This window comes from Arthrobacter nitrophenolicus (assembly GCF_000332815.1).
In the GTDB taxonomy this organism is placed as follows: Bacteria; Actinomycetota; Actinomycetes; order Actinomycetales; family Micrococcaceae; genus Arthrobacter; species Arthrobacter nitrophenolicus.
Window position 1 is genome coordinate 1 of record NZ_AOFD01000015.1, and the last position, 57,671, is coordinate 57,671.

At 67.3% G+C, this 57,671-nt stretch carries 41 protein-coding genes and 13 pseudogenes (1 of these 54 running past the window's edge); 8 read left to right on the forward strand and 46 right to left on the reverse strand.

The window, feature by feature from the left end; all coding sequences use genetic code 11:
* The 13 genes and pseudogenes from G205_RS07280 to pyrR all read right to left on the reverse strand — a co-directional run.
* A partial coding sequence (locus tag G205_RS07280; RefSeq protein WP_009357410.1) for a primosomal protein N' family DNA-binding protein occupies positions 1-715 on the reverse strand: 715 nt, incomplete at its 3' end.
* 65 nt (positions 716-780) lie between these two features.
* Positions 781-2,015, reverse strand: a pseudogene (gene metK, locus G205_RS07285) (methionine adenosyltransferase).
* Between the two features lie 76 nt (positions 2,016-2,091).
* Positions 2,092-3,332: pseudogene (gene coaBC, locus G205_RS07290) on the reverse strand (bifunctional phosphopantothenoylcysteine decarboxylase/phosphopantothenate--cysteine ligase CoaBC).
* A gap of 37 nt (positions 3,333-3,369) precedes the next feature.
* On the reverse strand, positions 3,370-3,630 hold the full coding sequence (rpoZ, locus tag G205_RS07295) for a DNA-directed RNA polymerase subunit omega (RefSeq protein ID WP_009357412.1): 261 nt from the start codon (positions 3,628-3,630) through the stop codon (positions 3,370-3,372).
* A 15-nt stretch (positions 3,631-3,645) separates the two neighbouring features.
* The gene (gene gmk / locus G205_RS07300; RefSeq protein WP_009357413.1) at positions 3,646-4,239 is read right to left on the reverse strand and encodes a guanylate kinase; all 594 of its coding nucleotides are present in this window, start codon (positions 4,237-4,239) and stop codon (positions 3,646-3,648) included.
* Positions 4,240-4,284: 45 nt separating this feature from the next.
* Positions 4,285-4,602 carry an integration host factor, actinobacterial type gene (gene mihF, locus G205_RS07305; RefSeq protein WP_200859145.1) on the reverse strand — a complete coding sequence of 106 codons (318 nt, stop codon included), beginning with the start codon at positions 4,600-4,602 and terminating at the stop codon, positions 4,285-4,287.
* 111 nt (positions 4,603-4,713) lie between these two features.
* A complete protein-coding gene (gene pyrF / locus G205_RS07310) occupies positions 4,714-5,592 on the reverse strand; it encodes an orotidine-5'-phosphate decarboxylase (protein WP_009357415.1) in 879 nt (292 codons plus the stop codon).
* Positions 5,585-8,898: pseudogene (gene carB, locus G205_RS07315) on the reverse strand (carbamoyl-phosphate synthase large subunit). The gene pyrF and the pseudogene carB overlap by 8 nt, the downstream one beginning before the upstream one ends.
* Positions 8,898-10,210, reverse strand: a pseudogene (gene carA, locus G205_RS07320) (glutamine-hydrolyzing carbamoyl-phosphate synthase small subunit). Before carA ends, carB begins: the two co-directional pseudogenes overlap by 1 nt.
* Before the next feature lie 13 nt (positions 10,211-10,223).
* Complete coding sequence (locus tag G205_RS07325) at positions 10,224-10,742, reverse strand: PH-like domain-containing protein (RefSeq protein WP_009357416.1); 519 nt, start codon at positions 10,740-10,742, stop codon at positions 10,224-10,226.
* On the reverse strand, positions 10,742-12,079 hold the full coding sequence (locus G205_RS07330) for a dihydroorotase (protein WP_009357417.1): 1,338 nt from the start codon (positions 12,077-12,079) through the stop codon (positions 10,742-10,744). The genes G205_RS07325 and G205_RS07330 overlap by 1 nt, the downstream gene beginning before the upstream one ends.
* Complete coding sequence (locus G205_RS07335; RefSeq protein ID WP_009357418.1) at positions 12,079-13,101, reverse strand: aspartate carbamoyltransferase catalytic subunit; 1,023 nt, start codon at positions 13,099-13,101, stop codon at positions 12,079-12,081. The genes G205_RS07330 and G205_RS07335 overlap by 1 nt, the downstream gene beginning before the upstream one ends.
* Positions 13,098-13,685 carry a bifunctional pyr operon transcriptional regulator/uracil phosphoribosyltransferase PyrR gene (gene pyrR / locus G205_RS07340; protein ID WP_009357419.1) on the reverse strand — a complete coding sequence of 196 codons (588 nt, stop codon included), beginning with the start codon at positions 13,683-13,685 and terminating at the stop codon, positions 13,098-13,100. The genes G205_RS07335 and pyrR overlap by 4 nt, the downstream gene beginning before the upstream one ends.
* Positions 13,686-13,866: 181 nt before the next feature.
* On the opposite strand from pyrR, the pseudogene G205_RS07345 reads away from it, so the two are divergent.
* Positions 13,867-15,143, forward strand: a pseudogene (locus G205_RS07345) (PrsW family intramembrane metalloprotease).
* Between the two features lie 44 nt (positions 15,144-15,187).
* Here G205_RS07345 and G205_RS07350 read toward each other — a convergent pair.
* The 15 genes and pseudogenes from G205_RS07350 to G205_RS07420 all read right to left on the reverse strand — a co-directional run bounded on the left by G205_RS07350 (position 15,188) and on the right by G205_RS07420 (position 29,950).
* Complete coding sequence (locus G205_RS07350; protein ID WP_009357420.1) at positions 15,188-16,228, reverse strand: AAA family ATPase; 1,041 nt, start codon at positions 16,226-16,228, stop codon at positions 15,188-15,190.
* A gap of 182 nt (positions 16,229-16,410) precedes the next feature.
* Positions 16,411-16,820: pseudogene (gene nusB, locus G205_RS07355) on the reverse strand (transcription antitermination factor NusB).
* On the reverse strand, positions 16,820-17,383 hold the full coding sequence (efp, locus tag G205_RS07360) for an elongation factor P (RefSeq protein WP_009357422.1): 564 nt from the start codon (positions 17,381-17,383) through the stop codon (positions 16,820-16,822). Before efp ends, nusB begins: the two are co-directional and overlap by 1 nt.
* Before the next feature lie 174 nt (positions 17,384-17,557).
* The gene (locus G205_RS07365; protein ID WP_009357423.1) at positions 17,558-18,076 is read right to left on the reverse strand and encodes a tetratricopeptide repeat protein; all 519 of its coding nucleotides are present in this window, start codon (positions 18,074-18,076) and stop codon (positions 17,558-17,560) included.
* A pseudogene (gene aroB, locus G205_RS07370) lies at positions 18,076-19,166 on the reverse strand (3-dehydroquinate synthase). Before aroB ends, G205_RS07365 begins: the two are co-directional and overlap by 1 nt.
* Positions 19,163-19,732, reverse strand: coding sequence for a shikimate kinase (locus G205_RS07375; protein ID WP_009357425.1), 570 nt, complete (start codon positions 19,730-19,732; stop codon positions 19,163-19,165). The pseudogene aroB and the gene G205_RS07375 overlap by 4 nt, the downstream one beginning before the upstream one ends.
* Positions 19,732-20,931 carry a chorismate synthase gene (aroC, locus tag G205_RS07380; RefSeq protein ID WP_035752338.1) on the reverse strand — a complete coding sequence of 400 codons (1,200 nt, stop codon included), beginning with the start codon at positions 20,929-20,931 and terminating at the stop codon, positions 19,732-19,734. The genes G205_RS07375 and aroC overlap by 1 nt, the downstream gene beginning before the upstream one ends.
* Before the next feature lie 26 nt (positions 20,932-20,957).
* Complete coding sequence (locus G205_RS07385; protein WP_035752368.1) at positions 20,958-21,818, reverse strand: shikimate dehydrogenase; 861 nt, start codon at positions 21,816-21,818, stop codon at positions 20,958-20,960.
* Positions 21,815-23,560, reverse strand: coding sequence for an endolytic transglycosylase MltG (gene mltG, locus G205_RS07390; protein WP_009357428.1), 1,746 nt, complete (start codon positions 23,558-23,560; stop codon positions 21,815-21,817). Before mltG ends, G205_RS07385 begins: the two co-directional genes overlap by 4 nt.
* Positions 23,557-24,156 carry a Holliday junction resolvase RuvX gene (gene ruvX / locus G205_RS07395; protein WP_035752341.1) on the reverse strand — a complete coding sequence of 200 codons (600 nt, stop codon included), beginning with the start codon at positions 24,154-24,156 and terminating at the stop codon, positions 23,557-23,559. The genes mltG and ruvX overlap by 4 nt, the downstream gene beginning before the upstream one ends.
* A gap of 7 nt (positions 24,157-24,163) precedes the next feature.
* Positions 24,164-26,840 (reverse strand): annotated as a pseudogene (alaS, locus tag G205_RS07400) (alanine--tRNA ligase).
* Between the two features lie 121 nt (positions 26,841-26,961).
* A complete protein-coding gene (locus tag G205_RS07405; protein ID WP_235046815.1) occupies positions 26,962-27,189 on the reverse strand; it encodes a DUF6167 family protein in 228 nt (75 codons plus the stop codon).
* A gap of 18 nt (positions 27,190-27,207) precedes the next feature.
* Positions 27,208-27,582 (reverse strand): DUF948 domain-containing protein, encoded by a 375-nt coding sequence (locus tag G205_RS07410; RefSeq protein ID WP_009357430.1) that lies wholly within the window; start codon positions 27,580-27,582, stop codon positions 27,208-27,210.
* Between the two features lie 144 nt (positions 27,583-27,726).
* Positions 27,727-28,353, reverse strand: coding sequence for a 30S ribosomal protein S4 (gene rpsD / locus G205_RS07415; RefSeq protein WP_009357431.1), 627 nt, complete (start codon positions 28,351-28,353; stop codon positions 27,727-27,729).
* 170 nt (positions 28,354-28,523) lie between these two features.
* A pseudogene (locus tag G205_RS07420) lies at positions 28,524-29,950 on the reverse strand (replication-associated recombination protein A).
* Between the two features lie 64 nt (positions 29,951-30,014).
* On the opposite strand from G205_RS07420, the gene G205_RS07425 reads away from it, so the two are divergent.
* On the forward strand, positions 30,015-30,656 hold the full coding sequence (locus G205_RS07425; RefSeq protein ID WP_009357432.1) for an acVLRF1 family peptidyl-tRNA hydrolase: 642 nt from the start codon (positions 30,015-30,017) through the stop codon (positions 30,654-30,656).
* Positions 30,657-30,771: 115 nt separating this feature from the next.
* Here the strand turns inward: G205_RS07425 and G205_RS07430 are convergent, their stop codons facing one another.
* The 4 genes and pseudogenes from G205_RS07430 to hisS all read right to left on the reverse strand — a co-directional run bounded on the left by G205_RS07430 (position 30,772) and on the right by hisS (position 34,987).
* Entirely contained in the window at positions 30,772-31,365 is a 594-nt protein-coding gene (locus tag G205_RS07430; RefSeq protein ID WP_338058399.1) for a GNAT family N-acetyltransferase, read from the reverse strand.
* Positions 31,362-31,613 (reverse strand): GNAT family N-acetyltransferase, cg3035/Rv0428c family, encoded by a 252-nt coding sequence (locus tag G205_RS23725; protein ID WP_338058400.1) that lies wholly within the window; start codon positions 31,611-31,613, stop codon positions 31,362-31,364. Before G205_RS23725 ends, G205_RS07430 begins: the two co-directional genes overlap by 4 nt.
* Positions 31,614-31,687: 74 nt before the next feature.
* The gene (gene aspS, locus G205_RS07435; protein WP_009357433.1) at positions 31,688-33,490 is read right to left on the reverse strand and encodes an aspartate--tRNA ligase; all 1,803 of its coding nucleotides are present in this window, start codon (positions 33,488-33,490) and stop codon (positions 31,688-31,690) included.
* Between the two features lie 134 nt (positions 33,491-33,624).
* A pseudogene (hisS, locus tag G205_RS07440) lies at positions 33,625-34,987 on the reverse strand (histidine--tRNA ligase).
* 224 nt (positions 34,988-35,211) lie between these two features.
* Between hisS and G205_RS07445 the strand changes: the two are divergent.
* The 3 genes from G205_RS07445 to G205_RS20995 all read left to right on the forward strand — a co-directional run bounded on the left by G205_RS07445 (position 35,212) and on the right by G205_RS20995 (position 38,510).
* The gene (locus G205_RS07445) at positions 35,212-36,018 is read left to right on the forward strand and encodes a peptidylprolyl isomerase (protein ID WP_009357434.1); all 807 of its coding nucleotides are present in this window, start codon (positions 35,212-35,214) and stop codon (positions 36,016-36,018) included.
* 63 nt (positions 36,019-36,081) lie between these two features.
* Positions 36,082-37,683, forward strand: coding sequence for a DUF349 domain-containing protein (locus tag G205_RS07450; RefSeq protein WP_009357435.1), 1,602 nt, complete (start codon positions 36,082-36,084; stop codon positions 37,681-37,683).
* A 95-nt stretch (positions 37,684-37,778) separates the two neighbouring features.
* The gene (locus tag G205_RS20995) at positions 37,779-38,510 is read left to right on the forward strand and encodes a type IV toxin-antitoxin system AbiEi family antitoxin (protein ID WP_152419546.1); all 732 of its coding nucleotides are present in this window, start codon (positions 37,779-37,781) and stop codon (positions 38,508-38,510) included.
* Here the strand turns inward: G205_RS20995 and G205_RS07455 are convergent.
* From G205_RS07455 to pdxT, 9 genes and pseudogenes are all read right to left on the reverse strand, one after another.
* Positions 38,391-40,779, reverse strand: a pseudogene (locus G205_RS07455) (RelA/SpoT family protein). The gene G205_RS20995 and the pseudogene G205_RS07455 sit on opposite strands and share 120 nt — an antisense overlap.
* Positions 40,780-40,935: 156 nt before the next feature.
* Positions 40,936-41,952, reverse strand: coding sequence for a protein translocase subunit SecF (gene secF, locus G205_RS07460; RefSeq protein ID WP_009357438.1), 1,017 nt, complete (start codon positions 41,950-41,952; stop codon positions 40,936-40,938).
* A pseudogene (gene secD / locus G205_RS07465) lies at positions 41,952-43,707 on the reverse strand (protein translocase subunit SecD). The gene secF and the pseudogene secD overlap by 1 nt, the downstream one beginning before the upstream one ends.
* 98 nt (positions 43,708-43,805) lie before the next feature.
* Positions 43,806-44,222 carry a preprotein translocase subunit YajC gene (gene yajC, locus G205_RS07470; protein WP_009357441.1) on the reverse strand — a complete coding sequence of 139 codons (417 nt, stop codon included), beginning with the start codon at positions 44,220-44,222 and terminating at the stop codon, positions 43,806-43,808.
* A 208-nt stretch (positions 44,223-44,430) separates the two neighbouring features.
* A complete protein-coding gene (ruvB, locus tag G205_RS07475) occupies positions 44,431-45,519 on the reverse strand; it encodes a Holliday junction branch migration DNA helicase RuvB (protein WP_009357442.1) in 1,089 nt (362 codons plus the stop codon).
* The gene (gene ruvA, locus G205_RS07480) at positions 45,512-46,156 is read right to left on the reverse strand and encodes a Holliday junction branch migration protein RuvA (RefSeq protein ID WP_009357443.1); all 645 of its coding nucleotides are present in this window, start codon (positions 46,154-46,156) and stop codon (positions 45,512-45,514) included. Before ruvA ends, ruvB begins: the two co-directional genes overlap by 8 nt.
* Before the next feature lie 88 nt (positions 46,157-46,244).
* On the reverse strand, positions 46,245-46,823 hold the full coding sequence (ruvC, locus tag G205_RS07485; RefSeq protein ID WP_009357444.1) for a crossover junction endodeoxyribonuclease RuvC: 579 nt from the start codon (positions 46,821-46,823) through the stop codon (positions 46,245-46,247).
* 50 nt (positions 46,824-46,873) lie between these two features.
* Positions 46,874-47,629 (reverse strand): YebC/PmpR family DNA-binding transcriptional regulator, encoded by a 756-nt coding sequence (locus G205_RS07490; RefSeq protein WP_009357445.1) that lies wholly within the window; start codon positions 47,627-47,629, stop codon positions 46,874-46,876.
* A 3-nt stretch (positions 47,630-47,632) separates the two neighbouring features.
* Entirely contained in the window at positions 47,633-48,343 is a 711-nt protein-coding gene (gene pdxT / locus G205_RS07495) for a pyridoxal 5'-phosphate synthase glutaminase subunit PdxT (RefSeq protein ID WP_009357446.1), read from the reverse strand.
* A 90-nt stretch (positions 48,344-48,433) separates the two neighbouring features.
* Between pdxT and G205_RS07500 the strand changes: the two genes are divergently transcribed.
* Positions 48,434-49,726 (forward strand): Mur ligase family protein, encoded by a 1,293-nt coding sequence (locus tag G205_RS07500; protein ID WP_009357447.1) that lies wholly within the window; start codon positions 48,434-48,436, stop codon positions 49,724-49,726.
* Complete coding sequence (locus G205_RS07505; protein WP_009357448.1) at positions 49,723-50,484, forward strand: type 1 glutamine amidotransferase; 762 nt, start codon at positions 49,723-49,725, stop codon at positions 50,482-50,484. Before G205_RS07500 ends, G205_RS07505 begins: the two co-directional genes overlap by 4 nt.
* A gap of 6 nt (positions 50,485-50,490) precedes the next feature.
* Here the strand turns inward: G205_RS07505 and G205_RS07510 are convergent, their stop codons facing one another.
* Positions 50,491-51,783, reverse strand: a complete 1,293-nt coding sequence (locus tag G205_RS07510; RefSeq protein WP_083875020.1) for a CapA family protein — start codon at positions 51,781-51,783, stop codon at positions 50,491-50,493.
* 85 nt (positions 51,784-51,868) lie between these two features.
* On the opposite strand from G205_RS07510, the gene G205_RS07515 reads away from it, so the two are divergent.
* Positions 51,869-53,881, forward strand: coding sequence for a M3 family metallopeptidase (locus G205_RS07515; RefSeq protein WP_009357450.1), 2,013 nt, complete (start codon positions 51,869-51,871; stop codon positions 53,879-53,881).
* Positions 53,882-54,087: 206 nt separating this feature from the next.
* Here G205_RS07515 and pdxS read toward each other — a convergent pair.
* The 4 genes and pseudogenes from pdxS to thrS form a co-directional block, all read right to left on the reverse strand.
* A pseudogene (gene pdxS, locus G205_RS07520) lies at positions 54,088-54,933 on the reverse strand (pyridoxal 5'-phosphate synthase lyase subunit PdxS).
* Between the two features lie 220 nt (positions 54,934-55,153).
* Positions 55,154-55,777 (reverse strand): phosphatidylinositol phosphate synthase, encoded by a 624-nt coding sequence (pgsA, locus tag G205_RS07525; protein WP_009357451.1) that lies wholly within the window; start codon positions 55,775-55,777, stop codon positions 55,154-55,156.
* The gene (locus G205_RS07530) at positions 55,767-56,354 is read right to left on the reverse strand and encodes an HIT family protein (RefSeq protein WP_009357452.1); all 588 of its coding nucleotides are present in this window, start codon (positions 56,352-56,354) and stop codon (positions 55,767-55,769) included. Before G205_RS07530 ends, pgsA begins: the two co-directional genes overlap by 11 nt.
* An 18-nt stretch (positions 56,355-56,372) precedes the next feature.
* Positions 56,373-57,671: the 3' portion of a threonine--tRNA ligase gene (gene thrS / locus G205_RS07535; RefSeq protein WP_009357453.1), read on the reverse strand. 711 nt of this gene lie beyond the right edge of the window; only the last 1,299 of its 2,010 coding nucleotides appear in the window; its start codon lies off the right edge, out of view; its stop codon occupies positions 56,373-56,375.

Here is a 57,671-nt window from a genome sequence, read left to right on the forward strand (position 1 = left end):
CGGCCAGCAGGCGGGGCCAGCCTCCCGGGCCGTACCCCTGCAGCGGATTGATGACGGCGCGCGGGGATCCGCCGCTGCCAAGGTGGCGCAGGAATGCCGGTCCGTTGCGGTAGGCCGACCAGGCGGAGGTGCCCGGCAAGCCGGTCACAGCCGGCGCGGCCTCCCCGCCCGAGACTGTGCCCGGATCGGCCGGTGCCGGTTCCCCGCCATCCTGCACAGCGGCGGCGGGAAACTCCTTATCCAGGCGGGCCACCCTGGGCGGCACGGCAAGGCGGAGCACATCGCTGAGTGTGCCCGCGTACCGGGCGGCCACCGCGGCGGCAAGATCCCGGACAGCGGGGGTCAGCACCGGAACTGGTGAAACCACCTTGGCCAGCGGCAACAGGGTGGTGCCGGCGTCGGATTCGGCGAGCCGTTCCAGCAGGAAACCGGCCAGGTCCTGGCCGTTGAAGCTGACCTTCACCCGGACACCCGGCCGTGCTTCATCGTCCATGCTGGCCGGAACCGCGTAATCGAACGGCCGGTCCAGGTGCGGCAGCGAGGATTCCACCAGCACACGGGCCACGGGAAGCGCGGCAGCCATAGCTGCGCCGCCGGGCAGCTTCCGCGATGGAAAGCCCTGGAGCAGGGAGGGCTGGACGGCCTGTCCCCCCGCACTGGAAAGGCCGGGTCCCGGCTGGGAGGATCTGTCACCAACCACTGCGGCCCCCTCCATTCAGCCTTCGTCCGGACATGGCAAGCCAAGCACCGGCCACTGACATTCGGGCTGCCGGAAGTGGCCTAGGCGTTGAAGAACGCTTTCAGCTCGTCCACGCGGTCCAGCCGTTCCCAGGTGAAGTCGGGCTCGTCACGGCCAAAGTGCCCGTGGGCCGCGGTCTTGGCGTAGATGGGCCGCTTCAGGTCAAGGGCGTCGATGATGGCGCGGGGGCGCAGGTCGAAGATTTCGGCGATCGCGGCGCTGATCCGGGCGGGGTCAACTGTTTCGGTGCCGAAGGTCTCCACGTACGTGCCCACCGGGCGGGCCTGGCCGATGGCGTAGGCGATCTGTATTTCCGCGCGCTTGGCAAGTCCGGCGGCCACCACGTTCTTGGCGACCCAGCGCATGGCATAGGCGGCGGAGCGGTCCACCTTGGACGGGTCCTTGCCCGAGAAGGCGCCGCCGCCGTGCCGGGCCATGCCGCCATAGGTGTCCACGATAATCTTGCGGCCGGTCAGGCCGGCATCGCCCACCGGGCCGCCGATAACGAATTCCCCGGCCGGGTTCAGGATGTTCCTGGCGCGGGAGATGTCCAGGTTGGCCCCGGCAAGAACAGGCTCGATGACCACGGCCGCGAGGTCGGCGCGGAGCTGGTCCAGGCTTGCGCCTTCAGCATGCTGGCTGGAGATGACCACGGTTTCCACCGAGACGGGAAGGTCGCGGTCGTATCCCACGGTGACCTGGGTTTTGCCGTCCGGCCGAAGGTACGGCAGTTCGCCGGACTTCCGGACCTCGGTGAGCCGCTCGGACAGGCGGTGCGCAAGCCAGATCGGCGTGGGCATGTAGGAGGGTGTTTCGTCGCTGGCGTAGCCGAACATCAGGCCCTGGTCGCCTGCGCCCTGCAGGTCGTAATCGTCCTCCTGGCGCCCCTCGCGGGCTTCCAGGGAGTTGAAGACGCCGCCGGCGATGTCGTTGGACTGCTGGCCGATGGACACCGAGACGCCGCAGCGGGCGCCGTCGAAGCCGTTGGCGGACGAGTCGTAACCGATGCGAGGATGGTCTCCCGGACGATCTGCGGGATCTCCACGTAGGCGTCGGTGGTGACTTCGCCTGCCACATGCACCAGGCCGGTGGTGGCCATGGTTTCCACGGCTACCCTGGATTCCGGGTCTGCCGCCAGCAGGGCGTCAAGGATGGCGTCACTGATCTGGTCGCAGATCTTGTCCGGGTGGCCTTCGGTGACCGACTCGGACGTGAAGAGCCGGAGCGCCGTGGGCGTGGCCGCGGAGGTCTGGGGAAGGTGCAGGGGTAAAGTCACTCAACTACCTTACTGGTTGGAGCACGTTGGCCCCGCGGGAGATGTCTTCCCGCGAAGCAAACGTGGCGCGGAACACTCAGGCCCGGGGTGAAACAGAGTTCAGTTCAAAGCCGATGCGGTTGATGATGGCCTCGGAAACCTCTGCCTTGGTCCCCGAGGCCTCCTGTGGTTCGGAGCCGGAACGGGCCAGGATGACCACGGAGTTGGTGTCCTGGCCGAACACCTTGTCCGAGCCGACGTGGTTGACCACCAGGAGGTCGCAGCCCTTGCGCTGCAGCTTTGCCTCGGCGTAGGCCAGGACGTCTCCATGGCTGTCGCCGGTCTCGGCGGCAAATCCGACGATCAGGCGCTGGCGCGCTTCATCCCCCGCGGCGTTCCGGACTTCAACCAGTTCATGCAGGATGTCCGGGTTGCGGACGAGGGTGATGACGGGATCGGCGCTGTCATCACGTTTCTTGATTTTCGTGTCGGAGACCACGGCCGGCCGGAAGTCGGCGACGGCGGCAGACATGATGACGACGTCGGAGTCCGCGGCCGCCGCCAGGGCGGCTTCGCGCAGCTGGAGTGCCGTCTCGACCGTCACTACTTCAACGCCGGCGGGCGGCGGGACTTCCATGTGGGCTGCCAGCAGGCGCACGGTCGCCCCGGCATTGCGGGCGGCCACGGCCAGGGCCACGCCCTGCTTGCCGGAGGACCGGTTGCCGAGGAAGCGCACGGGGTCCAGGGGTTCGCGGGTGCCGCCGGCGCTGATGGTGACGGTCCGGCCCGCCAGCGGCAGCTGGAAGTCGGTCTGTCCCTGCACGAGTGCCATGGCGGCGTCGAAGATCACCTGCGGCTCCGGCAGCCGCCCGGGGCCCGAGTCGGCACCGGTCAACCGCCCGGTGGCAGGCTCCAGGACGGCTGCGCCGCGGCCACGGAGGGTTTCCACGTTGGCGCGGGTGGCGGCATGCTGCCACATCTCGGTGTGCATGGCCGGGGCGAACAGGACCGGGCCGCGGGCCATAAGGAGCGTGTTGGTAAGGAGGTCGCCGGCCTGTCCTGTCGCGGCCTTGGCCAGGAGGTCGGCCGTGGCCGGTGCAACCACCACAAGGTCGGCCTCGTGGCCAAGGCGGACGTGGTTGACCTGGTGGACGTCGTCGAAAACGCTGTTGCTGACCGGGTTCCCGGACAGCGCCTCCCAGGTGGCTGTACCCACGAAGCGGGTGGACGCTCCGTGGGAATGACGGTCACTTGGTGGCCGGCTTCAGTAAAAAGCCGGAGGAGCGATGCCACCTTGTAGGCGGCAATCCCTCCCCCGACTCCGAGGACTATGCGCACGTGACCTCCGTCAACAGCAAGTCAGTTCAGCGGCAAATTACTCTGCGGCTTGGATCGGCGTGGAAACCAGCTTGCCTTCGTTGATCTCGCGCAGGGCGATCGAGAGCGACTTCTCGTTCAGCTTGGTGTCGACCAGGGGGCCGACGTACTCGAAGAGGCCCTCGTGCAGCTGGGCGTAGTAAGCGTTGATCTGACGAGCACGCTTGGCACCGAAGATCACCAGGCCGTACTTGGAATCGGCTGCTTCAAGCAGCGAGTCGATCGGCGGGTTGATGATGCCTTCAAGGTTCGTGGACACGAATTCTCCAAATTCCTAGCGGGCTGACGGTTCCGGCAGGTGCGGATGCGGGGTCAGCCCCATGAGTGAAACTAGCTCGTCCGCTGCCCGGCGGACGTCGTCGTTGATGACGGTGTGGTCGAACTCCGGTTCAGCAGCAAGTTCCAGTTTAGCGGTTTCCAGGCGCCGCTGCTGTTCCTCCGGCGTTTCGGTGCCGCGGCCCACCAGCCGGCGGACCATTTCGTCCCAGGTGGGCGGGGCCAGAAAGACAAACTGGGCGTCCGGGACGGCCGCCTTGACCTGCCGCGCACCCTGCAGGTCGATTTCCAGGAGCACGGAACGGCCCTCGGCGATTGCCTTGTCCACCGTGCTCTTGAGCGTGCCGTAGGTGTTCTGGCCATGGACCACTGCCCATTCCAGCAGCTCACCGTCCGCGATGAGCTGCTCGAACTCCTCCTTGGATTTGAAGAAGTAGTGGACGCCGTCCACTTCGCCGGGCCGTGGAGCCCTGGTGGTGGCCGAGACGGACAGCCAGACCTCGGGGTAGTTGTCGCGGATGTAGGTGGACACGGTGCCTTTGCCAACAGCCGTCGGACCAGCGAGGACTGTCAGTCCAGGTTTCTTGCTCACGTATTCCTTTGCCGAAGTTCGGGGATGGGCGGGGTGCGTGCCGCCCTAATGCTCGTCTATAAAATCTACCAGCGCCCGGCGCTGGTGGACGCCCAGCCCGCGGACCCTGCGGGAGGTGGCGATGCCCAGTTGCTCCATGATGGCCGCGGCCCGGACCTTGCCGATCCCGGGCAGCGCCTCGAGAAGCTCGGAGACCCGCATCCGCGCCAGGGCGTCGTCCTCCATGGCGGAGTTGATGATGTCCGCCGCGGACCTCTTGCCGTTCTTCAGGCTTTCCTTGGCCGCCGCGCGGGTGGCCCGGGCGGCAGCCGCCTTGTTCAGGGCGTCAGCCCGTTCCGATGCGGTCAAAGGTCGCAGCACCATGGCAGACACCCCCGGATTCGGCGGATTCGTTCAAGGGCGGCCGCCCTTGAACCTGTCCCTGAAACTACCCTTTGGTGCGGCCTGAATCAATGCATCCGGGCAAACGGAACGTTATTCGCCGCGCAGCCCGTCCAGCGTCCGCAGGGCCGCCTCCCGGAGTCCGCCAAGCCCCGGGCCCGCAGCCAGGATGTCCCGGCTGGAAGTCCCCAGGACCTGGGGGTAGGCCGTTCCGAACGTTGCCCGGAGATCTGCCGGGGTGGCCCCCTGGGCCCCCAGCCCGGGGGCGAGGATGGGACCGTGCACTGCCGCAAGATCCATCCCGAGGTCGGCCAGGGCGCTGCCCACTGTCGCGCCGACCACCAGTCCTACGGATCCGAGCGCACCGGGGTAGCGGGTGTTCTCGGCAGCAGCGGCCGAGGCAATCCTGCGGGCCACGGACTCCGCTCCCCCCACGTGCTGGACGGACGGGCCCTCCGGGTTGGAGGTGAGGGCGAGGACGAAAACTCCTCGTCCGGTCTCCGCCGCAAGGTCCAGCGCCGGGCGGAGCGATTCAAAGCCCAGGTAGGGGCTGAGCGTCACCGAGTCGGCCGCCAGCGGTGAGCCGTCGCGGAGCCAGGCGTCCGCGTAGGCGGCCATGGTGGAGCCGATGTCACCGCGTTTGGCGTCGGCAATTGTCAGTACCGATTCGTCGCGGGCGGCGGCGAGGAGTTCTTCGAGCACAGCCATGCCCGCCGAGCCGTGCCGCTCAAAGAGCGCCACCTGCGGCTTGACCGCGGCAGCGAGGGAAGCCACCGCCTCCAAAACGGTGAGCGAAAAGCTCCTCAGCCCGGCGGCGTCGTCGTCCAGTCCCCAGCTCTTCAGCAGTGCGGGGTGCGGATCAATTCCGACGCAGAGGGGGCCACGGGCGGCCATGGCGGCACCCAGCCGGGAGCCGAATGACTCCCGGCCGGTGCCGGATACCTGCCCGGCAGCGGATACCTGCTCAGGCATTCTGCAGGGCCGCCTTCTGCGATTCAGCCAGGGCGGCGGCGTGCTCCTGCAGGCTGGTGACCGACCACTCGTAGGTGCGCATGGCCTCGATGGCCTGGACCGCGGCGTTGAACTCGGCCACCGTGGTGATGCAGGGAATGCCGATGGACGTGGCCGCGGCGCGCAGCTCGTAGCCGTCGCTGCGGGCCTCGCCGCCGGACGGCGTGTTGAAGACCATGTCGATCTCGCCGGCAACCACCAGGTCGGCGATGGTGCCCTCGCCTTCGGCGCTGCTCCCTTCGGCGACCTTGCGGACCGGCGTGGCCTGGATGCCGTTGCGGCGCAGGACATCGGCGGTGCCGCCGGTCGAGACGATTTCGAAACCGAGGTCCGAGAGCCGCTTGACGCCCATGATGACGGAGCGCTTGTCGCGGTTGGCCACGGAGACGAAGACCTTGCCCTCGGTGGGCAGCGCGTTGTTGGCGCCGGCCTGGCTCTTGGCGAAGGCGGTGTCGAAGTGCTTGTCGATGCCCATGACCTCGCCGGTGGACCGCATTTCCGGGCCGAGGAGGGAATCCACGACCTTGCCTTCGAGCGTCCGGAAGCGGCTGAAGGGCAGGACGGCTTCCTTGACGGCCACCGGCGCGTCCAGCGGCAGTGTGGACCCGTCGCCGGACTCGGGCAGCATCTTGTAGGCGCTGCGGAGCTGGTTGATGGTCACCCCGGTGCCGATCAGGGCTGCGGCCTTGGCCATCTGGACGCCCGTTGCCTTGGACACGAACGGAACCGTGCGGGATGCGCGGGGGTTGGCTTCGAGGACGTACAGGACGTCCGAGGCCAGCGCGAACTGGATGTTGATCAGGCCCCGCACGCCCACGCCTTCCGCGATGGCGCGGGTGGCGGTGCGCACGCGCTCGATGACGTTGCTGCCCAGCGTGATGGGCGGCAGGACGCAGGCGGAGTCGCCGGAGTGGATGCCGGCTTCCTCGATGTGCTCCATGATGCCGCCGAGGTACATGTCGGTGCCGTCGAAGAGGGCGTCGACGTCGATCTCGACGGCGTCCTCGAGGAAGCGGTCGATCAGGACCGGGTGGTCCGGGGTGATCTCGGTGGCGTTGGCGATGTAGCGGGAGAGGTTGGCTTCGTCGTAGACGATTTCCATGCCGCGGCCGCCCAGGACGTAGGACGGGCGGACCAGCACGGGGTAGCCGATTTCGTCGGCGATCTTCTTGGCGTCCTCGAAGGACACGGCGGTGCCGTTCTTCGGGGAGACGAGGCCTGCCTTGTCCAGGACCCGCGCGAACGCTCCGCGGTGCTCTGCCAGGTCGATGGCTTCCGGGGAGGTGCCGAGGATCGGAACCCCTGCGTCGGCGAGCTGCTGTGCGAGCTTCAGCGGGGTCTGGCCGCCGAGCTGGACGAACACGCCCATGACGCCGCCGGTCCGCTCCTCAGCCGCGATGACCTCAAGCACGTCCTCGAGCGTCAGCGGCTCGAAGTACAGGCGGGTGGAGATGTCGTAGTCGGTGGAGACGGTTTCCGGGTTGCAGTTGACCATGACTGTCTCGTAGCCGGCCTTGCGCAGTGCCATGGAGGCGTGCACGCAGGAGTAGTCGAACTCGATGCCCTGGCCGATCCGGTTGGGCCCGGAGCCCAGGATGAGGATGGACGGCTTGGAGTGCAGCGCCACCTCGTCCTCTTCGTCGTACGCCGAGTAGTGGTACGGGGTGTAGGCGGCGAATTCGGCGGCGCAGGTGTCCACCGTCTTGTAGACCGGGCGGATGCCGAGGGCCTGGCGGACGCCGCGGACCACGGCCTCGGAGTTGTGCGTGAGCGATCCGATCTGCTCGTCCGAGAAGCCGTGGCGCTTGGCTCGCTGCAGCATCTCCTTGGTGAGAGCACCGGCCTGGCGGATCTCGCGGGAGATCTCGTTCAGCAGCTGGAGCTGGTCGAGGAACCACGGTCGATCTTGGTGGCTTCGAACAGCTGCTCCACGGTGGCACCGCCCAGGAGGGCGCGCTGGACCTGGTGCAGGCGCTCCGTGGTGGGGCGCTTGGCCTTTTCGATGAGCTCGGCGACTTCCCATTCGGGGACGCTGCTGAAGTCCAGCTGCGAGCCCTTCTGCTCGAGGGAGCGCAGGGCCTTCTGCAAGGCTTCGGTGAAGTTGCGGCCCATGGCCATCGCTTCGCCCACCGACTTCATGGTGGTGGTCAGCGTGTTGTCCGCCGCGGGGAACTTCTCGAACGCGAACCGGGGCACCTTGACCACGACGTAGTCGAGGGTGGGCTCGAAGGACGCGGGCGTCTTCTGGGTGATGTCGTTCGGGATCTCGTCCAGGGTGTAGCCGAGCGAGAGCTTGGTGGCGATCTTGGCGATGGCGAAGCCGGTGGCCTTGGACGCCAGGGCGGACGACCGGGAAACCCGGGGGTTCATTTCGATGACCACCACGCGGCCCGTGGCGGGGTCGATGGCGAACTGGATGTTGCAGCCGCCGGTGTCCACGCCCACTTCGCGGATGACGGCGATGGCGACGTCGCGCAGCTTCTGGTACTCGCGGTCGGTCAGGGTCAGCGCGGGGGCCACGGTGATGGAGTCGCCGGTGTGGACGCCGACCGGATCGAAGTTCTCGATGGAGCAGACGACAACCACGTTGTCGTTCTTGTCCCGCATCATCTCGAGCTCGTATTCCTTCCAGCCGAGGATGCTCTCTTCGAGCAGGACCTCGCTGGTGGGGCTGTACTGCAGACCCTGGCCGACGATGCGGCGCAGGTCGTCCTCGTTGTAGGCCAGGCCGGAGCCCAGGCCGCCCATCGTGAAGGAGGGGCGGACAACCATCGGGTAGCCGAGGTCGCCGGCGGCCTCGAGCGCCTCGTCCATGGTGTGGATGATGTGGCTGCGGGCGGACTCAGCGCCGCAGCGCTCCACCACGCCCTTGAACTTTTCGCGGTCCTCGCCGAGCTCGATGGCGGCGATGTTGGCGCCGATGAGTTCCACGTTGTACTTCTCGAGCACGCCGTTCTTGTCCAGCGCGATAGCGGTGTTCAGCGCAGTCTGGCCGCCCAGGGTGGGCAGGACGGCGTCCGGACGCTCCTTGGCGATGATCTTCTCCACCACCTCGGGGGTGATGGGCTCGATGTAGGTGGCGTCCGCGAACTCGGGGTCGGTCATGATGGTGGCCGGGTTGGAGTTCACCAGGATGACCCGCAGGCCCTCCTCCTTGAGGACGCGCAGCGCCTGCGTGCCGGAGTAATCGAATTCGGCGGCCTGGCCGATGACGATGGGTCCGGATCCGATGACCAGGACGCTCTTCAGGTCTGTTCTCTTGGGCATTACTTCTTGTCCTCAGTCTTGTCGGTGCCCTGCTGGGCGGCGTCGCGGTCGATCGGGTTATGCACGGAGTCCACGGGTTCCTTGGAGAGGTTGGCGGTGCGGCCGTCACGGGTGCCCGCCATCAGTTCGATGAAGCGGTCGAAGAGGTAGGCAGCGTCGTGCGGGCCGGCTGCGGCTTCGGGGTGGTACTGCACGGAGAACGCGGGGATGTCCAGGCAGGCGAGGCCTTCGACGACGTCGTCGTTGAGGCTGACGTGGCTGACCTCGACGCGCCCGTAGCGCTCCTCCGGAGCCTGGGTGGCGCCGTCGAGCGGTGCGTCCACGGCAAAGCCGTGGTTCTGGGAGGTGATCTCCACCTTGCCGGTGCGGCGGTCCATGACAGGCTGGTTGATGCCGCGGTGGCCGTAGCGGAGCTTGTAGGTGCCGAAGCCGAGCGCCCGGCCCAGGATCTGGTTGCCGAAGCAGATACCGAAGTAGGGCAGCTTTTCGTCCAGTACTGAGCGGAGCAGCTTGACCTGGGTTTCGGCGGTGGCGGGATCTCCGGGGCCGTTGGACATGAAGAAGCCGTCCGGGTTTACGGCCTTGACGTCCTCGAGGGTGGCGGTGGCGGGCAGGACGTGGACGCGGACGCCGCGTTCGGCGAACCGGACCGGGGTCATGGCCTTGATACCGAGGTCGATCGCGGCGATGGTGAAACGGGGGTCGCCGTCCCAGCCGTGGTCCTTGGGCTCCACGACGTACGCCTCATCCACGCTGACCTCCTCGGCCAGGCGGGCGCCTTCCATGGGGGCGCTGGCCAGGACGGCGTCAAGGAGTTCCTTGTCGGTTGCCTGGCTGCCTCGCCGGAGAAGATGCCGGCCCGCATGGTCTTGTGCTCACGCAGGTGGCGGGTGATGGCGCGGGTGTCCACGCCCTGGATGCCGACGATTCCCTGCTCCACCAGTTCCTCGTCGAGGGAGCGTTCGGACCGCCAGTTGGACGGCCGGCGCGCGGCGTCCCTGACGATGTAGCCCGCCACCCAGATGCGGCGGGACTCGGCGTCCTCGCTGTTGACGCCGGTGTTGCCGATGTGCGGCGCGGTCTGGACAACCAGCTGCCGGGCGTAGGAGGGGTCCGTAATGGTTTCCTGGTACCCGGTCATGCCGGTGGCGAAGACTGCTTCGCCCAGCGCCGTTCCGGTGGCGCCGTAGCTGGTTCCGCGGAAGATGCGGCCGTCTTCGAGGACGAGGGCTGCCGGAGCGGAGGTAGTTGCTGTCACTGTATTCGCTTTCACTGCTGGGTCTGTGGCTGCTGGTGTGTTTGCTGCGGGCATATCCGTCACTGTCTTACTTTCCACTGTTGGCGCCTGCGGCCGGGGCTGAGGAGATCAATTCCTGGAGTGCCGCGTAGAGCGTGTCCTTGTCCGCGGCGCGGCGGGTGCGGAACCCGGTGTCCAGCTCGTGGGAGCCGTGCAGCCAGGTCAGCACCAGCAGGCCGTCCTTCTCGACGAACTTTCCGGCCATCCCGCTGTCCTGCCGGGCGCCGCCAAGCGCGGCGGCGGGAATGTACAGCGCCGGGGCGCCGGAGCGGTCGAAGAGGACGCCGTGGGGGTACACCGAGAGGGTTGCGTTGGTGCGGATGCCAAGGCCGTGCACGGCGATCCGGTCCAGCCAGTCGCCGCCGGTGGTGGTGGCAACGTACTGGCCTTCGGCCGTGGTGATCGGCTCGCCGGGCGCCGCGGGCACGGGAGGCAGCTGTTCGACGTCGGACTGGCGCTTCAGGCGGTTCCGCCAGCCGATGGCGAGCAGGACGAAGACGACGGCGATGACCGCCAGCATCGCCAGTCCGGGGAGGATTTTGTCCATCAGGCGGCGCCTGCCGGAGCGGCTGCGTACGGGTAGGGGGTGTTGAGTTCGCCGTCCAGGACGGTGGGGTGCCCCTTGAAGAACGTGGCCACCACCTTGCCGGGCAGTTCGCGGCCCTTGAACGGCGAGTTCCGTCCCATGGTGGCCATCCGGTACGGGTCCACGGTCCAGCGTGCCGCCGGGTCCACCAGGATGACGTTGGCGGGCTCCCCTGCCTCCAGCGGACGGCCCTGGTCACCGAGGCGGCCGATCCTGGCAGGTGTGGTGGAGGTGACCCGGGCGAAGTCGGCCCAGCCCATCAGGCCGGTTTCGATCATGGTGTGCTGCACCACGGACAGGGCTGTTTCCAGTCCGGTCATGCCCATGGCTGCCTGCGCCCACTCGCATTCCTTGTGCTCGCTGGGGTGCGGCGCGTGGTCGGTACCCACGACGTCGATGGTGCCGTCAGCCAGCCCGGCGCGCAAGGCCTGGACGTCTGCGTCGGTGCGCAGCGGCGGGTTGACCTTGAAGACGGGATCGTAGCTGCGGACCAGGTCATCCGTGAGCAGCAGGTGGTGCGGCGTAACCTCGGCGGTGACGTCGATCCCGCGTTCCTTGGCCCAGCGGATGATGTCCACCGATCCGGCGGTGGACACATGGCAGACGTGCAGGCGCGAGCCGACGTGCTGGGCCAGCAGGACGTCGCGGGCGATGATGCTTTCCTCGGCGACGGCCGGCCATCCGGTCAGGCCCAGGACGGCTGAGACTTCGCCTTCATTCATCTGGGCGCCGGCGGTGAGGCGGGGCTCCTGCGCGTGCTGGGCCACTACGCCGTCGAACGCCTTGACGTATTCCAGTGCGCGGCGCATCAGTACGGGGTCGTGGACGCAGATGCCGTCGTCGGAGAACATCCGGACCCGGGCACGGGAGTCTGCCATGGCACCGAGTTCGGCGAGCTGCTCGCCGGCGAGGCCCACGGTGACGGCACCGACGGGCCGCACATCAACCCAGCCGGCGGTTCGGCCAAGGGTGTAGACCTGCTCCACCACACCGGCGGTGTCCGCCACGGGGGTGCTGTTCGCCATTGCGTGCACGGCGGTGTAGCCGCCCAGTGCCGCGGCGCGGGTTCCCGTTTCCACGGTCTCCGCGTCCTCCCGGCCGGGCTCACGGAGGTGCGTGTGCACATCAACCATGCCCGGCAGGGCCACCAGGCCGGCGGCGTCGATGACTGTCGCGTCCCCCGCGGACAGGCCGGTCCCGGTTTCGGCGATGACGCCGTCCCGGATCAGCAGGTCCGCCGGTTCGCCGCCCAGGATCGAGGCTCCGCGGATCAGATAGGTTCCGGTGTTGCCTGCCATCAGTTGCTCTCCTTGGTCTGGGCGGTGCCGGCCGTGGCCAGGACCGGTTGGGCTGGTTCACGGGTGTCCCCGGAGAGCAGCAGGTACAGGGCGGCCATCCGCACGGACACGCCGTTCCGGACCTGGGCCAGGACGGTGGACCGGGGCGAATCGGCGGCGGCCGCGGAAATCTCCAGGCCGCGGTTCATGGGGCCCGGGTGCATGATGATGGTGTCCTTCATGCCGAGGCGGTCCAGCGCCCGCAGGCGGTTGTCGTCGAAGCCCCAGCGCCTCGAGTATTCGCGGGTGCTGGGGAAGAAGGAGGCGTTCATCCGTTCACCCTGGACCCGGAGCATCATGACGGCGTCCACGCCCTGCGCCAGCGTGTCGTCCAGGTTGTAGCTGACCTTGCAGGGCCATTTTTCGACGCCGATGGGCAGCAGGGTGGGCGGTGCCACCAGCGTGACCTCCGCGCCGAGGGTGCGGAGGAGCCAGACGTTGGAGCGGGCCACCCGGGAATGCAGGACGTCGCCGGCGATGGCCACGCGCATCCCTTTCAAGTCGGCGCCCTCGGAGCCGGTGCCGGACAGCCGCGCCCAGTGCCGGCGCATGGTGAACGCGTCAAGCAGCGCCTGGGTTGGGTGCTCGTGGGTGCCGTCGCCGGCGTTGATGACGGCGGCGTCGATCCAGTCCGTCGCGGCGAGGCGATGCGGGGCGCCGGAGGCCCAGTGGCGGATGACGACGGCGTCCGCGCCCATCGCGGACAGGGTCTGGGCCGTGTCCTTCAGGGACTCGCCCTTGGACACCGATGATCCCTTGGCGGCGAAGTTGATGACATCCGCGGAGAGGCGCTTGGCGGCGGCTTCGAACGAGATGCGGGTGCGGGTGGAGTCTTCGAAGAAGAGGTTCACCACGGTGCGGCCGCGCAGCGCGGGCAGCTTCTTGACTTCGCGGTCGCCCACGGCCGCCATCTCTTCGGCGGTGTCCAGGATGCTGATGGTATTGGAACGGCTAAGGTCCTGGGTGGAGAGCAGGTGCTTCACGAGCCGCCTTCAATCACTACTTCGTTGGTGGGGGCGCCGCCGGGGGGCGTGTCCGTTTCTTCGAGCCGGACCCGGACCTTCTCGGAGGAGGACGTGGGAAGGTTCTTGCCCACATGGTCGGCGCGGATGGGCAGTTCACGGTGGCCGCGGTCGATGAGCACGGCCAGCCGGACAATGCGGGGACGGCCCAGATCGATGAGTGCGTCCAGCGCGGCGCGGATGGTGCGGCCCGAATAGAGGACGTCGTCGATCAGGACCACGACTTTGTTGTCGATGCCGGTGCGTGGCAGTTTGGTGGGATAGGGCGGCCGGGTTCCCTGGTGGGAGAGGTCGTCACGGAACATGGTGACGTCGAGCTGGCCGACGATTGCCGCGGCATCAACAGAGCTGTCCGCGGCCGCGATTTTTTCGGCGAGCCGGACTGCCAGCGGGTAGCCCCGGCGCGGGATGCCCAGCAGGACCAGGTCCTTGGACCCCTTGTTGGCCTCAAGGATCTCATGGGCGATACGAGTGAGCGCACGGTCAATGTCAGCCGAATTCAGGACTGTCCTGGCTGGAACCGGTGCGCTGGTGACAGAAGTCAACGCTCGTCTCCCCTTTCCCCGCCTCACAGGACGGAATTAAAAAAGGATCATGTGCGGTTCCAAAATTACCACACGGCGTTCCGCGGACCGGCGCCGGCGGAACGCGGCGATGGTCACATCCGGGGCCGCCGCGGGGTAAGGATCCTTGGACGGGCGGCACGGCACACCTAGGCTTTCGGGTATGTCGACGCATCCCCGCCAGCCATCGCCCGGGCGCCCTGAAGATCCCTACTCCGGCCCTGCCTCCCCGCTCCCCCGCCAGGCAAATCCGAGCTGGATGGGACACGTGCAGCCGGAGAACTACCGGCCGGCGCCGGGACACTACGGCGGGCCGGTGGAGGCGGTACTGCCGCCGCAGGTGCAGGGAACCGCGCTGCGGGCGGCACGGACCAGCGGCGGACTGCTTGGTCTGACGGTGGCCGGCGGCGCCCTCGCGTTCCTCAGCCTGTTCCTGGTGGTGCCCTTCCTGCTGTCCAATACGGGCACAGCCGGCTTCCTGATCGGGTTCCTGGCCTCGCTGCTGCCGCTCTCGGTGGTGCTGCTGGCCGTCTATGTCATCGACAAGTGGGAGCCCGAGCCGAAGCGGCTGCTCTTCTTCGCCTTCACGTGGGGCGCCGCGGTGTCCATCGCCGCCACCCTCCTGATCCAGCCCTTCTTCGTCCTGGCCTTCCAGTTTTCCGACATCCCGGACCTGCAGACCTACATGGCCACCGTCCAGGCGCCCATCGTGGAGGAATTCGCCAAGTCCCTGGGCCTGCTCCTGCTGCTCCTCCTTGCCCGGCGGCATTTCGACGGGCCGGTGGACGGGGTGGTGTTCGCGTTCACGATCGCCGGCGGGTTCGCATTCACCGAGAACATCCTCTATTTCGGCCGGGCCATCGCCGAATCGGCCAGCCCGGCCAGCGAGTTCGCCCAGGTGTTCTTCCTGCGGGGCGTGATGTCGCCCTTTGCCCATGCCATCTTCACTGGCACGACAGGCTGATCATGGGCTTCGCCGCCCGGCGCTGGCATGCGGGGGCTTCCGTGGCGGCCTTCATTGTGGGGCTGCTGCCTGCAATGTTCCTGCATAACCGCTGGAACAGCATGGGCCAGGGTTTCCTGCTGGACTATGTCTTTGTCCAGGTGCCCATCTTCTTCCTGGCCGTGGCGGGGATCGTCCTGCTGCGCGTTGCCGAGAAGAGGCTGACGCGGCAGCGGCTGCTGGAATACTCCGCTGCCGGCTGGTTCACCACGGCCGAGGTGGAACTCCTGGCCACGCTCGGGGGCCGCCGCACCGTGCTGAACTGGGCCGGCAGCTATGGCCGGAAACGGCAGATGAAGGAATTCCTGAAGGCGGCCACCCGGCTGGCCAACACCCGCCAGCGGATCCTCAGCGGCCGTGACGTCCCGCTGCACCAGGCTGAAGAGCGGCAGCAGCTGCAGCACATCCTGGCCCTCCGCGCAGCGGTGGCGTCGTAAAGGCCGGCACTAACACGGCGTCCAGGGCCGTAGCGGCCAGGCTGTCAGGCCAGCCAGCGCCACCAGCGTGACGGCTCGGGGTCCGGCACCGGTTCCGGCTCCGGCTCCGGCGCTTCGCCCAGGGCCAGTGCGGCCTCGACGATGTCATCCGCAGTGAGCGTCATGACGGCCTCACGATCGAGCTCGTCGAGACTTAGTTCCTTGTCGCGCGAGAGCCTCAGCGCCTGGCGGTTGAGCGCCTGCTCGAACAGTGTGCGGGCGAACCGTGCGTTGCCGGAGTCCTCGCTCGCGTGCAGGCCGGTGAAGATGCGGCGCAGCATCTCGTCCGCCCCCGGCTCCAGCGTGTACTCGTGCTGGGCCAGCATCTGGTGGAAGATCGTCTGGAGTGCCTCGACAGAGTAATCGGGAAACGTGATCTCGCGGGCGAACCGGGAACGCAGGCCGGGGTTCGAGAGCAGGAAGGACTCCATCAGCCGCGGATACCCCGCCACGATCACCACCAGGCGGTGGCGGTGGTCCTCCATCCGCTTGAGCAGGACCTCGATCGCCTCGGGCCCGAAATCCATCCGGCCGTCCTCCGGGGCCAGCGCATAGGCCTCATCGATGAACAAAACGCCGTCCAGTGCACGCCGGATCACCCGGTCTGTCTTGATGGCGGTGGCGCCGACATATTGCCCCACCAGGCCCGAACGGTCCACCTCGACCAGGTGGCCCTTCTGCAGCAGTCCGACCGCCCGGTACATCTCGGCCAGGAGCCGCGCCACGGTGGTCTTGCCCGTGCCCGGGTTTCCGAGGAACACCAAGTGCTGTGATGTGGCCACCTCCGGCAGGCCGTGCGCCTTACGGCGGGCCTGGACCTGGAGCAGTGCGACGAGGGCCCGGACCTGTTCCTTCACGGTCTCCAGTCCGACCAGCGCGTCGAGCTCGGCCTGCACCTCGGACAGCGGACGGGCAGGCCCGGGCTTCGGACCGATGAGATCACCGACGAGGTCGTCGACGCGCTCCGAACCGGGCAGCTTGAGCTGATCGGCCAGATGGCCGATGGTTTCGCGCAGGTCGTCGAGCGGATGGCGGCTGGGAGCCATGCATCCACTGTAGTACGCGATTCCCGGCCGCGGTTCAGCGCTGCTCCCCAAGCAACGGATTGCCCTTAAACAGGAAACTGCTCCCCGTCAGCCGGAACTGAATTTTCAGTCCAACTTTCGGGGAGCAGTTCACGCTGTTCGTGGGGGCCGGCCCGTACGGCATAATGAGCCCGGCGCGGCTGCTAGGCGAGTAGCGACGGCTTCAGCTGCTGCAGGCGGCCCAGGAGCCGTTGATGAACTGGGGCGACTCATCGGTGGACAGCGTCTTGGCCAGCGCCACGGCCTCGCTGACCGCCACACCGTCCGGGACGTCGTCGTTGTAGAGCAGTTCCCAGGTGCCGATGCGCAGGATGGCCCGGTCCACGGAAGGCATCCGTTCCAGGCTCCAGCCCTGGGAATAGGTCTCCAGGAACTCGTCGATCGCGGCCTGCTGCGACACCACGCCCTCGACAATTTCCACGGTGTACGGATTGACGATCTGGTCAGTCTTTTCCCGGCGCGCCCGCAGGACGTCGAAGGGTGAGACCGAGCGCTGCTCGGCCTCGAAAAGAACATCCAGTGCCCTGCTGCGGGCTTTACCGCGTGCGCTCACTACTCAGAGACCCGGCCGAGGTAGCTGCCGTCGCGGGTGTCCACCTTGACCTTGGTGTTGTTCTCGATGAAGAGCGGGACCTGGATCTCGTAGCCGGTTTCCAGGGTGGCCGGCTTGGTGCCTGCCGAGGAGCGGTCGCCCTGCAGGCCCGGCTCGGTGTAGGTGATTTCCAGCACGACGCTCGGCGGCAGTTCGATGTACAGCGGGGTGCCGTCGTGGATGGCGATGTTGACCATCTGGTTCTCGAGCATGAAGTTGGTGGCGTCGCCAACGGTGGCTCCGGAGACCGTGATCTGGTCGTAGTCGGAGGTGTCCATGAACACGAAGTCGGCACCGTCCTGGTAGAGGTACTGGTAGTCGCGGCGGTCCACGGTGGCGGTCTCGATCTTGAGGCCGGCGTTGAACGTCTTGTCCACAACCTTGCCGGACATCACGTTCCGCATCTTGGTCCGCACGAAGGCGCCACCCTTGCCCGGCTTGACGTGCTGGAATTCGATGACGTTCCAGAGCTGGCCCTCGAGCTTAAGGACCGTTCCGTTCTTGATGTCGTTAGTGGTTGCCACTGGTTTCCTCTGGTTTCTCTGTCTGGCAGGTTGGTCAGACGTTCTATGCCGGCCGGGCAGGCCAGACGGCCCGCCGGCGCGTGTTTGTCAAAAATCGCGCGGTTCGGAAAAAATCCAAGAACCATTCTACCGGTAATCCGCCGGCAGGTTTCCCCGGAGCGGGGCGGGGGCAGTTCAGCAGGCCAGTTCCAGGACGTCCCGCGCCCGCTGGAGGGCCACCGTGGACGAGTAGATCAGGGCCGCGTCAGCCGATTCCGCCACCCGCAGGTCGAGTGCACGCGTGAAGGATTCCACCGCCGCGGACGTCTGGCCTGCGCTGTACTGGGTCTTGCCCAGGAACTGCAGCACGAGTGCTTCGCGGGGTGTTCCCTGCACCTCGCTGAGGAGCTGGCGGAAGAGCTCCACCGCGCGGTCCGGGCGGTTGGAGACCCGGAGCACTTCGGCTTCGAAGGCGCGCAGCCGGAAGGACTCCGGATCCCGGAACCGTGCTTCAGCGAGAAGCTCGGCGGCTTCGGAGGCGTGGCCCTCCACCAGCAGGACAAAGATATGGTCCGCGGGGTCGGTGGACGCGGCCAGTGCTTCGCGGCAGGCATCCTCGTTCACGATTGCCGGCAGCAGTGTTTCCGGATTGATCCTGATCCCGGGGAAGCCGGCCTCCGGCCAGTCTGCTGTTCCCGTCATGCCGCCCGCCATCAGGAGGCAATCTCCTGGTAGGCGGCGAACAGGAGCGAGGTATCCGGAACGTCCAGGATTCCCGGCTTCGCCACTCCGTCGAGCACGACGAACCGCAGCAGGTCACCGCGCGATTTCTTGTCCCGGCGCATACCGTCCAGCAGGCCCTGCCACCGGTCGCGGCGGTACGTGACGGGCAGGCCCAGCCCTTCCAGGATGGTGCGGTGCCGGTCTGCGTCGCGTCACTGAGCCGTCCCACGCTGCGCGCCAGTTCGGCGGCGAACATCATGCCCACGGACACGGCCGCGCCGTGCCGCCAGGAGTAGCGTTCCACCAGTTCGATGGCGTGGCCAAGGGTGTGCCCGTAGTTGAGGATCTCCCGCAGACCGGACTCTTTCAGGTCCTCGGAGACTACCTTTGCCTTGACGGCGATGGCCCGCTCGATCAGTTCCCGGATGGCCTCGGAGTGCGGGTCAACAACAGCCGCGGTGTCCCGCTCCACCAGGTCCAGGATGGCGGGATCGGCGATGAAGCCGCATTTGATGACCTCGGCCATTCCGGAAATGATTTCGTTCCTGGGCAGCGTGTCCAGGGTGTCCAGGTCGGCCAGGACCGCCGCCGGCGGGTGGAACGCGCCCACCAGGTTCTTGCCCTCGGCGGTGTTGATGCCGGTTTTTCCACCCACGGAGGCGTCCACCATGCCGAGCAGGCTGGTGGGCATGTGGATGACCTTCACCCCGCGCAGCCAGGTGGCAGCCACAAAGCCGGCCAGGTCAGTCACAGCGCCGCCACCGACCGCGACGATGGCGTCGGAACGGGTGAAATCGTTCTGGCCAAGGACCTGCCAGCAGAAGGCGGCAACCTGGATGTGCTTGCCTTCCTCCGCATCCGGGATTTCGGCTGTCAGGGCGGTGAAACCGGCCTCGGCCAGTTCGTCGCGGACCGTGTCGCCGGTGAGGCGCAGGGCGCGCGGGTGGATAACGAGCACGCGCCGGACACGCTCACCCAGCCGCCCGGGAAGTTCGCCGAGCAGGCCCCGCCCCACGACGACGTCGTAATTGTCGGCGGCGGATTCACCGGTGACTTTGATCACTGTTGATGAAGTGTTCACTGTTCAACTTCCTGTTTGGCAGCTGCGTAGGTCCGCAGTGCTGCTTCGAGCCGTTCGCCCAGTTCGGCAACCGAACCGTGGCGAACGTCCAGGGTGATATCTGCAAGCCGTTCGTAGACGGGCTTGCGGGTGGCGAACATGGCCGTCCAGCGGCCCATGGCGTCCCCGGCCAGCAGCGGACGCCCGGAGTTGCGGGCGATGCGGCTGGCGACAGTTTCGGCATCGCATTCCAGGTACACCACGGTGCAGCGGCTGATCAGCTGCTGGGTTCCGGAGTCAAGGACTGCACCGCCGCCGAGTGAGATGACCGTCGCGGTTCCCTGCGCAGCTTCGACGGCGGCGGCGACTGTCCGGGCTTCGATTTCCCGGAAGGCATGCTCGCCGCGGCCGGCGAAGATCTCGGCGATGGAGCCGTGTCCGGCGACAATGACGGCGTCGGTGTCAACGAAGGGGGCATGGAGCTGCTGGGCCAGCTGCTGCCCGATGGCCGATTTGCCCACGGCCATGGGACCGATCAGGACAATCGGCCGGTCGCCGACTGGACCTGTATTGCTGCGGTGCGGCACTACTGGCCGATCGAGTCCAGGGACGCCGGAATGCTGTCCAGGTAACCCTTGATGTTGCGGGCGGTCTCGGCCACGGAGTCGCCGCCGAACTTCTCGGCGACGGCTTCGGCCAGGACCAGGGCCACCATGGCTTCGGCCACGACCCCTGCGGCGGGGACGGCACAGACGTCCGAGCGCTGGTGGTGCGCCTTCGCGGGCTCGCCGGTGCTGACGTCGATGGTCTTCAGGGCGCGGGGCACGGTGGCGATCGGCTTCATGGCAGCACGGACGCGCAGGACGTCGCCGATGCTCATGCCGCCTTCGATGCCGCCGGCGCGGTTGCTGGCGCGGACGATCCGGCCGGCGTCGTCGCGGACAATTTCGTCGTGGGCGGCTGAACCGCGGCGCGCGGCGGTGCGGAAGCCGTCACCGACCTCCACTCCCTTGATGGCCTGGATGCCCATCAGGGCGGCGGCGAGCCGGGAGTCGAGGCGGCGGTCCCAGTGCACGTAGCTGCCCAGTCCCGGGGGAAGGCCGTAGGCAAGGACTTCCACCACGCCGCCAAGGGTTTCGCCTTCCTTGTGGGCGGCATCCACTTCGGCCACCATGGCGTCGGAGGTTTCGCGGTCGAAGCAGCGCAGCGGATCGGCGTCGAGGGCGATGACGTCGGCGGGGACAGGCAGCGGACGGCCTTCCGGAACCGTCACGCTTGCGATGGACACGGTGTGGCTGACCAGTTCGATCCCGAGGTGCTTGAGGAACCGGGCCGCCACGGTGCCCATGGCCACGCGCGTGGCGGTTTCGCGGGCGCTTGCGCGTTCCAGCACGGGACGTGCCTCGTCGAAGCCGTACTTCTGCATGCCGGTGAAGTCGGCGTGCCCCGGGCGGGGGCGGGTGAGCGGGGCGTTGCGGGCCTGGTCGGCGAGCAGTGCGGGGTCCACGGGGTCCGCGGACATGATCTGCTCCCACTTGGGCCATTCGGTATTGCCCACCTGGATGGCCACGGGGCCGCCCTGGGTGATGCCGTGGCGGACGCCACCGAGGATGGTGACAACGTCCTGCTCGAACTTCATGCGCGCGCCACGGCCGTAGCCCAGCCGGCGGCGTGCCAAGGAGTCTGCGATGTGCCCGCTGGTGATTTCCACACCGGCGGGGACGCCTTCAATAATTCCCATCAGAGCCGGACCATGGGATTCACCGGCAGTCAACCAACGCAACATATCTTCCATCCTGCCACGGGGGGCGGTTACAAAGCCCGTCGGGGAAGGCCGACTGAGGCGCACATCACATCTATGACGGCCGCATTGACGTCATCGCCGCGGCGGGTAAACAGGCGTACCTGTTCCACTGCCTGGTACAGCAGCATCTCGAGGCCGGGGACCACGGTGCCGCCGCCCGCCTGCCACACCGAGGCAACCAGGCTGGGCCAGGGATCGTAGGCAACATCCAGCAGTACACCGGGGGTTGCGGTCTTCAGCTCCGCGATTTCGGACGCGAGGCCATCCGCGGCCCGCGGCGGCAGGGTGGAGATGACGACGTCGGCGGCTGCCGTGGGGTGCGCGGCGTCCGCCAGGCGGCGGATGTCCAGGTCCATCCCCAGGCTTGCGGCGGCGGAGCGTACCTCGCCCGTCCTGGAGGTGTCCCGGACGAAGACCTGGACGTGGTCCGTCCCAAGTTCCTTCAGCGCGGCGATGGCAGACGCGGCTGTTCCGCCGCCGCCAAGGATGACGGCGGCAGGAGCTGTTCCCGTCCCTGCATGCCGGAGGGCGTTAACGATCCCGGCAACATCGGTGTTGGATCCCACGATCTTCCGGCCGCCGTCGTGGTCTTCGAAGGACACCGTATTGACCACGCCCAGCGTCCGGGCCACGCCGCGCACCTCGTCCACCTCGTTAAGCATGGCCGTTTTCAGCGGCATGGTGACCGACAGTCCGCGCCAGCCGGGCTGGTCGCGGATCTGCCGCATCAGCGATGGCAGCAGCTCTTCTGTGACGTCGATGGCCGTGTAGCTGATCCCTATCCCCAGCCGCGTGTAGGCCGCATGGTGCAGTGCCGGTGACTTCGAGTGGCTGATCGGGTGGCCGAGGACGGCAGCCCGCAGGCTCATGCGCAGCGGCCCGCGTTGGCCATGCACCACGCGTTGTACTGCTCAACGTAGACGTTGTGCTCCGCCAGGGTGCGGGAGAACTTGGTCTCCTTGGTGTCCAGGTTGATGGTCACCCAGTACAGGTAGTCATTGGTCTTGGGCCTCGCGGCGGCGTCGATGGCGGTCTTGCCGGGCGATCCGATGGGACCTGGCGGCAGTCCCGGATTGGCGTAGGTGTTGTACGGGTTGGACTTGTCCTGGCGCTGTTCGTCGGTGAAGTTGTAGCTCTTGGTGCCCAGGCCGTAGGTCACGGCGGAGTCCACCTGGAGGAAGCCGTTGGTCTGGTCGTTGGGCTTCAGCCGGTTGTAGATGGCACCGGCCACATCGCCGTACTCGGCCTGGCCGCCCTCGGCCTGCACAATGCTGGCCACGATCACGGCTTCGTACTGTTTGGCCGGATCGGTGATTCCCTGGGACACGAGTTCGTCAACCGTGATTTTGACGAGCGACTGGAGAATGTCCTTTGCCGGGGTCCCGAGGGGGAACCGGTGTTCTCCCGGTGCCAGGTAGCCTTCCAGGTTCTTCGCGTTGGCGGGCAGTCCGAACTGCGCGGGCTGGTTGCTGAGTGCCTGCAGGTCCTGGATCGAGATCCCGGACCCCTCGGCGATCGCCTCCAGGGATTCGTTGACGCGCAGGCCGGCGCTCAGGGCGAAGTAGATGACCTTTGCCTTGTCCTGGCCAAGGAGGACATCCACGGCGTCGCTGTTCTTCATTTCGGACCGGAAGGTGTAGTCGCCGGGCGACAGGGTCCCCCCCGAAGCCGCGAACGCCTGCAGGAAAGTGTCCGCGTTGGCCACCACGCCCTTGCTCTCAAGGTCGACAGCGACGGAGCGGGTGCCTTCGCCGTTGTCCACGGTTACCTGGACTTCCCCCGTTCCCGGGCCCGGGAAGTCGCTGGGCTTGTCGCTGCCGAGGAGGGGCTTGAGGAACTGTGCGCCGACGGCCACGGCAGTGACGAAAACGGCAAGGGTCAGGAAGAGTGCCAGCAGCCGGCGCCGGCGCCGGACCTTCTTGGAGGGCCTGGGCACTACCTGCGCCGCCGTGGAGCCGGCCAGCAGGCCGTGGTGGCCGCCGTCGTCATGGTGCTCGTCATCGTGGTGCCCGGCGTCATGGTGCCCGGCGTCATGGTGGATGCCGTGGTGGGCGTCGTCGGGGTGGACGTCATGGTGGTAAGCCTCGTCGTGGTAGGCCTGCCCGTGGTCCAGGTCGTCCCGGTAGGCCTGCTCTTCCCGGTAGCCGTGCGCGGGAACATGGACCTGGTTCAGGTGTTGGGTGGCGGGTGCATGCTGCCGGCCCACCAGCGCAGGCTCGTCATGGACGGCGTGCACGTCGCCCGCATGCCCATCGTGCTCATGCACGGCGACATCGTGGTGTTCTACGGGGGGCGCGTCCTGGATGGACGGAGGCATCGCGGGAGGAGCCGGGACCGGCTCCTCAACCCGGGCAGGTTCAGCCGCCTGCACCGGAGCGGCCGGCGCGGGTGCAGCGGGCGCACTGGTAACAGCGGGCGGCTCAGGAACAGCGGGAGGTTCGGCGGGCGGCGGCGGAACGTCATGTCCGGTCTCATAAGCCTGCTCGGGAACAGTGCCCTGGCCGCCGGTATTGAGGCTTTTTTCCCGTGCCCGGATTTCCTTGCGGGTCAGCGGCCTCGCCGTCCCGCCGTCAAAGGGGCCGGAAGCGTCGTCAATGTTGGCAGGGCTCACTGTTGCCTTCCATTATCTGAAAATCGGGTCGTGTCCCCCGAAGTGCCGGGGACGGACGCGTCCACCCCGCCGGCACCCTGGTCCACGGACGGGGATGGCGCTGTCACGCGTGAGCCGACATCCGCTCCCCTGGCTTTCTGCATGTCGATGGCGTGCTGGAGAATCCCTGCCGCCGCGACCTGATCCACTACTTTACGGTGATTCCTGCTGCTCATGCCAGCTTCGTGGAGGTTGCGGTGGGCCGTGACGCTGCTGAGCCGCTCGTCCACGAGGTTGACCGGCACGTCCTGATTGCGGCCAGCCAGCTCGGCAACCAGCAGTTCCGCGTAGTCGCCGGCCATCCGCGCAGACGAGTGTTCTTCGCCTTTCATCGTCCTGGGGAGCCCGACAAAAACCTGGACGGCACCGAGCTCCTCCACCAGCCTCGCAATGAGCTTGACGTCGGAGTTCTTTTTCGCGTTCCGGTCCAGCGTCTTGTAGGGCGTGGCGAGGATCGAGTCCCGGTCGCAGATGGCCACCCCGACCCGGACGGTGCCGACGTCCACCCCCAGTTTCACGCCCTGGGGGTAGCCGCCGGCAGCTGCAGGATTGGTCATGGCAGTGTTAGCGCCGTTCGACGGCGTCGACGACGGCTGCCAGGGCGGCGCCCACCTTGCCGGCGTCGGTTCCGCCGCCCTGGGCGACGTCGTCCTTGCCGCCACCGCCACCGCCGAGGATCCCGGCAGCCAGGCGCACCAGGCACCTGCCTTCACGCCGGCGCCGCGCGCTGCCTCGTTGGTGGCCACCAGGATAACGGGACGGTCGTTGGCCACACCGGCCACGGCCACGGTGGCCGGGGCGGTGCCGAGCCTGTTCCGCAGGTCCAGGGCCAGGCCGCGCAGGTCGTCGGCGCCGCTGACCATGCCGGCGTCGTGGGCGATCACGCTGACACCGGCGGCGTCCCGGGCGGTGTTGACCAGCTGGGCGGCCGCTGCCGCCAGCTGCTCCTTGCGCAGGCGCTCCAGTTCCTTCTCGGTCGCCTTGAGCTTGGCGAGGGTGGTGGCGATCCGGTCAGCCAGCTGCCCTGACGGAACCTTCAGCATCTCGGTGAGTTCCGTCACCAGGGCCCGCTCCGCGGCCAGGTGCCGGAAGGCGTCCATGCCAACGAAGGCCTCAACACGGCGGTTTCCAGAGCCGACGGACTGTTCGCCAAGCAGGGAAAGGCTGCCGATAAGGGACGTGTTGGCGACGTGGGTGCCGCCGCAGAGCTCACGGGACCAGGCGCCGTCGATCTCGACAACGCGGACTTCGCTGCCGTAGTTCTCGCCGAAGAGCGCCATGGCGCCCATGGCCTTGGCTTCAGCCAGCGCCATCACCTTGGTTTCCACCGCGTAGTTGTTGCGGATGGCGAGGTTGGAGACTTCCTCGATTTCGGAGCGGGTGGCAGTGCTCAGGCCCTCGCCCCAGGCGAAGTCGAAGCGCAGGTAGCCGGCCTTGTTGAAGGAACCGCGCTGGGTGGCTTCGGGCCCCAGGATCTGGTGCAGGGCGGCGTGCACGATGTGGGTGGCCGTGTGCGCCTGTTCTGCGGCGTGGCGGCGTTCACGGTCGACGGCGGCGCGCACCAAGGCGTCGGCCGGGATTTCGCCCTCGCGGACGATCGCCTTGTGCACGCTCAGTCCCTTGACGGGGCGCTGGACGTCCAGGACCTCAACGACGAAGCCGTCACCGGTGATCAGGCCGGTGTCTGCCGCCTGGCCGCCTGCCTCGGCGTAGAACGGCGTCTCGCTGAGCACGAGCTCGATCTCGTCGCCGGTGGCCGCGTGAGCCACCCGCTGCCCGCCGTGGATGATGCCACGGACCCGTGACTCGCCGTCGAGCTCGGTGTAGCCGGTGAAGACCGTTTCGCCTTCGCCGAGCAGTTCCTGGAACGCGGAGATGTCCGCGTGCCCGCCCTTCTTGGCCTTGGCGTCCGCCTGGGCACGCTTGCGCTGTTCCTGCATGAGGCTGCGGAATTCGGCCTCGTCAACCTTCAGCCCGGCCTCCTCGGCCATTTCCAGCGTCAGGTCGATCGGGAAGCCGTAGGTGTCGTGCAGGGTGAAGGCGTCCTCGCCGGAGAGCGGCTTGCCGGCGGCTTTGGACGCAACGACGGCTTCTTCCAGCCGTGCGGTGCCGGAGGCGATGGTGCGCAGGAAGGCCTTTTCTTCGGCGTAGGCGATCCGGCTGATCCGGTCGAAGTCGGTCTCCACCACCGGGTAGACGCCCTTCATGGCGTCGCGGGACGCGGGCAGGAGTTCGGGCAGGCAGGCCTGCTCGACGCCGAGGAGCCGCATGGCGCGCACGGCGCGGCGGATGAGCCGGCGCAGGACGTAGCCGCGTCCCTCGTTGGACGGGACCACGCCGTCGGCGATCAGCATGAGGGCGGACCGGATGTGGTCGGCCACCACGCGCATGCGGACGTCGTCCGTGTGGTGCGGATCGTCGTCGGACTCGGCGGAGGTGTATTCCTTGCCGGACAGTTCGGCTGCCTTGTCGATCACGGGACGGACCTGGTCGGTCTCGTACATGTTCTCGACGCCCTGCAGGATCATTGCCAGGCGTTCCATGCCCAGGCCGGTGTCGATGTTCTTCTTGGGCAGGTCGGCGACGATGTCGAAGTCCACCTTCGAGCGGACGTTGTCGATCTGGTACTGCATGAACACAAGGTTCCAGATCTCGACGTAGCGGTTGTCGTCCGCTTCGGGGCCGCCCTCCACGCCGTAGGCGGGGCCGCGGTCGTAGTAGATCTCCGAGCAGGGACCTGCCGGGCCGGGCTGGCCGGTGTGCCAGTAGTTGTCCGACTTGCCCATCTTCTGGATGCGCTCTGCGGGGACGCCCGTGTTCTTCAGCCACAGGTCCTTCGCCTCGTCGTCCTCCTCGTAGACCGTGACCCAAAGGCGCTCGGCTCAAGGCCGTACCCGCCGTCGTCAACGCTGCTGGTAAGCAGCTCCCAGGCGTACTTGATGGCGTCTTCCTTGAAGTAGTCGCCAAAGGAGAAATTGCCGCACATCTGGAAGAACGTGCCGTGCCGGGCGGTCTTGCCCACTTCCTCGATATCGCCGGTGCGGATGCACTTCTGCACGCTGGTGGCGCGGGAGTAGGGGGCTTCTTCCCGGGCGGTGAGGTAAGGAATGAACGGCACCATGCCGGCAACCGTGAACAGCAGCGAGGGGTCGCTGGAGACCAGCGACGCGGAGGGAACCGCCGTGTGGCCCTTGCTGACAAAAAAGTCCACCCAGCGCTTTGTGATCTCCTGCGACTTCATGAGCTGTTTACTTACCCTTCTTGGTCCGCGCACCGGCGCGGATAGTTCGTTCAGTTGGCAGGAGTCCGGGGACGGACCCTGCCGGTGTTGTTCCGGCCGGCGACGGCCGGTTGCCTGCCGGTCAGTGGCGGGCGGCTTCGGCCTCGACGCCCAGGGCGGCGCGAAGGTCCGTTTCCCGTTCGCGCATGCCGTCGCGGACGGCGTCGGCGAATTCGTACACGCCGTCAGCCAGCCGGCCGACCGCGCGGTTGAGGCCTTCCGGCCCCAGGCTGGACTGCGCTTCACTTACTTTGCGGAAGGCGATGATCCCGATCGCGACGCCGATTCCCATCCAGACAAGTCGTTTCATTTCCGGTTCTTTCTGGATCTAGCGGCTGCGGCGGCCGGCAGCGGGCTTCTTGCGGTTGGACAGCGCGGTGCGCACACCGTAGCTGAACGCCGCCACCTTGATGAGCGGCGACCCTACCGTGGCGGCAACCAGGGAGGACAGCGCGGAGAGGTTCGCGGACGCGTCGGAGACGTTGGACGAGATGCCGTCCACCTTCTTGAGCTGCTGGTTGGTGGTGGAGACCGTGGCGGTGACCTCATCCATCAGGGGCGTGGCGCCGTCGCTGATGGACCTGATGGCCGTCCGCACCTCGTCAAACACCTTCCCAAGTTTCAGGATGGGCACGGCAAGCAGCAGCACCAGGAGCGCAAATACCCCGGCAGCGATCAGGCCGGCGATATCGCCACCAGACATAGACGTTCATCTCCTCGAATTCTGTGGTTTGGTCCATCCTGCGCGCGCCCAGGAAGCGCGTTCTTGCAGATGTCCCCCAAGTACCTTACATACAAAGAAGCCCGCGGCGCTTGCCACGGGCTTCTTTGGATACGCTGCTTGGGATTAGCGTGCGTAGAATTCGACGACGAGCTGCTCTTCGCAGGTCACCGGGATTTCGGAGCGCTTGGGGCGGCGGACCAGGCGGGCCTGCAGTGCCTCGAGCTTGACGTCCAGGTAAGCGGGGACGGCAGGCAGGACGTCGCGGTGGGCGCCGGCTGCTGCAACCTGGAGCGGAACCATTGTTTCGCTGCGGCTGTGGACGTGGACCAGCTGGCCCTCGCCGACGCGGAACGACGGACGGTCAACGCGGACGCCGTCAACCATGATGTGGCGGTGCACAACCAGCTGGCGGGCCTGGGCGATGGTGCGGGCGAAGCCGGCACGCAGGACCAGGGCGTCGAGGCGCATTTCGAGCAGTTCGATGAGGTTCTCACCGGTCAGGCCCTTGGTGCGGCGGGCCTCTTCGAAGGCACGGGTCATCTGTGCTTCGCGGATGCCGTACTGGGCGCGCAGGCGCTGCTTTTCGCGCAGACGTACGGCGTAGTCGGAGTCCTGCTTCTTGCGGGCACGGCCATGCTCACCGGGGCCGTACGGGCGGCGCTCCATGTACTTGGCGGCCTTGGGGGTCAGAGCGATGCCGAGGGACCGCGAGAGGCGGGCCTGACGGCGAGCACGAGTGTTGTTAGCCACTTGTGTCCTTCCAATATCTGCGGTGTGTCAGTGTTACTGGCCTCCACGATGGAGAGCATCGGCCAACCGCTGCCTTTTGCTACTGGGCACAGGGCATAACCTACTCGAAGGAAATTCAAGGGGATTGTGCGTCCGTGCCTTGCCAGACAAACATCCATCCTACCATGGGGCTACTTCCCCCGGACAATCCGCCGCAGGCGCTCCAGCCGCACCGCGATGTCCCGCTCGGCACCGTTGCCCGTCGGCCGGTAGTAGTCCTTCCCCACCAGGTCATCCGGCGGGTATTGCTGGGTGGCCACCGCGTGCGGTGCGTCATGGGCGTACTTGTAGCCCAGGCCGTGGCCCAGCTGCTTGGAACCGGGGTAGTGCGAGTCGCGCAAATGCGCCGGGATGCCGTTGCCCATGCCTGCACGGACGTCGGCGATGGCCTGGTTGATGCCCATGTAGGCGGCATTGGACTTCGGCGCCGTGGCAAGGTGGACCACCGCCTCCGCCAAAATAATCCTGCCTTCGGGCATGCCGATGAGCTGGACCGCCTGCGCCGCGGCAACGGCTGTCTGCAGCGCGGTGGGATCGGCCATGCCCACGTCCTCCGCGGCGGAGATCACGATCCGCCGGGCGACGAAGCGCGGGTCCTCCCCCGCCTCGAGCATCCGGGCCAGGTAGTGCAGCGCGGCGTCGACGTCGGATCCCCTGATGGATTTTATGAAGGCGCTGGCGACGTCGTAGTGCTGGTCCCCGGCCCGGTCGTAGCGGACGGCTGCCACGTCCAGGGCCCGCTCGGTGTGCTTGAGTTCCACCTTCACCGGGCCGTCGCCGCCGGCGGCGTCATCGGCATCGCCGAAGGCCACGCCAGCAGCCGCCTCCAGGGCGGTCAGTGCGCGCCGGGCGTCGCCGCCGGACAGCCGGACCAGGTGGGCCAGCGCCTCTTCATCGAGCTCGGCCTTGCCGTCGAGTCCGCGCGGATCCTGCACCGCCCGGACCAGGAGCCCTTCGATGTCGCGTCGGTGAGCGGCTTGAGGGTCAGCAGCAGCGAGCGTGACAGCAGCGGGGAGACCACCGAGAACGACGGGTTTTCCGTGGTGGCGGCCACCAGGACCACCCAGCGGTTCTCGACGCCGGGAAGCAGCGCGTCCTGCTGGGCCTTGTTGAAGCGGTGGATCTCGTCCAGGAACAGGACGGTGGTGGTCTTGTAGAGGTCGCGGGCGGTGAGGGCCTCGTCCATCACCCGACGGACGTCCTTGACCCCGGCGGTGATGGCTGAGAGCTCCACGAACTTCCGGCCCGGACCGCGGGCGATGACATGCGCCAGGGTGGTTTTTCCGGTGCCCGGCGGCCCCCAGAGGATCAGTGAACTGGGTCCTGCAGGGCCGGACGTGTCCGCTCCGGCCCCGGCAGCGAGCTGGCGCAGGGGCGAGCCCTGGCCCAGGAGGTGCTGCTGGCCGACTACTTCATCGAGGGTGCGGGGACGCATCCGGACGGCGAGCGGACCGCGCGGGGAGGCACTGCCCGCTCCCCCGGCACTCCGGCGTGCGGCAGGCGCACCGTCGTCGCCGTCGTCGTCGTTGCCCGGCCCGTGCCCGAAGAGATCTTCCACATAGATAGGCTACTTGGACCCGCCCGGCTTTCCCGCCGCCAGCCATCTCCCGAAGGATGCCGCCATGACAGCACAGAACTCCCCCGGCGTCAGGCCCCTGTCCGTCCGGACCGCCTTTGTGCCGGGGAACCGCGTTGCCGGCTGGGCTGAGCGGTTCGGTGCGTCCCATGGCGGGTACCGTCTCTCGGACGACGACGACGGGCTGCGGCTGGTGGCGGGCGACGGCGCCTCCGCACTGCTCCAGGCACCATGGCCGGCGGACGGGCGGCCGGGCCGCGGCGCCGACGCTTTGGAACGGCTGGCCAGCCTCGCGGCGCAGCCGCGGCGGCTTGGCCTGCTCCTGGTCAGGCGCGGCGGGTACGGCATCGGCGTCGCGGCGGAAGGGGATTTGCTGGCTTCCAAGGCCGGAACCCGGTACGTCCAGGGCAGGACAGCCGCAGGGGGCCAGTCGCAGCAGAGGTTTGCCCGGCGCAGGTCCAACCAGGCGGATGCGCTGGTGGAAGCGGTGGCGCAGCAGGCCGCGGAGGTGTTCGGCCCGGAAGCCTTCGAGTATGTGGTCCCCGGCGGCGACCGGGCCCTGGCTGACCTGGTCCTCGGGCACCCTGCCTTGAGGGACTACGCGCGCCTGCCCCGGCTGCCCTACCTCGACGTCTCCGACCCGCGGCTGGCCGTGCTGAGGAAGGCGGCCGCGGACGCTGCTCCGTAAAGGTGCAGGTGACGGACGCCCCGCCGTAGGCCAGTTCCGCCGCCGATTCGACGATTCCTTGCCGATTCGATGGTTCGGAGCATCGAGTGCGCAGGGAACCGTCGAACGGTGAGCGCTAGCAGCCGGTCAGTGCGCGCCGCGGCCGCTCCTGCCGGTACAGGTAGCGGCCGGTTTCCCGGAACCCGGCCCGGGCATACAGCTCCTGGGCGGACCGGTTCGCGACGGTTACCAGCAGCCAGTAGCCGTCCAGTCCCTGCACGGAACCGGCGTGGAGCAGCGCGCGCAGGACAGCGGTGCCATAGCCGCGGCCGCGTGCGTCAGGCAGCGTGGCCATGCAGTAGATGCCGCCGCGCCGGGCCGTGTCCCCACCCCGCGGCGCTGTGTCCCCAGCGGGAATGGCGAGGCGTCCGACGGCGGCCGGCCGGCCGGCGTCGTCCCTCACCAGCGCGTACAGGGACGGGCAGCCCTTGAGGATGTCCGTGGCGGTGGCGAGGGCGTCCGCGCCGCCCCGTCCGTCCACTGTCCACCACACGTTGAGCCAGTCGGCCGACGGGTCGGTGCGGATCTCCACCGAAGCTTCCGGCGTGTGAGCATCGGGCAGGGGGCCTCGGGTCATGATCAGCGTCTCGGACTGCCGGGTGAACCCTTCGGCGTCGAGGAACTCGTCGAGCGCGGCTGTCCGGGCGCCGGCGGGCACCTGGAAGATCACCGGCAGCGGCGCGCCCTGTACCAGGCGCGCGCGTCCCGCAGCAGCGCCGGCGGCACTTCAGTACCGCCGGGATGCCGTGGCCAGATCGAGTTGGCCCGCTGGGTGACCCCGCCGGCGGCACGGAACACCCAGCCGCCGGCCGAGTGCCGTTCCATAGCTGGCCAGGCGGCGTCCATTGCTGCCTCAACATCCCAGGCAGCAGCGCCGCCGGCCGGGCCCGCATGTATGCCGGTCACACCTGTGGCCACAGGACCTCCTTCATTAATGGCAGGAGGCTCCCCGGCGCGGCCGGGAAGCCTCCTGTCATGCAGCTGGTGCGTGCTTACTTCGCGATTGCTTCAGCCTTCTTGGCCTCGGCCGGCTTGACTGCCTCAGGCTTGAAATCGACGCCGGCTTCCTTGCGCTGCTGCGGCGTGATCGGGGCCGGCGCGTCGGTCAGCGGATCATGGCCGCCGCCGGACTTCGGGAAGGCGATGACGTCGCGGATCGAATCCACGCCGGCCAGCAGGGAGACAACGCGGTCCCAGCCGAAGGCAATGCCGCCATGCGGAGGGGCGCCGTACTTGAAGCCCTCAAGCAGGAAGCCGAACTTGGTCTGCGCGTCCTCCTTGTCCAGGCCCATCAGTTCAAAGACGCGTTCCTGCACGTCGCGCTGGTGGATACGGATGGAGCCGCCGCCGATCTCGTTGCCGTTGCAGACGATGTCGTACGCGTAGGACAGTGCAGACTCGGGATCCTTGTCGAAGGTGTCCAGGAACTCGGGCTTGGGCGAGGTGAACGCGTGGTGCACGGCGGTCCACTGCCCGGCGCCGACCGCGACGTCGCCGGAAGCAACCGCGGCGGCTGCCGGTTCGAACATCGGGGCGTCGACAACCCAGCAGAAAGCCCAGTCGCTGGGGTTGATCAGGCCGGTGCGGTGGCCGATCTCCACCCGTGCCGCACCGAGGAGGGCGCGGGACGGAGTCTTCTCGCCGGCGGCGAAGAAGATGCAGTCGCCCGGCTTGGCACCGACGGCGTCGGCCAGGCCAGCGCGCTCGGCGTCCGTCAGGTTCTTGGCAACGGGACCTGCCAGCTCGCCGTCTTCCTTGTACAGGACGTAGGCCAGGCCCTTGGCGCCGCGCTGCTTGGCCCATTCCTGCCAGGCGTCCAGGGCGCGGCGGGCCTGCGAGGCGCCGCCGGGCATGACGACGGCACCGACGTACGGTGCCTTGAACACGCCAAAGTTGGTGTCCTTGAAGAACTCCGTCAGCTCGGTCAGTTCCTGGCCGAAACGCAGGTCCGGCTTGTCCGAGCCATAGCGGGCCATGGCGTCCGCGTAGGTAATCCGCTGGATGGGCGTGGGGATCTCGACGTCGATGAGGCGCCACACGGCCTGGACGATGTTCTCGCCGAGGGTGATGATGTCGTCCTGGTCAACGAAGCTCGCCTCGATGTCCAGCTGGGTGAACTCCGGCTGGCGGTCGGCGCGGAAGTCCTCGTCCCGGTAGCAGCGGGCAATCTGGTAGTACTTCTCGAAGCCGCCCACCTGCAGCAGCTGCTTGAACAGCTGCGGGGACTGCGGCAGCGCGTACCAGGAACCGGGCGCCAGGCGGGCCGGAACCAGGAAGTCGCGCGCGCCTTCGGGGGTGGAGCGGGTCAGCGTGGGCGTCTCGATCTCCACGAAGCCGTCCTTGTGGAGGAGTTCGCGTGCCACCCGGTTTGCCTCGGAGCGCAGCCGGAGGTTGCGGCTGGGGCCGGGGCGGCGGAGGTCCAGGTAGCGGTGCTTCAGCCGGGCTTCCTCGCCAACCTCCACGTGCTCGTCGATCTGGAACGGCAGGGGGTCGGAGGTGTTCAGGATGACCACCTTGTCCGCCATGACCTCGATGTCGCCGGTGGCCAGGGCCGGGTTTTCGTTGCCCTCGGGGCGCTTGGACACAGTGCCGGTGACCTGCAGGACGTACTCGTTGCGCAACCCGTGGAAGACCTCTTCCTCGCGGACCACCACCTGGGCCACGCCGGAAGCGTCGCGCAGGTCCACGAATGCCACACCACCGTGATCACGGCGGCGGCCCACCCAGCCGGCCAGGGTTACGGTTTGTCCAATGTGCTCGGAACGAAGGGATCCGAGGTCATGTGTGCGCAGCACAGCACGCCTTTCTAGAGAGATCAGGGGGAAACTGTGGGAGATATAAAAGGACCGTTGCAGGAACAGTCCTGTCCGAGTTTACCCGCTGGACAGGGACCGCCGCCCCATGGCGGCCCCTGCTGCGGGCAATCCGGCTAAACGGCGGCGGGCTCCGCGCTGGCCACCTGCACCGAAAGGTCCTCCGACGGCGGCATCCAGGTTTCGGGGGCTGCCACCACCTGCTCGCCGGTTCGGATGTCCTTCACCTGGTGGGTGCCGTCGTCGTCCGTGAACCACACGAACGGGATGCCGCGCCGGTCGGCGAACTTGATCTGCTTGCCGAACTTCTCCGCCTTGGCCGCCACCTCGGTGGGGATGCCGCGGCTGCGCAGCTGGGCCGCAACATCCTGCGCGGCACCCCAGCTGTCGTCATGGGTGAGGGCCACCAGGACAGCGGTGGGGACCGAGCGTGAAGCCCTGGCCAGGTCCTGGCTGAGGATGCGGGACACCAGCCGGGTGACACCGATGGACAGGCCGACGCCGGGGAACTTCCGGTTGCCCTTCGAGGCGAGGGCGTCGTACCGGCCGCCGGAGCAGATGGAACCCAGCTGCTCGTGGCCCACCAGGACGGTCTCCACCACGGTGCCGGTGTAGTAGTCCAGGCCGCGGGCGATGCTCAGGTCTGCCAGTACCTTGCCCGGGGCACGCTGGACGGCGGCGTCGATGACCTGCTCCAGCTCATCCAGCCCCTCATCAAGCAGCTCGTTGGACACGCCGAGCGCACGCACCTGGGCCACGAAGGAAGTGTCCTCCGTCCGGATGGCGGCCAGCTGCAGTGCCTTCCGCGCCTGCTCATCCGTGGCACCCAGCTCGGACTTGAGCAGCTCGGCCACCTTCTCAGGCCCGATCTTCTCGAGCTTGTCGATGCTGCGGAGCACACCGGCGGTGTCATCCAGGCCGATGCCGCGGTAGAAGCCTTCGGCCAGCTTCCGGTTGTTGATCCGCAGCCGGAAGTCAGGGATGGGCAGCGCGCTCAACGCTTCGGCGATCACCAGGCGATCTCGACGTCGTACCGGAACGGCAGTTCGCCGTCGCCCACCACGTCGATGTCAGCTGGGTGAACTCGCGGGCACGCCCCTCCTGCGGACGCTCGCCGCGCCACACCTTCTGGATCTGGTACCGCCGGAACGGGAAGGCCAGGTAGCCGGCGTTTTCCACCACGTAGCGGGCAAACGGGACGGTGAGGTCGAAGTGCAGGGCCAGCGCGTGCGGGTCGGCCTTGCCCCCTTTGACCGGGTTGTCGCTGTCATCCTCCTGGAGGCGGCTGAGGCCGTACACTTCCTTGTCGATCTCGCCCTTGCGCAGCAGCTGCCCCACGGTCTCCACGGCACGGGTCTCGATCGAGGCGAAGCCGTGAAGCTCGAAAACCCGCCGCAGCGTGTCCAGGACATGAAGTTCCACCAGCCGCTCCTCGGGAAGCCACTCGGGGAATCCGGACAGGGAGGCGGTGCGTGCCATGGAAGTTCTCCTCTTAAAGCGCCGGATGCTGGCCGCTTTCCGCCCGTTGCGGGCGCCGATCGGCGGCAGTCCAGCCAGTCATGCATAAACTATGTGCGGCAGTCAGTTTATGCGTCATCGGTGTGCATCTCTAATGCGCACGGGCGGCAGGGCCCGGCCGCCAAAAAACCTGTGCTGCCGGCCCTGTTGGCCGCAGTGCAGCAGCCCGACTATGAGGAGGACCCTTGCCGGCCAGTTCACGCAGTGCCCGCGAAGCCAAACGGCGCATCCAGCAGATGGAGGCCAAGCGCGAGCTGCGGCGGGACCAGGAGAAGCGGCGCAAGCGCGACAACCTCGTGGCCGCCGGCGCCGGAACCGCCGCCGTTGTCCTCGCCGTCGTGCTCCAGCTCACTGCCTTTGCCGGCAACCCCACAGAGGATGAATTCGCTGCGGCCGAGGCCGGCCTCACCAGCCCGTCGGCTTCCGCCACTCCGTCTGCGCAGGCCACCAACGGCCCCAACATTCCGGCGGCCGATACCGCCGCCGGAAAGACGTTTACCGGCGAGCTGGTGCTGAACGGGAGCCCCCTGGGCGTAGAGCTGGACGGCACCAGCGCACCGCAGGCCGCCGCCGTCTTCAAGTCCCTCAGCGACGAGGGCTACTACAGCGGAAAAACCTGCCACCGCCTGACCACCGGCGACGCTTTCGGCGTTATGCAGTGCGGCTCCCCCACCGGCGACGGCAAGGGCGATCCCAACTACACCTGGGGTCCCCTGGAAAACACCCCCGCGGACAACACCTACCCTGCCGGGACCATCGCTGTGGCCCGGACAGGCAACAACGCCTACGGCAACGGGACCCAGTTCTTCATCGTCTACAAGGACACCACCATCCCCGCGGACAGCGCCGGCGGCTACACGGTGGTGGGCAAGGTGACCTCCGGACTGGACGTGGTATCCACCATTGCCGCCGCCGGGATTACTCCCGTCACCAGTGACACGGACGGCGCACCTGTGCAACCAGTCACGATAGACTCGTTTTCTCTGAAGTAGGAGCCCGGCCCGCGGCCGCGGTGCAGTACGGAAGTATTCCCTCCAAGCGAAAGACTTTTAGCGGTGACAGACAGTCAGAAATCCGACGAAACAGCAGCAGAACTGACCGGGACGGCCCAGGCCACCACGGACGGCGCAGCCCCGGCAGTGGGCACTCCGGAAACGGAAGCCCCCGCGGCAGAGAACGGCCAGGAACCGGCCGGCGCGCCCGCAGCGGTGGCTGAGGACGAAGCAACCGGCACCGCTCCCGCGGTGGATGCGCCGCCCGCTCCCGCTGCCTCAGCTGCTCCAGCCCCTGCACCCGCCCCGGGGCCCCGCCCCTCTGCTCCGTCGCCCGCGGCTTTCGCATCCCGCCCCAAGCCGGCGGCTGCCGCTCCCGCAGCGGCGCCCGTCCAGGCTCCGCCCGCCACATCCCTGGCCGAGGCTTCGAAGTGGGGCCGGGTGGAAGGCGACGGACATGTCTTCCTCACCATCGACGGCGCCGAGCACCCCGTGGGCCAGTACCCGGGCGTCAGCGATGACGAGGCGCTGGCGTACTTCGCACGGAAATACGACGACGTCGTGGCCCAGATCGTCCTGCTGGAACAGCGCGTCAGCTCGAAGGCCCCCAGCACCGACATGCAAAAGACCGTGACCCACCTGCGGGAGCAGCTCGCCGAGCGCAACATGGTGGGAGACCTCCGTGCGGCCGAGGCACGGCTGGACACACTCACCACGCAGATCACCGAACTCGAAAAGGCGGAGAAGGCCGAGCACGAGGCCGTCCGTGCGTCCGAACTGGCCGCCCGTGAGGCCATCGTTGCCGAAGCGGAACAGATTTCCGGCCAGGACCCGGCCCAGACGCAGTGGAAGACGTCCAGCGCACGGATGAACGAACTGTTCGAGAGCTGGAAAACCGCGCAGAAGAGCGGTGTCCGGCTGGGCCGCAGCAACGAGGACGCCCTGTGGAAGAGGTTCCGGGCAGCCCGCACCGTCTTCGACCGGCACCGCCGCGCCTACTTCTCGCAGCTGGACAGCAACAACTCCGCAGCCAAGGCTGCGAAGGAAAAGCTGATTGCCGAAGCCGAGGCACTGTCAACGTCCACCGACTGGGGCTTCGCCGCCGGTGAATACCGGCGCCTCATGGACCAGTGGAAGGCGTCCCCGCGGGCCAGCCGCAAGGACGACGACGCCCTGTGGGCGCGGTTCCGTGCTGCCCAGGATGTCTTCTTCACCAACCGGCAGGCCGCGAACGACGAGATCGACCAGGAATACGCCGCCAATCTCACCGTCAAGGAAGCCCTTCTGGAGGAAGCCAACGGCATCCTCCCGGTGAAGGACCTCGGAGCCGCCAAGAAGGCCCTGCAGTCCATCCGCGACCGCTGGGAGGAAGCCGGCAAGGTTCCGCGCGCGGACATGGGCCGTATCGAAGCCGGGCTTCGCAAGGTGGAGGACGCTGTCCGCCAGGCCGAGGAAGAGCAGTGGCAGCGGTCCAACCCGGAGCGGAAGGCACGCACCAACAGCGCGCTGTCCCAGCTTGAATCGGCCATCGCCGGTCTGCAGGAGGACCTGGCGGCAGCCGAGAAGAGCGGCGACCAGCGCAAGATCAAGGCTGCCCGGGAAGCCCTCGAGGCGCGCCAGGCCTGGCTCGACCAGATCCAGCGGTCGGCCAGCGAGCTTTCCTGACCCCGCGCCACCCGCAACGCGCAGGCCCGGTCCCGGTTATCCACATAACCGGAACCGGGCCTGCGGCCGTTAACGCCAAGGGGCAGGATGGATGGATGGCGACATCACCGGCTTCCCCTGCTGCCCCAGGCCTTGACCACCCAGCGGGGAGCCAGGCGCCCCGCTTCCCCGAACTGTATGCGCCGGGGATGCCCTTCGCCGGTCCGGAACTGCAGTCCCTCGCCGCGGACGGCCTGCTCGCCCGGCTCCACCACAACGGCTACACCCTGCCGGAAGTGCAGGGCTCGCCCCAGCTGCGGGCGCGGGCCGCCGCGGGCGGTGTTCCCCAGGCGGTCAGGCAGCGCGTCGTGGCAGGCCGGATGACGGCGGCCTGGATCTACGGGTGCGCGGCGGAGCCGGACCGGCTTGCGTTGTTGGTGGATGCCAAACGGCGTGTCTCAAGCCTGCGCAACACGCGCGGCTGCACGCTGCATGAGGTCAGGCTGGGCCCCTTCGACGTCGTCAGCCTGGGCGGGCTGATGGTCTCCAGCCCGCTCCGCACGGCGTTGGACGTGGCACTGCACGTGGAGGCGGAGCGCGCCATTCCTGCGCTTGCGGCGCTGCTGGCACGCCCCCAGCAGGACGTGCGGCTGCGGCTGCTGGTCCTTGCGATAGAGGCCTCGCCGCGGGTTCCGCACAAGAGGGCTGCGCTGGAGAAGCTCGCTTCCCTAGCTCCTGCGCTTGTTTCCGGTGGTGCGGTAGACGTCGAAGACGCCGTCGATCCGGCGGACGGCACTCAGGACGTGGCTCAGGTACTTGGGGTCGCCCATCTCGAAGGCGAACTTTGAGATGGCCACCCGGTCCGTGGACGTGTGGACGCTGGCGGCCAGGATGTTCACGTGGTTCTCCGACAACACCCGGGTCACGTCGGACAGCAGCGACTTGCGGTCCAGGGCCTCCACCTGGATCTCCACGAGGAACACGCTGGACTGGGTGGGCGCCCAGTCCACGTCCACGATCCTGTCCGGCTGGTCCTTGAGGTCGGAGATGTTGGTGCAGTCCGTGCGGTGCACGGATACCCCGGATCCGCGCGTGACGAAGCCCAGGATGGGGTCGGGCGGAACGGGGGTGCAGCAGCGCGCCAGCTTCACCCAGACGTCGCCGACGCCGCGGACCACGACGCCCGAGTCCGAGAAACGTGCTTGGTGACCTGGGTGGGGATGCTGACTTCGGTGATGTCGTCGTCGGCGCTTTCCTTCCCCCCGAGGCTTTCGACGAGTTTCTCCATGACCGCCTGCGCGGAGGTGTGGCCGTCGCCGACACCGGCGTAGAGCCCGGAGATGTCCACGTACTTGAACTCTTCGGCCACGGCCGCCAATGCCTCGTGGGTCATCAGGCGCTGCAGCGGAAGGTTCTGCTTGCGCATTGCCCGGGTCAGCAGTTCCTTGCCGCGGTCGATCGCTTCCTCGCGGCGCTCCTTGCTGAACCACTGCCGGATCTTGTTCCGGGCCCGGGCACTCTTGACGAAGTGCTGCCAGTCCTGGCTGGGACCGGCGCCCTCGGCCTTGGAGGTGAAGATCTCCACCCAGTCGCCGTGGTTCAGCTCGCTGTTGAGCGGCACCAGCTTGCCGTTGACGCGGGCGCCAATTGTCCGGTGCCCCACCTCGGTGTGCACGGCGTACGCGAAATCGACGGGAGTGGAGCCTGCCGGCAGTGCCATGACCTCACCCTTGGGGGTGAAGACGAACACTTCGCGGGCGTTGATCTCGAACCGGAGCGAATCGAGGAACTCACCGGGATCTGACGTCTCCTGCTGCCAGTCCACCAGGGACCGCAGCCACCCCATGTCGCCGTCGCGGGGGCTGCCGGGGCCGACGGCGGTGCGGTTGGGCTGGTCCTTGTACTTCCAGTGCGCCGCCACACCGTATTCCGCGCGGCGGTGCATCTCGTGGGTCCTGATCTGGATTTCCACGGGCTTGCCGCCCGGGCCGATCACTGTGGTGTGCAGCGACTGGTACATGTTGAACTTGGGCATCGCGATGTAGTCCTTGAACCGGCCCGGCAGCGGGTTCCAGCGCGAATGCATGGTGCCAAGGGCTGCATAGCAGTCCCGGACGGAGTCCACCAGGACCCGGACCCCCATGAGGTCGTTGATGTCGTCGAAGTCCTTGTCCCGGACAATCATCTTCTGGTAGATCGAGTAGTAGTGCTTGGGCCGGCCCGTGATGGTGGCCTTGATCCGTGCGGTGCGCAGGTCCTCGGTGATCTGGTCGCGGATGACGCTGAGGCTCTTCTCGCGCTCAGGGGTGCGGTCCCCCACCATCCTCACGATTTCCTCGTACACCTTGGGATAGAGTGCCGCGAAGGAAAGGTCCTCGAGCTCCCATTTGATGGTGTTCATGCCCAGGCGGTGGGCCAGCGGGGCGAAGATCTCCAGCGTTTCGCGTGCCTTGCGGGCGGAGGACTCTGCGGATACGAACCGCCAGGTGCGGGCGTTGTGGAGCCGGTCGGCCAGTTTGATCATCAGCACGCGGATGTCCTTGGCCATGGCCACGACCATCTTGCGGACGGTTTCGGACTGCGCAGCCTCGCCGAAGCTCACCTTGTCCAGTTTGGTGACGCCGTCGACCAGCATCGCCACTTCCGGGCCGAAATCCCGCTTCAGGTCATCGAGGGTGTACGGCGTGTCCTCCACGGTATCGTGCAGGAGGCTGCCGCCAACGTGGTGCCGCTCAGGCCGAGCTCGGCCAGGATGGTGGCCACAGCCACCGGGTGGGTGATGTACGGGTCGCCGCTCTTGCGCTTCTGGCCCCGGTGGCTCCGCTCCGCCACGTCGAACGCGCGCTGGATGAGGTCAAAATCCTCTTTCGGATTGTTGGCCCGGACTGTCCTCAGCAGCGGCTCGAGGATGGGCGAGTACGTGGCTGTGCTGCGCCCGGTCAGGCGGGCAAGCCGGGAGCGGGTACGTTCGCGGCGCCCCGGAAACGTGGCACGGGACCCGGAGTTGTCGACGGGCACCAAGGAACCAGGGCGCGCCGATGCCGCCAGCCCTGTTTGCACACCGGCAGGATTCTTGTCTCCCTGTGCCGTTGGCGCCGACGCCGAACGTTCTTCCAATGAAGCACTCCTCACCACCGCTTTAATTACTTCAGTCTATTCCCCACGCCCTGCAGTTTTATAACCGGCCCTTAAATGTGCCGGGCCGGACAGCGCGATGGTTGCGCTGTCCGGCCCGGGGCCGTCTTCAGGCCCTCGACTGGGATGATGCGGCGGTCAGGCCTGGGCCGGTTCGGTGGAGGCCGTCCGGCCGGCCGCGCCGGCACGGCGGTGCTCCACGCGCTTGGCCTGCCTGACCAGGTCCGGCTCGTTCTGCCGCAGCCAGGCGTACATGGGTGCCCCCACGAAAATGGTGGCGGCCGTGCCGATGAGGATGCCCACGAACAAGGCCAGTGACAGGTCACGGAGCGTACCTGCGCCCAGCAGTCCGGCACCGATGAACAGGATGGCGCCCACGGGAAGGATGGCCACCATCATGGTGTTGATGGAACGGACCAGGGTCTGGTTCACGGCGAGGTTGACCTCCTCGGCAAAGGTGCGCCGCGTGGAGGCGTCGATCTCCGCGGTGTTCTCACGGATCTTGTCGAACACCACCACGGTGTCGTACAGCGAGTAGCTCAGGACGGTCAGGAAGCCGATGATGGCTGACGGGGTGACCTCGAAATCGCTCAGCGCATAGACGCCTGCGGTGATGAACATGGTCACCGCCATGCCCGCGATGGCCGAGAGCGACATCTTCCACGTGCGGAAGTACAGCGCCATTAGGACCGCCGCCAGCAGGACAAAGATCACCAGGCCGATCAGCGCCTGCTTGGTGACGTCCGCGCCCCACGTGGGACCTACGAAGGTTGACGTCACCTCGTTTTCCGTGACGCCGTAGGCCGCGGTCAGGCCCTCCTTGATGCGGAGGGTCTCATCGTCCGTGAGCTTGTCGGTCTGGATCCGCATGGTGGTCCCGGCCACGTTGGCGACGCGCGGAACACTGCCCGCGACGACGTCCGTGACGGCTTTCTCGCCCAGGGCAGCGTCCGTCGTTTGAACGTTGGAGACCGTGAACTCGGAGCCGCCGCGGAATTCGATGCCCAGGTTGAAGCCGCCCTTGACCGCCGGGATGACGATGGACAGGGCCACCGCCACGGCGGCGATGAGGAACCAGATTTTCTTGGAGCCCACGAAATCGTAGGAGCGCTTTCCGGTGTAGAGCTCGTTGCCGAAGTTGGCGAAGCCTGACATTACTTGTTCTCCTTCGCTGCCGTCTTGGAGGAACCGGCAAGCTGCTCCTGCTTCTCCGCCAGGCGGCGTTCGGCAATGGTCATCCTGCGTTCGGCTTCGGCAGCCGCGCCCGCGTTCTTGGCGCGGACCGCCGCCGGCCTGTCCTCCGGGGTGCGGACGCGTCCGGCACCGCGGTACAGCGGCACGGCGCCCAGCCGCTTGGGATCGAGCCCGGACAGCGGGTGGCCCTCGCCGAAGAACCTGGTGCGGGCCAGCAGCTGCAGCGTGGGATGCGTGAACATGAACACCACGATGAGGTCCGCGATGGCGGTGAGGCCCAGGGTGAAGGCGAAGCCGCGGACGTTGCCGACGGCCACGAAGTACAGGACCAGGGCGGCCAGGAGGTTCACGGCCTTGGAGGCCAGGACCGTGCGCTTGGCGCGCTTCCAGCCGTTTTCGACGGCGGACACCAGGCCGCGGCCCTCGCGGAGTTCATCGCGGATGCGCTCGAAGTAGACGATGAACGAGTCGGCCGTCTGGCCGATCGCCACGATGATGCCCGCGACGCCGGCGAGGGAGAGCCGGTAGTTTTCCGTCCAGCCGAGGATGGCGATGGCCAGGTAGGTGAGGATACCCGCGACCACCAGCGAGGCGATGGTGACGAAGCCCAGGGCCCGGTACTGGAAGAGCGAATAGACCACCACCAGCAGCAGGCCGATCAGGCCGGCGAGGAGGCCCATTCGCAGCTGCTCGCCGCCGAGGGTGGCGGAAATCTGCTGCTCGCTCTGGATTTCGAAGCTGATGGGCAGGGCGCCGAAACGGAGCTGGTCGGACAGCGTCTTGGCCGTCTGCTCCGTAAAGCCGCCGGTGATCTGCGGGCGTCCGTCGGTGATGACGGCCAGCGACCGGGGCGCCGAGATCACCTGGTCGTCCAGGACGATGGCGAACTGGGCTTTGGGGTCGGTGCCTGATTCGCCGCCGGCGGCCACATAGAACTGGTTGAGGCGCTCGGTGACCTCTTTGAACTTGGCGGTGCCTCGTCGTCGAACTGGATGTTCACGGCCCAGTCGTTGGTGACGGCGCCCTGGGCGCCCTGCTGCAGCTGGAAGGACGAGGTGACGATGTTGCTGCCCTTGACCTCCACCGGACCCAGGATGTACTTGATGGCCGGGGTGGTGTCCGTGGCAGGCTCGCAGGTGACCAGCGGCTTGGCCGGATCCGAGCGTTCCTGTTCATCCTGGGCCGGGTTGTCACAGTCCAGGGACTCGAACTGCCGGTAGATTTCCGGGGTGATCCAGTTGATGTCGCTGCTGTTGGCCGGCTCCGCGGTGGGCTTGGGCAGCTGGTCCTCGGGCGCCGTGATTCCTCGGGAACAGGTGCGCCGGCACCGTTGAGAAGGACCGGACGGAAGTTCATGTCCGCGGAGGCCTGGATGAGGTCGCGTGTCTGGCTGGAGGGGGTTCCCGGAAGGCTGACCACCACATTCCGGCCGGACTGGGTACTGATTTCGGCTTCGGCAACACCGGAGCCGTCAACGCGCTGGCGGATGATCGCCACGGCCTGGTTGAGCTGTTCCTCGTTGATGTCCGAGCCGCCCTCGACCTTCGGCGCCAGGATCATCTGGGTTCCGCCTTCAAGGTCCAGAGCGAGCTTGGGCGCCCAGCTTGCCTGCCCGCTGAGGGTGCCGCCGGCCAGGACAGCGGTCAGCGCGGCGATGATTACGCCGAGCCAGACCAGGACCCTGAGGCCTGGTTTCTTGGGGCCAGTTCGTGCCATTGTCGATCTTTCTCTTGATCACGGAAGAACCGCCGGTGCCTGCTGTGGCCAGCACCGGCGGCATTCCGCAGCGGTAGAGGGTTATGCGTTCAGCGGGACTAACTGTCCTTCTTGCCCTCGTCGTTGAGGCGCTTGAGGGTTTCGTCGGGCGTCTCCACCGGCGTGGTGGCGGTGCTGCCGCCCTCACGGCCGGTCAGGGAGGAGGCATCGTCCGGTACGGCCGGCGCAGCGGGCTCCGGCTCAACGGTCATGGGCTCAACGGCCACGGGTTCGACGATCTTGGTGACAGCCTGCCGGTGGACCGTGGCGAGGTTGCCCGGGGAAAGTTCAAGGGTGACTTTGTTCTCGGCTTCGTCAACGGCGACGATCCGGCCGAAAAGGCCGAAGCTGGTCATCACGTCGACGCCCGGGCCGAACTTCGACTGGAGCTCCGCCTGCTGCTGCTGCGTCTTCTTATTGCGCCGGAACATCATGAAGATGAAAACTCCGAGCATGACGAACAGGAGAATTGACATTGGATCCAAGGGGAATTCCGTTCCTTAAAGTGCCGAACCGATTTTTCCGGCAACGTCCGCCCCGTTCCGCCGGTGGCCGGACTGCCAGGCAAATGCCTGACGGAATCCCTTTCCCACCGAGGCGGCCAGTTGAATGGCGCCGGCGAAACACGGGCCCGGACGTGCCGAGCGTCATACCAGTCTAAGGGGAAAAACTGAAGGGAGCCTGTTATTGGCTTTCCGGGGCCCAGCCGTCGGATGCTGCGGCGGCGTCGGAGTCGGGATCGAAGAGCTCCAGCTGCTCCTGGGCAAACACGCCGGACGGGATGGCGTAGCCCAGGTGCGTCCACGCCGGTGCCATGGCGATCCTGCCCCGGGGCGTGCGGCCCAGCAGGCCCTCCCTGACCAGGAAAGGCTCTGCCACCGTTTCGACAGTTTCGGTTTCCTCGCCGACGGCGATGGCCAGGGTGGACAGCCCTACCGGCCCGCCGCCGAACTTGGTGATGAGGGCCTCGAGGACTGACCGGTCCAGGCGATCCAGCCCCTTCTTGTCCACCTCGTACATGTCCAGCGCGGCGGAGGCTGCACGGGCGTCAATCTGCTCGATTTCGTGGACCAGGGCCCAGTCCCGGACCCGCCGCAGCAGGCGGTTGGCGATCCGGGGGGTGCCGCGCGAACGCCCGGCAATCTCCGTGAAGCCGGCGGAGTTCACCTTGAGGTCCAGCAGTCCGGCTGAACGGCGGAGGACCAGTTCCAGCTCCTGGACGGAGTAGAACTCCAGGTGCCCGGTGAAGCCGAACCGGTCGCGCAGTGGTCCGGGAAGCAGGCCGGCCCGGGTGGTGGCACCCACCAGGGTGAAGGGCGGAAGTTCCAGCGGAATGGCCGTGGCCCCGGCCCCCTTGCCCACCACGATGTCCACCCGGAAGTCCTCCATGGCCATGTACAGCATTTCTTCGGCCGGACGGGACATGCGGTGGATTTCGTCGAGGAAGAGCACCTCGCCTTCGGACAGCGAGGACAGGATGGCTGCGAGGTCGCCTGCGTGCTGGATGGCCGGGCCGCTGCTGATGCGCAGCGGGGCGTTCATCTCGGACGCGACAATCATGGCGAGGGTGGTTTTGCCCAGGCCGGGCGGGCCGGAAAAGAGCACATGGTCCGCGCTGCGGCCGCGCATCCGGGAGGCTTTCAGCACCAGGGACAGCTGCTTGCGCACCCGGTGCTGGCCCACGAAGTCGTCCAGGTTCTTGGGCCGGAGGGCGGCTTCGATGGCACGCTCTTCCGGCTCCTCCCCTGCCGCCACCAGTGACGGTTCAGCCACGGCTGCCTACGCGGTTGCCCGCCCGGGCGCCGTCCTGGCCCAGCCAGCGCAGCGTGGTCCGGAGGATTTCGGGGACGTTGCCGCGGAAGGATACTTCCGGCTCATCCGCCAGGGCTTTGTCGATGCTGGATGAGGCGTCCTTTTCAGACCAGCCGAGGCTGGTCATCGCCGCCACCACCTGGGGCTTCCATGCTGCCTCGGCGGCAGTGGGGGCGGCTGCGGAACCGGCGGTGCCGTGCGGAACGAGTTTCCCGGCCAGCTCCAGGACGATCCGGCCCGCCACCTTGGGTCCGATGCCGGGGACCTTGGTGAAGGTCTTGCTGTCGCCGGTGTGCGCGGCAACCCGGATGGCCTCGGGATCGTGGACCGCCAGGACGGCAAGGGCCAGCCGTGGCCCGACGCCGCTGACGCTGAGGAGCACGTCGAACACTTCCCGTTCGTCATCGGTGGCGAATCCGAAGAGGGTCAGGGAGTCTTCCCGGACAATCAGGGACGTGAACAGCTTCCCTTCCTCCCCCGTGCGCAGTCCGCTGAGGGTCTGCGGGGTGGCGAACACGCTCATGCCGGCGCCGTTGAGGTCGATGACGGCCGTGGACAGGCCTACGTGCGCTACGGTTCCGCGGAGGAAACTGATCAAGGCCGGGGCTCCTGGTGTAGGCCGGCTCCCCTGCAGGGACCGGCTATCCGAACATATCTACGAATACCCTAGCAAGGGGCCAGGACATTCAGCGGGCACGCCGCGCCTTTGCCTCGGCCGCTGCCCAGGCCTGCTGGGCGGGTGTCAGCGAGGAGCTGCCGGGACCGGTGGTGGCGGACGCCGCTCCGCTTCCGGCCCGCCAGGCGTGGGTAATGGCGAGAGCCAGGGCGTCGGCAGCGTCGGCGGGTCGTGGCGGCGCGTCAAGGCGAAGGATCTTGGTAACCAGCTTGGTCACGGCATCCTTGTTGGACGAGCCGCTGCCCGTCACCGCGGCTTTGACTTCCGACGGCGTGTGCAGGGCCACCGGGATGCCCCGGCGGGCTGCCGCCGCGATCACCACCCCGGACGCCTGCGCCACGCCCATCACGGTACTGACATTCAGTTGCGAGAAGACACGTTCGACGGCGAGGACCTGGGGCTCGTAGCGGTCAAGCCATTCGTCGATAGCCGTGGCGATCACCAGCAGCCGCTGGTCCAGGGTCTCCTCCGGGGAGGTCCCGACCACGCCGACGGCCACCATGGTGGCCCGCCGGTTCCGCTCGACGTCCACGACGCCGATCCCGCAGCGGGTGAGGCCGGGGTCCACCCCCAGCACGCGCAGGGTCACGCGTGCCGGACGCGGGCGGCAGGGCCCTGTTCAGCAGGCAAGGCCGGACGTCACTCTGATTCCAGGGCGGCCTGGACGTCGTCGCTGAGGTCGGCGTTGGTGTAGACGTTCTGGACGTCGTCGAGGTCCTCGAGCGCGTCGGAGAGCTTCAGGAACTTGCGGGCACCGTCGAGGTCCAGGTCCACCTGCATGGAGGGCACGAACTCGACTTCGTCGGTGTCGTATTCGATGCCGGCTTCCTTCAGCGCCTCGCGGATGGCGGGCAGGTCGCCGGGCTCCGAGTGGATTTCGAAGCTGTCGCCGTTGTCCTTGACTTCCTCGGCGCCGGCATCGAGCACCGCCATCAGGACGTCGTCCTCGGAGAGGCCGTTCTTGGGCAGCGTCACCACGCCCTTCCGGGTGAAGAGGTAGCTGACGGAGCCGGGATCGGCGATGGTGCCGCCGTTGCGGGAGATGGCCAGGCGCACCTCGGAGGCGGCACGGTTCTTGTTGTCCGTGAGGCACTCGATCAGCAGCGCCGAGCCCTGGGGTCCGCGGGCCTCGTACATGATCTCGGTGTAGTCCACCACTTCACCGGTGAGGCCTGCACCGCGCTTGATGGCGCGGTCGATGTTGTCGTTGGGGACCGAGGTCTTCTTCGCCTTGGTGACTGCCAGTTCCAGGCCGGGGTTGCCGGCGAGGTCCGGCCCGCCCATGCGGGCTGCGACTTCGATGTTCTTGATCAGCTTGGCGAACGACTTTGCGCGGCGGCTGTCAATGATCGCCTTCTTGTGCTTGGTCGTCGCCCATTTGGAGTGGCCTGACATGCTTTACGCTTCTCCTCTGATCATCCGGATAAAGAGTTCGTGTACGCGTTTTTCCCCAGTCACTTCCGGGTGGAAGGAGGTGGCCAGCAGCTGGCCCGAACGCACTGCAACAATTCTAGCCGTCCCGGGCAGGGGGACAGCGTGGGACGCATGCTCCGGCTCCGCGGGTTCCACCTGCGCCAGCACTTCAACGTCCGGGCCCACCCGCTCCACCCAGGGGCCCCGGATGAACACGGCGTGGACGGGCGGAACGCCCGCATCCGTGGCGCTGAAGTCCAGGCCCTTGAAGTCCAGGTCCGTTTCGAACGAGTCCCGCTGCCGGCCGAAGGCGTTGCGGCGGACCGTCATGTCCAGGCCGCCGAAGGTCTGTTGCGGGGCGCCGGAGAGGTCGGTGGCGGGGTCGGCGATGTCCGAGGCCAGCAGGATCATGCCGGCGCAGGAGCCGTAGACCGGCAGTCCTTCGGCAATGCGCTCCCGCAGCGGTTCGGCCAGGTCGAAGGCCCGCGCGAGCTTGTCGATTGCCGTTGACTCGCCGCCGGGAATGATGAGCCCGTCCAGGCCGTCCAGTTCCTTGGGCCGGCGGATGCCTACGGCTTCGGCACCGGTGGCCTCGACGGCGCGAAGGTGCTCGCGGAAGTCACCCTGGAGCGCCAGGACGCCGATCCGCAGGCCTGCACCAACGCGCGCGGAATCGGCGGAAAGGGAATTTGTCATCCATCCAGCATACGGGCCCGGGCCCTGCCGCCCGCTCCGCGGGGAACACCACGCGGCGGTTGCATGCCGTTGCTGGGATATATTCGAAACATGTTTTCCCTTAGTGTTCCGCTCGGCAAGCTGGTCCGCCGGGCCACCCGGCTCCGGGGCGGCGGCTCCGCCCTGCCGGGCCTGGTGGTCGAAAAAATCGATCCCGGCTTCATGCGGCGGACGCTCAGCACCCTCCCCCATGGCGTTGCGGTGGTAAGCGGCACCAACGGAAAGACCACCACCACCAAGATGGTGGTGGAACTGCTGGAGAGCCAGGGGCTCAAGGTTTTCACCAACCGCACCGGCAGCAATTTCACCCGCGGCGTCGCAGCCGCCCTGCTGGGGGAGGTGGACTGGCGCGGCAGGCTCGATGCCGATATCGCCGTCCTGGAACTCGATGAAGCCCATGCCGTCCACTTCGTCAACAGCGTCCCGCCCCGCTACTGCCTGCTCCTGAATGTCCTGCGGGACCAGCTGGACCGGTTTGGTGAAATCGACAAGACAGCCCAGCTGCTCCAGCAGATCGCAGCCAAGACCACCGGCACGGTGGTCCTGAACCGCGAGGACCCAAGGGTCGCAAGGATCGCCGACACCCTTACCGGGCAGGACGTGAAGTACTTCGGGCTGGACGAGTCGCTGCTGGGTACGTTCCCCAACGACGACGACATGCGCGCCGCTCCCGGAAGTCCCGCCCCGGCCGGCCTTCCGGAGAAGCCGGCGGCCGACGTCGTACTCCGCAATGTGGGTGCCGACACCGCCGAATTCGAGTACGACGGCGGCACTGTCACCACGGCGATGAAGCTCCGCGGCGTGTACAACATCTTTAATGCAGCGGCCGCCCTGACCCTCGCCAGGAGCATTTGCGGCGGAGGCGCCGCAACCGCAAACCACGAAACGCTGCTGGAGGCATTGTCCCAGGTGGCACCGGCGTTCGGCCGCGGCGAAAGCCTGACCGTGGACGGCCAGCCCCTGGACCTGGTGCTGGTCAAGAACCCCAGCGGTTTCCGGCTCGGCCTGAAGTCGTTCCCGGCGGGCGGCTACGCCACGATGATAGCCATCAATGACAACTACGCCGACGGCCGGGACATGTCCTGGCTGTGGGACGTGGAGTTCGATTCCCTGCGGGCGGAAGGCGTGGACCAGCTCACCGGATCCCGTGCCTACGACATGGCATTGCGGCTGCAGTATGACGAGGTCCCCTTCGGATCAGTCCAGCCCGAGATCGCGCCGGCGCTGGCCGCCTTCATCCGGGAAGCTTCGGGCAAGCCCAAGCGGATCTTCTGCACGTACACCGCCATGCTGGCGATCCGCCGCGAACTGTCCAAGATCACCACCGTGGAGGTTGTCTCGTGAGTCTGGAAACACCCTCCGCAGAAGCGGCTGGAGGCCGAAGCAAGGGCGCGCTCCGCGTTGTCCAGCTCTACCCGCGGGACATGAACATCTACGGCGACTGGGGCAACGCCCTGGTCCTGCAGCGCAGGATCAGCTGGCACGGCTACACGCCCGAACTGCTTGAGTACAACGTGGGCGACCCGTTCCCGGCGGACGTGGACATCATTGTGGGCGGCGGCGGCCAGGACAGCGGGCAGCTCGTCATCCAGGACGACCTCCAGGCACGGGCCGCGGAGCTGAAGGGCCTGGCGGAGGACGGCGCGCCCATGCTGCTGATCTGCGGCCTTTACCAGCTCTTCGGGCGGTTCTTCAAGACCCGCACCGGCGCCGTCATCCCCGGCATCGGCGTCCTGGACGTCGAGACCCACGGCACCGATGAGCGGCTGATTGGCAACGTCAAGGTCTCCACGCCCGAGTTCGGCGAAGTCCTCGGGTACGAAAACCACAGCGGCCAGACCACCCTGGGAGAGGGTGTCCGCCCCCTGGGCACCACCGCCAAGGGGACGGGCAACAACAGCAGCGACGGACATGAAGGTGCCCGCTACCGGAACATCGTTGCCAGCTACCTGCACGGTTCGCTGCTGCCGAAAAACCCGGCCATCGCGGATTTCCTGATCCGTACGGCGGCGGAGCGCAGGTACGGAACCTTCGAGCCGGGCCACCCGGACGACAGGTATGCCGTGCTGGCAAGGGAACACGCAGCCCGGCGTCCCCGCTGACAAGGCTTACGGCTCGCGGCTGATGAGCAGTTCGTGGGCTCCGGCAGCCGCCGCCCCCATCGACTCCACCACTGCCTGCGTCCGCTGCCGGGTGGCGGCGTCAGCCTCCTGCCCGGCGCAGGGACCCTGCGGCGCGTCCGAAGCGACCGAACACCAGCGGTAGGGATCACGGACAATGACCGACGGCGCCCAGGCTAGGTCCGTGACGCTCCACTTACCGGAACCGTCCTGCCCAAACTGTGCCCGGACCAGCAGGCCCTCGTTGTTCACGACATACCAGGGCGAGAGTTCCGTGACCCCGTTGCCCAGCCCGTAGACGATCCAGGTTCCGTTGTAGTTTTCGATCGGCAGGACCGAGTGCGTGTGGTGCCCGTACACCAGGTTGAACTGGCCGCTGTCAGCCAGGGCGTGGGCAATCTCCTGCTGCTGGGCATTCGGTGCGCTGGCGTATTCGTCGCCTGCGTGCATGGCGGCCAGGACGATGTCCGCGCCCAGTGCCCTGGCCTTCTCCGCCTTGGCAATCATGGCCGGTGCGTCCAGCATGTCCACCTGCCACGGGTACTCGGGGATCAGTCCGTTGAGTCCGTACGTAGCCTGGATGACAGCCACTTTGGCGGCCGGAGTCTGCACGATGAGGATCCCGTGGGACTCGTTTTCCGTGCGGTATGAGCCGGTGTGCTTGAGCCCCGCCGCATCCAGGGCGTCGAGGGTGCGCAGCAGCCCGTCGGTGCCACGGTCGATGGTATGGTTGCTCGCCGTCGTACATGCCTGGTAGCCCACCGCCTTTGACGCCGAAATGATCTGCGGCGGGACATTGAAGGAGGGATAGGCGGAGAAGGGCCCCTCCGGCCCGGCCACCGGCGTCTCCTGGTGGCAGATGGCAAGATCGCTCCTGCTGATATAGCGGCGCTGGCCCTCCAGCAGCGGCACAAAATCGAGGCCGGGACTTCCGGCGGCGGCGGCATCCTGCTGCGCCTGCTGCCACAGCTGGGTGTGGACCAGCATGTCGCCGGTGACCAGGACAGAGGTGCACCGGAGCACCGGGCACGCCGGCCCCTTCCCGGGAGTGGGAACAGGCGTGGGTGTGGCGCCAGGGGACGGTGTCCCGGCCCCGGTTGGTTGGGCCGTACCAGGCCGGGCAGTGGCGGGCTGCGAGGCTGTCTGTGGCGGCGTCCCGTTCTGTTCAGCAAGCAGGCCGCAGCCCGCCAGCGCACCCGTCAGGCCCAGCGCTCCGGCCAACGACAATGCCACGGCATGGGCGCGCCAGCGCCCGGCCGCCCTGGCGGCTATGGTCCCCATACCCGTCATTGTAGGGATGGCTGCCGCCGGCATCGGTCATTGTTGCCACATTGAGAAGCGTGCCCTGCTGTGAAAGGTTTGCCCCATGACGAACCCCCTCCTGACTCCCAGCCCCCTCCCCTACGGACTCCCTCCGTTCACATCGATCGAGGATTCGCACTACGCCGAAGCCATCCACGCCGGACTGGCCGAGCACATGGCCGAGATCCAGGCAATCGTGGATAACCCTGAGCCTGCCGATTTCGAGAACACCGTGGTGGCGATGGAACGGTCCGGGCGGTTGCTGGAGCGCGCCGCGGCGCCGTTCTTCACCCTGGTGTCAGCCGACGCATCAGAGCGGATCCGGCAGCTGGAAACCGAATTTTCGCCCCGGTTTTCCGCGCACCAGGACGAGGTGTTCCTGAATCGCGCGCTGTTCGACAGATTTGCGGCCGTTGACGCGTCGGGCCGCGATCCCGAGTCTGTGCGCCTCCTCGAGGAGTACCTGAAGGAGTTCCGCCAGTCAGGCATCCAGCTGGACGGTCCCGGGCAGGAGCGGCTCCGGGCCATCAACGCCGAGTTGGCCCGGCTCGGCACGGAGTTCGGCCAGCGGGTCAAGGAAGGCATGAAGTCAGCTGCCCTCCTGCTGGACAGTCCCGATGAGCTTGCGGGCCTGCCGGCCGATGATGTGGCCAGTGCTGCGGAGGCGGCCCGCGAAGCGGGGCACGATGGCAAGTACCTGCTCACCCTCGTCCAGCCGGGAAACCAGCCTGCCCTTGCCTCGCTGGCTGACCGGAACGTTCGGCGCCGGCTGTTCGAGGCGTCGGTGGCGCGCGGCAGCAGTGGCGGCGAACTGGACGTCCTGGACCTGGCACGCCGGATGGCCGGCCTGCGGGCCGAGAAGGCGTCCCTCCTGGGATACGCCAACTACGCCGAACTGGTGGTGGACCGGCAGACCGCTCCGGACTTCGGGGCCGTCCAGTCCATGCTTGGCCGGCTGGCACCGGCCGCCGTCCGGAACGCCGATGCGGAGGCCAAGGCACTGGCCGCCGTCGCGGGCCATCCGCTGGAAGCCTGGGACTGGGCCTACTATTCCGCGAAGGTCCGGAAGGAAAGGTACGACGTCGACGAACAGGCGCTCCGGCCGTATTTCGAGCTTGACACCGTGCTGGCCGATGGCGTGTTCCATGCCGCCACCGCCTTGTACGGCATCACCTTCCACGAACGGACGGACCTTGCCGGCTACCACCCCGACGTCCGGATCTGGGAGGTCCGCAACGAGGACGGCAGCGGCCTGGGACTGTTCCTGGGCGACTACTACAGCCGGGAGTCCAAGCGCGGCGGGGCGTGGATGAATTCCCTCGTGGACCAGTCAGCGCTGCTGGGAACCCGCCCCGTGGTGATCAACAACCTGAACATCTCCAAGCCGCCGGCGGGCGAAGCCACGCTGCTGACCCTGGACGAGCTCCGCACGGCGTTCCACGAATTCGGCCACGCCCTGCACGGGCTCCTGTCCAGCGTCACGTATCCCCGGTTCTCGGGGACGTCCGTGCCCCGTGACTTCGTGGAGTATCCCTCGCAGGCCAACGAGATGTGGATCATGTGGCCGGAAGTACTGTCCAACTACGCCCGGCACCATGTCACGGGGGAGCCGCTGCCGCAGGACATCGTGGACCGCCTCGAAGAATCCCGGCTCTGGGGCGAAGGCTTTGCCACCACCGAATACCTTGCTGCGGCCCTGCTGGACCTCGCCTGGCACACACTGGAGCCGGGTGACGTCCCGGACCACGCGCTCGAGTTCGAGGCGAAGGCCCTCGCAGCGGCGGGGATCGCCCACCCGCTGATTCCGCCGCGGTACCGGACGGGCTACTTCCAGCACATCTTTGCCGGGGCAGGGTACGCCGCCGGCTACTACTCCTACATCTGGAGTGAAGTGCTGGACGCTGAAACCGTGGACTGGTTCTCCGGAAACGGCGGCCTCACCCGGGCCAACGGTGAACGCTTCCGCCGGGAGCTCCTCTCGCGCGGAAACAGCCGCGACCCCCTGGACTCCTTCCGGACCCTGCGCGGCCGCGAGGCAAGGCTCGAGCCCCTCCTGAAACGCCGCGGCCTGGAGTAAGTGGTCACCTGTCCCCCGCTTAAAGAAGTACGACGCCGGTCCCCCACCATAGAGGGTGAGGAACCGGCGTCGTTACTACTGGGAGGCAGGGACTGGTCCGGCAGCACGCGTAAAAGGGGCCCCGCGTCCCCGCTCGCCGCGAAGCGGCCTTAGCGGGACGTGGGGAATAGCGTGCAGAGGATCAGGGCCTGCCGTAAGGCAGAGGACTACCAGCCGCGTTCAGCCAAACGGTGGGGCTGGGGGATCTCGTCGACGTTGATGCCCACCATGCTTCGCCCAGGCCGCGGGAGGCCTTGGCGATGACGTCCGGGTCGTCGAAGAAGGTGGTGGCCTTCACGACGGCGGCGGCGCGCTGGGCGGGGTTGCCGGACTTGAAGATGCCGGATCCGACGAATACGCCGTCGGCGCCGAGCTGCATCATCATGGCGGCGTCAGCGGGGTGGCAATGCCGCCGGCGGTGAACAGGACCACGGGAAGCTTGCCGGTGGAGGCGACTTCCTTGACCAGTTCGTAGGGTGCCTGCAGTTCCTTGGCCGCGACGTAGAGCTCGTCCTCGGGCAGGGCGGCGAGCTTGAGCAGCTCGGCGCGGATCTGGCGCATGTGGGTGGTGGCGTTGGAGACGTCGCCGGTGCCGGCTTCGCCCTTGGAGCGGATCATCGCCGCGCCCTCGTTGATGCGGCGCAGCGCCTCACCGAGGTTGGTGGCACCGCAGACGAAGGGAACGGTGAAGTTCCACTTGTCGATGTGGTTGGTGTAGTCGGCCGGGGTGAGGACCTCGGACTCGTCGATGTAGTCGACGCCGAGGGACTGCAGGACCTGGGCTTCGACGAAGTGGCCGATCCGGGCCTTGGCCATGACCGGGATGGACACGGCGTCGATGATCTGGTCGATCATGTCGGGATCGGACATGCGGGACACGCCGCCCTGGGCGCGGATGTCGGCCGGGACGCGTTCAAGCGCCATGACAGCAACGGCACCGGCGTCTTCGGCGATGCGGGCCTGTTCGACGTTGACGACGTCCATGATGACGCCGCCCTTGAGCATCTCGCCATGCCGCGCTTCACGCGGCTGCTGCCCGTGACGCTGTTCGCGGAGGAACTGGCCTCGCTGCTTACATCAGGTGTAGACACAAAAACCCCTATGGGTAGATAGATGACCTTCGCCGGGCGTGCAGGCGGCAAGTGCCGGACTGTGCACACACGGATAGTGCCGGATCCATTGACCGGGCAGTCCTAATACTAGTCCCACCGGGGCCGGGCGGCTTAATTGTACTTAATCAGCAGGCGACGGCTCCGCCTGTGCCTGCCGGCGGACGGACAGCACGCGCTGCACAACGGTGATGAAGCTGGCCAGGGCGAGCAGCACGAGGGTGGCCAGGAGCACCACCGGGGGCAGGCCCAGGCCGGTCAGGCCGGTGACCACCAGCACGGAAACCAGGCGTTCGGCACGCTCGGCGATTCCCACGTTCGCGGTGAACCCCAGGGACTCCGCTTTGGCCCTGGCATAGGACACCACCATGCCCAGCACCAGGCAAAGCATCGCAGCAACTGCTATGGGGGTATCCGCCCCGCCGGTGAAGAACCAGATGGCCAGGCCGGCAAAAAGCGCGCCGTCGGCGATGCGGTCCAGGGTGGAGTCGAGGAAGTTTCCCCACCGGCTTTTCACATCCTGCATCCTGGCCATGATGCCGTCCAGGACGTCGGAGAAGATGAAGGCCGTGATGAAGAGCGTTCCCCAGAACAGCTGCCCCAGCGGAAAGAACACCAAGGCGCCAACCACGACGCCGGCGGTTCCGATGACGGTGACGGCGTCAGGCGAGACGCCCATCCGGAGGAGCCAGCGGGCCAGGGGGGTGAAGAGCGCGGTAAAGAATCCGCGCGCGTGCCTATTCAGCATCCGTCTCCCCGGGCCAGGCGTCGGCCACCTGCTGGCGGACCTCGTCGAGGGTCTGCGTGATGGCCTTGGTCTGGGCGATGATCGGGAAGAAGTTCCCGTCCCCGCCCCAGCGTGGAACCACGTGCTGGTGCAGGTGGGCGGCGATGCCTGCGCCGCCCACCACGCCCTGGTTCATGCCCAGGTTGAACCCGCCGGGGTTCGCCACCTTCCGCAGCACCCGCATGGCGGTCTGCGTCAGGTCGGCAAACTCAGCGGTTTCCTCCAGCGTCAGGTCTGTGTAATCCGGAATGTGGCGGTAGGGGCACACCAGCAGGTGCCCGGGATTGTAGGGGAAAAGGTTCAAGACCACGTAGCAGGTCCTGCCGCGGTGGACGATGAGGGCGTCCTCGTCGGTGCGTCCCGGCCCCAGGCAGAACGGGCAGTCGTTTTCGTTCTTGAACTGGTGCTGGCCGCCCTTGATGTAGGCCATGCGGTGCGGAGTCCACAGGCGCTGGAAGGCGTCCGGGACACCGGCGAGGTCAAAGTCGTCGGTAACGCCGGCATCCCCTGGATACCCTGCGCCTGTGTTCTCCTGCACGCTGCTGGTTCCGTTCCGCTAGCTGGTCCGGTTACGGACGGCTTCCGTGATCCGCTTGACCGCCTCGGCCACCGGCACGCCGTTGTCCTGGCTTCCGTCGCGGAAGCGGAAGGACACGGCACCTGCCTCGGCGTCGTCCCCGCCGGCGATCAGCACGAACGGGATCTTGTCCTTGCTGGCGGTGCGGATCTTCTTCGGGAAGCGGTCCGACGACGTGTCCACCTCGGCGCGGATGCCCGCCGCCTTAAGCTGGTCGACGACGTCGAACATGTACTCGTTGAAGGCTTCCGCAACCGGAATGCCGACCACCTGGACGGGCGCAAGCCAGGCGGGGAAGGCGCCGGCGTAGTGTTCGGTGAGCACGCCCATGAACCGCTCCACGGAGCCGAAGAGGGCGCGGTGGATCATCACGGGCCGCTGCCGGCTGCCGTCCGCTGCCTGGAACTCCAGTTCGAAGCGTTCGGGCAGGTTAAAGTCCAGCTGGATGGTGGACATCTGCCAGGTGCGGCCCAGGGCATCCTTCGCCTGCACGGAAATCTTGGGACCGTAGAAGGCTGCTCCGCCCGGATCCGGAACGAGTTCCAGCCCCGACTCCTGCGCAACCTCGGCGAGGGTCCTGGTGGCTTCCTCCCAGGCGGCGTCTTCACCGACGTACTTTTCCGGGTCCTTGGTGGAGAGCTCCAGGTAGAAGTCGTTCAGGCCGTAGTCCTTGAGCAGGTCCAGGACGAACGTCAGGGTCTTGGTGAGCTCGTCCTTCATCTGCTCGCGGGTGCAGTAGATGTGGGCGTCGTCCTGTGTCATGCCCCGGACCCGGGTGAGACCGTGGACCACGCCGGACTTCTCGTAACGGTAGACGGAGCCGAATTCGAACAAGCGCAGGGGCAGTTCCCGGTAGGAGCGGCCGCGGGACCTGAAGATCAGGTTGTGCATGGGGCAGTTCATCGGCTTCAGGTAGTAGTCCTGGGCCGGCTTGCGCACCGTGCCGTCCTCGTTCAGTTCGGCGTCCACCTGCATGGCCGGGAACATGCCGTCCTTGTACCAGTCGAGGTGGCCGGAAACCTCATAGAGGTGGCCTTTGGTGATGTGCGGCGTGTAGACGAACTCGTAGCCTGCCTCGACGTGGCGCTGGCGTGAGTAGTCCTCCATTTCCTTGCGGATGATGCCGCCCTTGGGGTGGAAGACAGGCAGACCGGAGCCCAGTTCGTCCGGGAAGGAGAAGAGGTCCAGTTCCGAGCCGAGCTTGCGGTGGTCACGGCGTTCCGCCTCGGCGAGCCGCTCCTGGTACGCCTTGAGCGCGTCCTTGGTGGGCCAGGCGGT

Coding starts and splice junctions, on each gene's coding strand:
- mihF (WP_200859145.1), bottom strand. CDS start 4,602: ATGGTGCTGCGACCTTTGACCGCATCGGAACGGGCTGACGCCCTGAAC.
- pyrF (WP_009357415.1), bottom strand. CDS start 5,592: ATGCCTGAGCAGGTATCCGCTGCCGGGCAGGTATCCGGCACCGGCCGG.
- G205_RS07325 (WP_009357416.1), bottom strand. CDS start 10,742: ATGGACAAAATCCTCCCCGGACTGGCGATGCTGGCGGTCATCGCCGTC.
- G205_RS07330 (WP_009357417.1), bottom strand. CDS start 12,079: ATGGCAGGCAACACCGGAACCTATCTGATCCGCGGAGCCTCGATCCTG.
- G205_RS07350 (WP_009357420.1), bottom strand. CDS start 16,228: ATGGCTCCCAGCCGCCATCCGCTCGACGACCTGCGCGAAACCATCGGC.
- G205_RS07365 (WP_009357423.1), bottom strand. CDS start 18,076: ATGGCGGGCGGCATGACGGGAACAGCAGACTGGCCGGAGGCCGGCTTC.
- aroC (WP_035752338.1), bottom strand. CDS start 20,931: ATGTTGCGTTGGTTGACTGCCGGTGAATCCCATGGTCCGGCTCTGATG.
- G205_RS07385 (WP_035752368.1), bottom strand. CDS start 21,818: ATGAGCCTGCGGGCTGCCGTCCTCGGCCACCCGATCAGCCACTCGAAG.
- ruvX (WP_035752341.1), bottom strand. CDS start 24,156: ATGACCAATCCTGCAGCTGCCGGCGGCTACCCCCAGGGCGTGAAACTG.
- G205_RS07405 (WP_235046815.1), bottom strand. CDS start 27,189: ATGAAACGACTTGTCTGGATGGGAATCGGCGTCGCGATCGGGATCATC.
- G205_RS07410 (WP_009357430.1), bottom strand. CDS start 27,582: ATGTCTGGTGGCGATATCGCCGGCCTGATCGCTGCCGGGGTATTTGCG.
- G205_RS07425 (WP_009357432.1), top strand. CDS start 30,015: ATGACAGCACAGAACTCCCCCGGCGTCAGGCCCCTGTCCGTCCGGACC.
- G205_RS20995 (WP_152419546.1), top strand. CDS start 37,779: ATGGCGACATCACCGGCTTCCCCTGCTGCCCCAGGCCTTGACCACCCA.
- secF (WP_009357438.1), bottom strand. CDS start 41,952: ATGTCAGGCTTCGCCAACTTCGGCAACGAGCTCTACACCGGAAAGCGC.
- yajC (WP_009357441.1), bottom strand. CDS start 44,222: ATGTCAATTCTCCTGTTCGTCATGCTCGGAGTTTTCATCTTCATGATG.
- G205_RS07490 (WP_009357445.1), bottom strand. CDS start 47,629: ATGTCAGGCCACTCCAAATGGGCGACGACCAAGCACAAGAAGGCGATC.
- pdxT (WP_009357446.1), bottom strand. CDS start 48,343: ATGACAAATTCCCTTTCCGCCGATTCCGCGCGCGTTGGTGCAGGCCTG.
- G205_RS07500 (WP_009357447.1), top strand. CDS start 48,434: ATGTTTTCCCTTAGTGTTCCGCTCGGCAAGCTGGTCCGCCGGGCCACC.
- G205_RS07510 (WP_083875020.1), bottom strand. CDS start 51,783: ATGGGGACCATAGCCGCCAGGGCGGCCGGGCGCTGGCGCGCCCATGCC.
- G205_RS07515 (WP_009357450.1), top strand. CDS start 51,869: ATGACGAACCCCCTCCTGACTCCCAGCCCCCTCCCCTACGGACTCCCT.
- pgsA (WP_009357451.1), bottom strand. CDS start 55,777: ATGCTGAATAGGCACGCGCGCGGATTCTTTACCGCGCTCTTCACCCCC.